Here is a 55,622-nt window from a genome sequence, read left to right as displayed (position 1 = left end):
GTGGTGAGCTGTCCGGCCCGGAGGGCGGGCGTTGGTACGGATCGTCCGGCTGATCGGAACCCGTAGGTCCGTAGGTCGTCATGTCATCCCCGGGGGTGGGTGGTCTCAGCGTTGCTTGAGGCAGAGGACGAAGTCGAGAGTGTCCAGCTCACTGTCGAAGAAATACCAGTTGGTGTAGCCCTCGACCTTGCCGCACTTGGCCTCGGCGTCCCGCTCGCCGCTGGTCGGGCCGTCGATCCGGCTCAGCACCTCGTACGACTTCGCCGTACAACCGCTGATCAGCAGTTTGGGCTTGCCGCCAGCGGTGCCGTCGTTACGGACGCACTGGCCGACCTTCGCGAACCGCGGATCAGCCGACGACTCCGGCGCGGCGGCGCTCGGTGCGGGCTCGACCGCGCCCGCGCTGGGCTCACCGGCGGCGGCCGAGTTGCTCGGCGCGGCTGCCGGCGCCGGCTCGCTCTGCCCACGGCGCAACCAGAACACCCCGGCGACGGCCACCACCAGCAGTACGACGGCCAGCACCGCGATGAGCGGCCCCCGACCACGTCGGCCCGGCGCCGGATCCTCGCCGTACGGGTCGTCGGGCCGGTACGGCTGCCCGCCGTACGTCGGGGTCGGCTGGTACGAACCGCCGTAGGGCGTGCGGGGCTCGTTGCCATAGGGCGTCTCCGTCCCGCCACCGTAGGGCGCGCCGGGCGCGGCACCGTAGGGCGCGGTGGGTGGGCCGCCGTACGGCCCGGGTCGTCCCTGCGGTCCTGGCGCGTACGACGGGACCGCCGGCGGGTAGGGCTCCGGCGTGGGCGGGTAGGGCTGCTGCACCGGGTGACCCGGGGTCTCGTCGGGTCTCTGCCCACGCCACGGCCCCGGGTGGCCGCCCCCCGGTTGTCCGTAGTTCGTCATGCCGCCCTCCTGCACGAGTGGTGAGAGGCCGGCCACCAAAGCGCGACGCGGACTCCGAGGTCACCGTAGCGTGGTCCACTGATGAGCTCACCTTCACCGAGCGCCACAGCCCTGGCCGGCCGTCGCGCCAGCACCACGCCGACCCTGATCTGGACCGCGTTGATCGTGGTCTACCTGCTCTGGGGATCGACCTATCTGGCCATCCGGATCGCCGTGGAGACGCTGCCTCCGCTGCTGTCGGCCGCCCTCCGGTTCGCCGTGGCCGGCCTGGTCCTGGCGGTGGTGCTGCGACTGCGTCGAGGTCCCGGCGCGCTGCGGGTCGACCGACGGCAACTCGGCTCGGCCGCGTTGGTCGGGGTGCTCCTGCTCGCCGGCGGCAACGGCCTGGTGGTACTCGCCGAATCAGGGCCGCCGGGCGTGGCGGTGCCGTCCGGGATCGCCGCGCTGCTGGTGGCCACGGTGCCGCTGCTGGTGGTGCTGTTGCGCTCGGCCACCGGGGACCGGCCGCCGATCTGGACGTTCGCCGGGGTCACCCTGGGCTTCGTCGGCCTCATCCTGCTGGTGTTGCCCGGCGGTAGTTCGGCCGCGGTGCCGCTGCTCGGGGCGTTGACCGTGGTGGCGGCGGCCACCTCCTGGTCGGTCGGGTCGTTCCTGTCCGGACGGATCCGGATGCCCGCCGACCCCTTCGTGGCCACGGTGTACGAGATGGTGGCCGGCGCGCTGGTGCTGGCGGTCGTCGCCGCCGGTCGGGGCGAACTGGCCGACTTCCACCCGGCGGCGGTCAGCACCCGGTCCTGGTTGGCGCTGGGCTACCTCATGGTGGCCGGTTCGCTGGTGGCCTTCACCGCGTACGTCTGGCTGCTGCACAACGCGCCGATCTCGCTGGTGTCGACGTACGCCTACGTGAACCCGGCGGTCGCGGTGGCGCTCGGCGCGCTGCTGGTGGCCGAGCCGATCACCCCGCAGGTGCTGCTCGGCGGTGCCGTCATCGTCGCCGGGGTCGCGCTGGTGGTGACGACCGAACGGCCGCGTCGGGCGGGCACGGGATCACGATCGGGGCGCACGGTGGCGCGCGACCGCCAGTAACGTCCGGCCCATGTCGGCCGCCGCGCTGGTGTCGATCGCGCTGCTCGGCACGCTGGTCGGCCTCGTCGTACCCCTGGTGTCGCGGCGCTTCGCCACGGCGGACGCCCGGCCATGGGCGTTTCCACTGCCGCAGCCGGTCCGACGGCCCTGGCTCGACCCGATGGTGGCGGCCAGCGTCTTCGTCGGCCTTGGCGTCGCCGTGGGTGACGACCCGGGCTTGCCGGTCTTCCTCGCGGTGGCGGCGGTCGGGTTGGTGCTGGCCGTGGTCGACCTGGCCTGCCTGCGGCTGCCCGATCCGCTGGTCCTCATTGCCGGGCTGCTGGTCCTCGGGGGTCTGACCGCCGTGGCGCTGCTGTCCGGCGCTCCCGGCCGTCTGCTCGGCGCGCTGGGAGGTGCGGCGGTCGCGGGCGCGGCGCACGTGCTGTTGGCCCTGCTGCCCGGCTCCCGGCTGGGTTTCGGGGACGTGAAACTCGCCGCCGTCCTCGGCCTGCCGCTCGGCTGGTTGGGGCGGGACGCCCTGCTGGCCGGGCTGCTCCTGCCACACGTGCTGCACGGCGGCCTGGTGCTCATCCTGCTCGCCGCCCGGAAGGTGCACCGAAACACCCTGCTACCCCTCGGCCCGGCCCTGCTAACCGGCGCCTGGCTCGGTGTCCTCCTCACCTAACCCGCCCCCCACCCCTGCTTCGTCGATCTTGCAGTTTCTGCGGTGACATAAGGTGCATCCCACGCACAACGGCGACCGAAAGTGCAAGATCGGCGGGGCGCGGGGCCGGGGGCGCGGGGCCGGGGGGCTGGTCAGATCAGGCGGAGTTGGCGGTCCTTGGGGCGGCGGGGTTCGGCTTCGCCGAAGCGTTCGAAGAGGCCGGGGTCGATGGTGCCGAGGAACGGTGAGGGGACGCAGTCGCGCTCGGCGCCGTGGCGGGTGCGGCGGGCGGCGTGACTGACGTACAGCCGGTCCTGGGCCCGGGTCAGGCCGACGAAGAAGAGCCGGCGCTCCTCGGCGACGGCGTCCTCGTCGGGCGTCGAGCCCGGCCAGCGCAGCGGCAACAGCCCGTCCTCGACGCCGACCAGGAAGACCACCGGGAACTCCAGGCCCTTCGCGGCGTGCAGGGTGAGCAGCGTGACCGCCTCGGCGCGCGGGTCGAGTGCGTCCACCTCCGCACCGGTGGCCAACTGCGACAGGAAGGTCTCCAGGTCGTCACCGCAGCGTCGGGCCAACGGGGTCAACAGGTCCACGGCCGAGCGGACGTCCTCGGGACGGACCGCGCTGGCCGCGCCGTCCAGGGTCGGCACGGCGAACCGCTCGGCGACCACCTGACCGGCCAACCGCACCCGGGCGGCCAGCGAGCCGGCCAGACCGTCGGCGTGCCGTAGCTCGCGGGCGATGGCCGCCACCCCGGGCCGATCCCGTAGCCGGTCGTGGGAACGCTTCTGCACGGGGATGTTCGCCCGGGCCAGGGCGTCCACGATCGGGGCGGCCTGCGCGTCGGTCCGGTACAGCACGGCGATGTCGGAGAACGACAGCGAGGTGGACCGGCCGTCGATGCGACCCGAGTCCAGCGAACGGTGCGACAACCCGCCGACCAGGTCGTCGACGGTACGCACCACGAAGTCGGCCTCCTCGGCCACGGACGCCGCCGGGTAGCGCCCGACCAGCGGGGCCTCCGGGTCGAGCCGCGCCGGGTCCAGTCGTCGACCCCGGACCAGCGAGGACGGTGCGATCGCCTGCACGGCGGCGGCCAGGATCGGGGCCGACGAGCGGTAGTTGCGGTTGAGTCGAACCAGTCGGGCGTCGGTGAAGTCCTCGGAGAAGCGCAGGAAGTAGCCGACGTCGGCACCCCGGAACGAGTAGATCGCCTGGTCCGGGTCGCCGATCGCGCAGAGGTTGCCGTCGGCGGGGCTGAGCAGCCGCAGCAACTCGTACTGCACCTCGTCGACGTCCTGGTACTCGTCGACGAAGATCCACCGCCAGCGGTCCCGGTACCGCTCGACCAACTTCCGATCGGCCCGCAACAGTTCCACCGGCAGGGTCACCAGCTCGTCCAGGTCGACCAGGTCCTGCTTGCGCAGCAGCGACACGTAGGCCGCGCTGTCGTCCCCGGCCTCGGTGCGGGCCGCGGCCCGCTCGGCGTCGTCGGCGATCCGGAAGTCGGCCGGGAGGCCCGCCGCGTCGGCGTTCTCCCGCAGGATGGTCAAGCCCAACGCGTGGAACGTGCCCACCGTGACGTCCTCGGCGACCGGGCCGAGCAGGCCGTCGAGGCGGTGCCGCAACTCCTCGGCGGCCCGGCGGGTGAACGTGATCGCGAGGCAGTGCTCGGGAAAGACGTTCAGCTCCGCGCAGAGGTACGCGATCCGGTGGGTGAGCGTCCGGGTCTTGCCGGTGCCCGGACCGGCCACGATGAGCAACGGGCCGCCCGGTGCGGAGGCGGCCACCCGCTGCATGGCGTCCAATCGGTCCAGCAGGCCGGTGCCGACCTCCTCCATACCGGAGAGCATCGGCTCGAACGGCTCGTGCGGCGACGGCGGCGACGCGATCGGCGGCGCGGGCGTCGGAGTCGGCTTACGCTTCGGCTCCGCCTTCGCCGCCGCCGGGCGCTTGGCCGCGACCCGGGGAGCCGGCTCCGTGGGCCGCCGCTGCGCCGGCACCGGTACGTCGAACAGCGTCTCCTGCGCGCCCAGCTCGGCCGGGTCGAACAGCGTGATCACGCCGTACTCGCCGTCGTAACCGGGCACCCGGCGCACGTCGCCGCGCCGCAGCCGCCCGATGCCCTCCGCGAGCAGTTCACCACCGGCCTGGGCGATCTCGGCCAGTGGCGTCGTGGTCAGGATCTCCAGCTCGGGGCCGAGTGCGGCCAGCAACTCGTTGAACCGCCCCTCGACCTTCTTCGACCGGGCACCCACCTTGTTGATCTCGCCGAGGATCTCGGCCAGCGGTACCAGGTGGGTGACGTCCCGGGCGTGCGCCGGCCGGTGCCCGTCCGGGCGGTCCGCCAACTCCTCGATCCGGCTGAGGACACCCACGGTGAGTGGTTTGCCGCACTCGGGGCAGCGCCCGTCGGCGGCCCGGGTGCGCTCCGGAGACCAGTTGACCCCACACAGCCGGTGCCCGTCCGCGTGGTACTTGCCCTCCTCCGGGAAGAACTCGATCGTGCCGGCCAGGCCGTCGCCGGTACGCAGCGCCTCCCGAACGGCGAAGTAGTCCCGTTCGGCGGTCAGCACCGTCGCCTCCCGGCCGAGGGCCGGCGGCGAGTGGGCGTCCGAATTGGACACCAACTGGTAGCCGTCCAGGCTGCCGACCCGCCAGTTCATCGCGGGGTCGGAGGAGAGCCCGGTCTCCACGGCGAAGATGTGCTCGGCCAGGTCGGCGTAGCAGTCCGCGATCGCGTCGAAGCCGGACTTCGAACCCAGCGCGGAGAACCAAGGAGTCCAGATGTGCGCCGGCACCAGGTAGCCGTCCGGGCTGGCCTCCAGGGTGATCTCCAGCAGGTCGCGGGAGTCCAGTCCGAGGATCGGCCGGCCGTCGGAGCCGAGGTTGCCGATCCGGCCGAGCGCGGTGTTGAACCGGGCCACCGCGTCCAGATCCGGCAGGTAGATCAGGTGATGCACCTTGCGGGTCCGGTCGTCCCGCTTGTAGATGGTCGAGATCTCCACGCTCAGCATGAAACGGACCGCGTCCGCCTCCGCCGTCTGCGCGAGCCGGGGTGGCAGCCGACGGGCGATGTCCCGTTCCGCCTCCGGGTCGAGCCGGTAGAGCCCCGGCTCGGCCGGGCGCAGCGTCTCCCGCAGGTGGTCGTACCAGGCCGGATGGGTGAAGTCGCCGGTGCCGAGCAGGCCGATGCCCTTACGCCGGGCCCACCACGCGAGGTTCGGCAGGGTGAGGTCACGGCTGCACGCGCGCGAGTACTTCGAGTGGATGTGCAGGTCCGCGACGAATGGCGGTAGGCCACCGGGGGGTACGGCGCTGAACGGGGGCACGCCGCATCCTGTCACGCCCGCCGCGCCGGCCACCCGCCGCCACGCGCGGACGTGACCTCCGCTATGCCGAGCGCAGCTCGACCAGACTGATCTGCGGCTCCGCGCCGACCCGGACCGGCGGCCCCCAGAAACCGGCGCCGTTGGTCACGTAGACCTTGGTGCCGTCGACCTCGCCGAGCCCGCTGACCACCGGCTGCTCCAGCCCGACGGCCAGGTTGAACGGCACCATCTGCCCGCCGTGGGTGTGCCCGGACAGTTGCAGGTCGACGCCGTACCGGGCCGCCTCCTTGGCCGCCAGCGGCTGGTGCGCGAGCAGGACGACGGGTCGGCTCGGGTCGCGGTCACCGAGGGCGGCGGCGAAGTCCGGCCCGGCGGCGAGGCCGGTGCCCGCCCCGGTGAGGTCGTTCACGCCGGCCAGGTCGAGGACACCGCCCCGGGCCTGGATCTCCTGCCGCCGGTTCTGCAGGACCCGCAGACCGAGCCGGTCGACCTCCTGGACCCACTCCTCCACGCCGGAGTAGTACTCGTGGTTTCCGGTGACGAAGAAGCTGCCGTAGCGGGAGCGCAGGTCTCGCAGCGGCGCGGCGGCCGAGCCGAGTTCGGCCACGGAACCGTCGACCAGGTCACCGACGACCGCGACGATGTCCGCGTCGAGCCGGTTGATCGCGGCGACGATCCGCTCGGTGTGTGCCCGGCCGCGCAGTGGGCCGAGGTGGATGTCGGAGACGGTGGCGATGCGCAGGCCGTCCATGCTGCGGGGGAGTTTGGCGAGCGGGATCCGTACCCGGTCGAGCTGGGGCGGGCCGAGCGCCGTGCGGATGCCGTACCCGGTGATGCCGGTGGCGGTGAGGCCGGCGAAGATGGCCGCCCCACGGGCCAGCAGCAACCGGCGGGACGGGTCGTGGTCCGGTGCCGCGACGGCGCCGGCGGCCGGCGGCTCGGTCGGCCCGGCGGCACCGACCAGCACCGGCTCGGGCGCGGCCGTGGTCGGCTCCGCGGCAACCACCCGGCGGCGCAACACCAGCCGGGTGACCAGCATCGGCACTTCCAGCACCACCAGTACGACCAGCAGGTAGAACATCAGCGCGAGCCACAGGTAGCCCGGCCAGGCGAGCCAGTAGAGCCCGGCCTGCGTCCCGGCGAGGGTGACCGGCACGAGCAGGGCCAGCACCAGGGCGGCTATCCCGCCGATCCGTCGCCAGCGGCCCGGCGTGGTGGTGTCCCGAACGAGCCGCTTCCACAGGTAGAGGTGGATGAGACCGGTGACCAGCGCCAGGACAGTCACGAACCCCAGAACCGCCATCATGCGTGCGCCTCCCTCAGCCGCCCGCGAACGGGGGCAGGACATCGATCGTGGCCCCGGCCGGAAGGGGTGCCTGACGATCATGACAGGTGACGCCGTTCACGAGGAAACTCGCCACCCGCAGCACCGCGGCGAGTCGGTCGCCGTGACGCTGGGTCAGCTCGGCCGTGAGGTCGTCGAGTGACCGCCCGGCGGGGATGGCCTCCTCGGCGCGGCCGACGGCGGCGCGGGCGCCCGCGAAGTAGCGGACGGTCAGCGGTGTCGTCCCCTCCATGGTCAACCTCCGATCGCGGACATCGGACGGGTCGGCTGGAGGAAGGCGGGGTCGTCGATGCCGTGCCCGGCGCGCTTGCCCCACATCGCAGTACGCCAGCGTCGGGCCAACTCGTCGTCGTCCGCGCCGGCGCGCAGCGCGGCGCGCAGGTCCGACTCCTCGGTGGCGAAGAGGCAGGCACGGACCTGGCCGTCGGCCGTCAGCCGGGTGCGGTCGCAGTCCCCGCAGAAGGGGCGGGTGACACTGGCGATCACACCGACCCGGGCGGGGCCGCCGTCGACCAGCCAGGTCTCCGCCGGGGCCGCGCCGCGCTCGGCCGGGTCGGGGCTGAGGTCGAAGGTGGTACGCAGGGACGCCAGGATCTCCTCGGCGGTGACCATGGTGTCGCGGGACCAACCGTGCTGGGCGTCCAGCGGCATCTGCTCGATGATCCGCAGCTGGTAGTCGTGATCGAGGGCGAAGCGGAGCAGTGCCGGCGCCTCGTCCTCGTTGACACCACGCATCAGCACTGAATTGATCTTCACTGGGCTGAGCCCGGCGGCCGCCGCACCGGCGAGCCCGGCCAGCACCGCGTCGAGGCGGGGACGGCGGGTGAGCTTGGTGAACCGGTCCGGGTCCAGGGTGTCCAGTGAGACGTTCACCCGATCCAGGCCGGCCGCCCGCAACGCCGGGGCCAGCCGGTCCAGGCCGATGCCGTTGGTGGTCAGCGACACCCGGGGGCGAGGTTCGAGGGCGGCGACCGCGGTCACGATGTCGACCAACCCCTGTCGGATCAGCGGCTCACCGCCGGTGAACCGCACCTCGGTCACGCCGAGCAGCTCGACAGCCACCCGGACCAGCCGGACGATCTCCTCGTCGGTCAGCAACTCGGGGCCGGCCAGCCAGGGCAGCCCTTCCGCCGGCATGCAGTAGGTGCAGCGCAGGTTGCACTTGTCGGTGAGGGACACGCGCAGGTCCCGAGCGACGCGGCCGTACCGGTCGACGAGGACGCCGTTGGTCCCCGGGGCGACGCTCACCTGTCGACCGTAGCGCGCTCGGCCCCGCTCAGGACGGCACGGGCGGTCTGGACGACCACATCCCGGTAACTGGCGCCGAAGAGTGCGGTGTGCACGAGCAACAACTGCAACTGATGCAGGGGCACCCGGTCCCGCCAGCCGTCCGGTAGCGGCCAGCTCTCCTGGTAGGCGGCCAGCACTCGATCCAGGTGGGGGATGCCGCCGAAGAGGGCGAGCTGAGCCATATCTGTTTCCCGGTGCCCACCGTGCGCCGCCGGGTCGACGAGCCAGACCCGGTCGTCGGCCCCCCACAGCACGTTGCCCGGCCACAGGTCGCCGTGGATGCGCGCGGGCGGCTCGTCGCCGCCGAGCTCGTCGAGGCGATCGATCACCTGCTCGACCAGAGCGGCATCGGCGCTGGTCAGCGCGCCACCGTCGACCGAGCGTCGCAGGTAGGGGGCGAGGCGCCGCTCGGCGAACCACGTCGACCAGCGCCCGCCGGTGCGGGTGTTGTCCTGTGGAAGAGAGCCGATGAAACCGGGCCAGCTCGCACCGAAGGCGGCTGCGCCCGCCCGGTGCAGCCCGGCCAACTCCCGGCCGAAGCGCTCCGCGGCCTCCGGCGTCGGTTCGCCGGGCTCCACCCAGTCGAGCGCCAGCAGCTCCGGCAACAACACGAACACCTCGGGTACGCCGACCGCCCCTGCCTCCCGCAGCCAGCGCAGGCCGGCGGCCTCGGCGGCGAAGAAGCCCTCCGGCGCCGGTCGGTCGGCGCCCTCCGGCCAGGACTTGGCGAAGACGGAGTGGCCGTCGTCGAGGGTGAGCCGGGCGGCGGCGCAGATGTCGCCACCGGCCACCGGCGTCTCCCGGAGCCGCTGATGGGTCCGGAAGGTCGGGAGGTGTGCCGGATGCGCGCGCAGGTACGCCAGGTCCATCAGCGCACGGTAACCGCTCCTTAAGACAGCCAGGTGTCGCCCGACGACATCGGCGCTCTTTCCGTACTCGTAGGTGGGGGATGAGCAGGGAAAACACGCTCAGTAACTGTGGATAAGCCGCGTGTCGTCCACAGGGGTAGCAGGCCCCGGTACCCCCGCCGCAGGCTTCCGACATGACCTCGACCGAACGCCCTCAACTCGCCGTCCGCTCACCCGCCGACCTGATCGCCGCCGTGCCGTACCTGCTCGGGTTTCATCCCACCGACAGCGTGGTCGCCGTGGCGCTGGTCGGCCGACAGATCATCTTCGCCGCCCGTGCGGACCTGCCCGACCCCTCCGAACCGGGCGGGCTGGCCGGGCACCTGGCGGGTGTGATCCGCCGGCAGGGCGCGGAGGCCGCCACCGTGGTGGGTTACGGGCAACCGGAGCTGGTCACTCCGGCCGTGGACGCGGTGCGCGACGCGCTCAACGACCTGGGGCTGCACGTGCTCGACGCGCTGCGGGTGACCGACGGTCGCTGGTGGTCCTATCTCTGCACCGAGCCCGACTGCTGCCCGCCCGAGGGTCGCCGCTACGACCCGACCGCCAACCGGGTGACCGCCTCGGCGGTCTTCGCCGGCCAGGTCGCACTCCCCGACCGGGCCGCCCTGGTGGCGCAGGTGGCACCGGTGGACGGCCCGGCTCGGGACGCGGCCCGTGCGGCCACCGCCCGCGCCCAGGTGAGACTGGCCGAGTTGGTCTCGCAGGCGCCCGAGAGTGACCTGCTCGGGGCTCGGGCGCTGCGCGCCGCCGGGGTGGCGGCGGTCCGCGAGGCCCAACGCCGGCAGCGACGTGGTGAGCGGCTCGACGACGACGAGGTGGCCTGGCTGAGCGTGTTGATGACCCACCTGCCGGTCCGCGATCACGCCTGGGAACGCACCGACGGCCGGGACCGGGACATCGCCCTCTGGACCGACGTGCTGCGCCGCGCCGAGCCGGAGGCGGCCGCCGCGCCGGGTGCGCTGCTGGCGTTCGCCGCCTGGCGCGCCGGGCAGGGCGCGTTGGCGGCGGTCGCGCTCGAACGCACGCTCGACCTGCACCCCGACTACTCACTCGCCCTGCTGCTGGACGACCTGCTCCGGCGCGGCGTGCCCCCGGCCGAGCTGGACGGCTGGCCGTCGGTCGGGATGCCCGGTGTCATCCGCCCCCGCAAAAGGAGCCGACGTGGCCGCCGCTGACCGGTCCCGCCGCCCGCGCGGTAATACCGTTGGTGCTACCAGAATTGATACGCTGGAGGACATGACCGTGAAGCGCTCCGTGAGCCTCCCCGACGACGTCGCGGAGTGGCTCGACCAGCAGCCCAACGTCTCGGCCGCCATCACTGCGGCGGTGCGGGCCCAGATGGACGGCACGCACCTCGACGAGGTGCTGCGGCGAGCCGGCATCGAGGTGACCGAGGCGGGCAGGGCGCGGTGGCGGGAGCGGCTGGCGACGCCCATTCCGGCGGACGCCCTGGCCGAGGGGCGTCGGATGTTGGGACGCGCCGGATGAGTGATCAGATCGCGGTCGTGTTCGACGCGTCGGCGTTGACGGCCTACATCGAGGGCAACGTCTCGGTGGGGGAGTTGATGCTGGAGGTCGCCGACGAGGGCCGGCAGATTGCCGTCCCGGCGACCTGTCTGGCGGTCGCCATCGCGGGCGCGGGCGACGAGGTGGGCACCGCGCTACTGGCCCTGATGACGACTGCCCCGATGATCCGCCTGCTGCCGCTCGACGCCGAGGACGTGCGAGACACCGGCAAGCTGGCCCGCGCCGTGGACGGAGACATCTCGCTCGGCCAGGCCGCCGGCGCGGCACTCACCCATGAGGCGCACTACGCGACCGTGCAACCCAAGGTGGCGGCGAAGGTGCTCCCCACCAACTGGAGCATCCTCGACCTGGCGTGACGGGTCCTCCGGCGACGCCTCCGTCGAAGGATGTACGCGTTGCTCCTGTCCACGGCCGACGCGGCAGGGTCACCGCCGCCAGAGAATGATCTCGTGGCTGTTCTCCGCGTTGGTACGACATGACCCCCGAGTTGCTGCTGTCGCTGGCCGGGCTGGCGTTGATCGACAGCACCAGCATCGGCACCCTCTTCATCCCGGTCTGGTTGCTGCTCGCCCCCGGGCCGGTCAACGTCCGGCGGATCCTGGGCTACCTCGCCACCATCGCGGCGTTCTACCTCGCGGTGGGGCTGCTGCTGGTCTGGGGCGGCAGCACGCTGGGCGACGCGCTGGGCGGTGCCCTGGACAACCGGGGCGTCCTCTGGGCACAACTGGTCCTGGGCGTGGGAATGCTGGCGCTCAGCTTCCGTTACGACGGCAAGCGGCGCCCCCGCACCGGTGGTGTGTTGCGCTGGCGGGACCGGGCCACCGCCGGAGACTCCTCGGCCCGCTGGTTGGTCGGGCTCGCGCTGCTCGCGGCGCTTGCCGAGGTGGCGACCATGCTGCCGTACCTCGGTGCGGTGGGCCTGTTGGCCACCTCGGGGGTGGGAGCGGTGAGCGTGGTGGGGCTGCTCGCCGGGTACTGCCTGGTCATGGTGTTGCCGGCGGTGTTGTTGCTGGGTGCCAGGGTGGCCCGCCCGCGACTGGTCGAGCCGGTGCTGGCCCGCCTGAACACCTGGATCGTCACGAAGGCGGGCAGCGCGTTGGGCTGGGTCCTCGGCATCGCCGGTTTCCTGATCGCCCGCGACGCCGCCGCGCGGCTGTCGCTGTTCGACCTGATCGACCGGATCGGTCGCTGACCGGCCGTTCGGGTCAGGCTGGCTGCTCCACCGTGATCCGGTGCGGCCCGGTGTAGACGTTCATGGTCCGCCCGCGCAGGAAGCCGACAAGTGTCATCCCCGCCTCGTCGGCCAGTTCGGCGGCGAGGGTGCTCGGGGCGGACACCGCGGCCAGCAGCGGCAACCCGGCCATCCACGCCTTCTGGGTCAACTCGAAGCTGGCCCGTCCGGAGACCAGCAGCAGGTGCCCGGCGAGCGGCAACCGGCGTTCCCGCACGGCCCAGCCGATCACCTTGTCCACGGCGTTGTGCCGGCCCACGTCCTCCCGGAGCACCACCAGCTCACCGTCCGCGGTGAACAGCCCCGCCGCGTGCAGCCCGCCGGTCCGATCGAAGCCGCGCTGGGCGGCACGCAACCGGTCGGGCAGGTCGGCGAGCAGCGTGGCCGGCACGCTGAGCGGATCCGCCGCGACCGGGAAGAGCGACCGGGTGCGAATCGCGTCGATGCTGGCCTTGCCGCAGACCCCACAGGAACTGGTCGTGTAGAAGTTCCGAGACGGGTCGGTGGTCGGTTCCGGTACGCCGGGGGCGAGCACCACGTCCACCACGTTGTACGTGTTCGGCGTCTCCGCCCCGGCGCAGAGCTGCGCGGTCAGCACGTCGTCGGTCGACCGGATCAGCCCCTCCGTCAGCAGGAACCCGATGGCCAGGTCCAGGTCGTCGCCGGGGGTACGCATGGTGACGGCCAGCGGCCGACGTCGACCGGGGCCGGCCGCGCCGACCCGGATCTCCAGCGGCTCCTCGACGGCGAGCGTGTCCGGTCGGCGGACCGACCCGCGCCCGGGGGTCGCCGCGTCCAGGTCGATCCGGAGTACGCCCCGTCGATCAGTTGCCCGTCCCATCCCGCCATCCTCCACCCCGCACCCGCACACCCGCACGACCACCAACCATTCGTGAGCACCACCCCACCCGAGCCCCCCACCCCACCCCCACCCCCACCCCCGCGCGTTGATCATGAGGTTGTCCGCGCGTGTCGTCGGCGTGTCGAGCGATAAGTCCATGATCACCGGGGTGAGGGGTCGGGCCAGCAGGGTCGGACGAGCCGGGTGGGGGCCTCGCGATCGGGCCGAGCGCCGGCCGGACCGGGCGGCGCCGGGGTCGGGCGTCGGGCACGACCGGGCGGTGCCGGGGTCGGGCGGCGGGCACGAGCGGGCGGCGGTACGGCTACGGTGGCCGGGTGGGGACGTACGCCGCCGTGGTGCTCGCGGGTGGGGCCGCCCGACGGATGGGTGGGGTCGACAAGCCCGCGCTTCCGGTCGGCGGCCGGCCGATGCGTGACCGGGTGCTGGCCGCCGTCGCCGACGCGACGCCGCGCGTGCTGGTCGGTGCCGTCGACGCGGTGCCGGCGGGTGTGCGAGTCGTCCAGGAGGACCCGCCCGGCGGCGGCCCGGTCGCCGCGGCGGCGGCGGGTCTGGCACTGCTGGCTCCCGACACCACAGTGGTCGCGCTGCTCGCCGCCGACCTGCCGCTGCTCACCCGGGCCGCGATCGGCGACCTGCTGAACCACCTCGGCCAAGGCGAGCCGCAGCCCGACGGGGCGTGCTTCGTGGACGGGGACGGTCGGCGGCAGTCGCTCTGCGGTGTCTGGCGGGTCGCCGCGCTGCGGGCGGCGTTGCACCGGTTGACTGTCGAGCGGGGCGGGACTCTGTCCGGAGCCCCGGTCCGGGCACTGCTGGCCGGTCTCGTCGTACGGGAGGTGGCCTGGTCCGGCGAGGGCCCGCCGCCGTGGTTCGACTGCGACACTGACGAGGACGTACGCCGGGCGGAGGAGTGGGCGCGATGACGGTGATGGACGACTGGGTCACGGCGGTCTGCGCCGAGTTGGATCTGGACCCGGCAGCGGTGCCGGTGCCGGTGGTGCTGGATCTGGCCCGGGACGTCGCCCACCAGGTGCTGCGTCCGGGTGCGCCGGTCACCGCGTACCTCTTGGGGTTGGCGGTTGGCCGGGGCGCGGAGCCGGCGGACGCTGCGGCCCGGCTCAGCGCGCTGGCGACCGCCTGGCCGGTCGAGCTGGGCGCCGACCCCGCGAACCCGACGGCCCCCTGACCGCCGGTGTCCGATCCCGGTCCGGGCTGATTCGGCCCCCGGGCGGCGTGGGTAGGGTGATCGTGACGGACGGAGGCGATCATGACGGCTGACCACCCCTCGGCGCCGCACGGTGAGCTGCCCGGCGCTTCGACTGAGCCGGCGGAATCGATCCTGCTCGACGAGCCCAGCACCACCGACCTGCGAGCGAAGGTGACCGAGGCGTGGCGGGAGTTCGCCCGTGCGCTCGCCGTACGGCTGCGGGAACTTCCCGTCGGCGCGCACCTCGACGTGACCCTGGACCCCACCGCCTCCGGCACCGGGGACGCCATCTATTCGATAAGCGTCGACGTGGACGCGGACCGGGTGTTGTCCGCCCGCGCGGTCGGCAACGCCACCCTGCCGGCGGGCTACCGACTGGACCGCGGTGCGGTGGCGGACATGGTCGCGCTCGGTTGGTCCCCGCCCGGGGTGGTCGCCGGCTCCGGTGGTTCCTTCGGGCTGAACGCCTCGACGGCCGAGTCGACCCAGGTCGCCGCGCTGCTCTCCCGCACGCTGCGGGACGTCTACGGCGCCCCGCACCCGGCCTTCCTCGTCTACTCGGTGCAGGACACCGAGGGCGAACCGCTGGCGGTGGACCCGCTGGGCACCGCGCGCAGCGAGTTCGGCCCGGACGCCGACGTGGAGGCGGACCTGGAGGAGGCGTTGGCCGAGGCGGCCGCCGCGCAGGTGGAGCGGGACGACGTGCTCGACCTGGCCGACCGGGTCCGTACCGTGGTCTCCACGATGTTGAAGTCGGACACCGACCGGTTGCAGGTCGACTCGGACGGTGACATCAACATCCGCGCCGGCTCGGCGATGGTCTTCGTGCGGGTGCGGGACAACCCGCCCCTGGTGGACGTCTTCTCCCCGGTGCTCACCGAGGTCGAGCCGACCGAGCGGCTCTACGTCAAGCTCTCCGAGCTGACGAACCGGATGCCGATCGGCCGCCTCTACTGCGCCGACGACACGGTCTGGGCGTCCATCCCGGTGTTCGGCCGCAACTTCCAGGCGACCCATCTGATGCTGGCCGTGCAGGTGATGACCGGTCTGGCCGACGAGTTGGACGACCGTCTGCACGGCGAGTTCGGCGGCAAGCGGTTCTTCGGTGAGGGTGACAAGCCGGTCCGACGCGACGAGTCGGAGCACCGCACCGGCATGTATTTGTAAACCCGGTCAGGTCACGTCCAGCAGGGTCTTGCCGACCGTCGCGCGCGCCTCGATGGCGGCGTGCGCGTCGGCGGCGCGTTCCAGTGGGAAACGCTGGCCGATGAGCGGTCGCAGCCGGCCGGCCGCCGCGTCGGCCAGGGCCTGTTCGGTGTACGCCCGCAGCCGCGCGGGTGGCACGTCCGGCCGGACCAGGGTCACCTGCCGTGCCGTGGCGGCCTCCGCCGACACCGGGGACCACTCCCCGCTCGCCAACCCGAAGCTGACCATCCGGCCCCCCGGGGAGAGCAGGTCGAAGGCGGCCAGTGCCACCGAACCACCGACCCCGTCGAGCACCACGTCGACCCCGCCCACCGCGGCCCGGACCTGCTCGGCCCACTCGGGTCGGAGGTAGTCGACGGCCAACTCGGCACCCAGGCCGGGCAGCAGGTCCACCTTGCGTGGCCCACCGGCCGCGCCGACCACCCGGGCCCCGGCCCGGACCGCGAGCTGCACCAACAGGCTGCCCACGCCACCGGCCGCGGCCTCCACCAGCACCCGGTCACCCGGGTGGACGCCGACCGCCTCGATCAGCATGGTGGCGGTCCGCCCGTCGGCCAGCAGCGCGACCGCCTCGTCCAGCGCCAACCCGGCCGGCACCGCGATAGACGCCGACGCGTCCACGGCCGCGCGTTCGGCGTAACCGCCGGAACCTCCGGTGGCGCTGACCACCCGCTGCCCGGTCAGTGCCGGGTCGACGTCCGGCCCGACCGCAGTGATCACCCCACCGACGCCGTTGCCGGGTATCAGCGGTGGGGTGAGGCGGAACGGGCCGGGGCGACCGGCGCGCAGTTGCGTCTCGATGAAGGTGATGTTCGCGTGCGCGACGTCGATCAGCACCTGGCCGGGACCGGGCACCGGGTCGGGCGCGGGGCCGGGCACCAGCACCTCGGGCCCGCCGAACTCACGTAACCAGATCGCCCGCATGACAGTCTCCTCGGCCTCGGTGGGCTGCCTCGCCCACTCGGGGTCAGTCCATCTCCTCAACCCGGGTTGAGGTCAAGAGGTGCCGGGGGAAGGGCCTACGCCGGGTGATTCGACCAGCCGGGAGAGCACGATGGTGCTGCGGGTGGAGGTCACGAAGGACTCGGCACGCAGCCGCTCCAGCGCTGCCTCCAGGTGGGCGATGTCGGCGGCGCGCAGGTGCACGAGCGCGTCCGCCTCCCCGGAGACGGTGTACGCGCCGACCACCTCGGGGTGTCGGCGGGCGGCGACACCGATCTGCGCCGGGGTGGTCCGGCCGGCGCAGAACAGCTCGACGAAGGCCTCAGTCGTCCAGCCGACGGCGGCCGGATCAACGACAGCCGTGAATCCCCTGATCACGCCGGTGGCGCGCAGTCGATCGACGCGACGCTTGACCGCCGGGGCGGAGAGTGACACCCGGGCGCCGATGTCGGCGTAGGACGCGCGGGCGTCCGCGACGAGTAACGCAATGATCCGCTGGTCTACCGCGTCTATCTGCAACGTTCCGCCTCTGGGAAGCAACGCTTGTGGCTGTTTTCAAAGTTCCACGGTACCTACTCTTGGTGACCGTGAACCAGCAGCGTTTCCCGCGAAAGCGGACATATCTCATGTGCTCGCCGGAGTACTTCGCGGTCGAGTACGCGATCAACCCGTGGATGGACGTGACCACCCCGGTCGACCGGGACCTGGCCGTCAAGCAGTGGGACCGGCTGCGCGAGACGCTTGTCGGCCTCGGCCACGAGGTGCACCTGCTCACCCCCGAGCAGGGCCTGCCCGACATGGTCTACGCCGCCAACGGCGGCTTCGTGGTGGACGGCAGCGTCTACGGCGCCCGGTTCAAGCACGAGCAGCGGGCCGCCGAGGCCGCCGCCCACCACGCCTTCTACGAGGCGCAGGGCTGGCGGTTCATCGCACCCAGCGAGACCAACGAGGGTGAGGGCGACTTCGCGTACGTGCCGGAGGCGCACGGCGGGCTCATCCTGGCCGGGCACGGCTTCCGCACCGAGATCCCGGCGCACGCCGAGGCGCAGGAGGCGCTGGGCCGCCCGGTGGTGTCGCTGCGCCTGATCGACCCCCGCTTCTACCACCTGGACGTGGCGCTCGCGGCCATCGACGACGCGAACGTCGTCTACTTCCCGGGCGCGTTCTCCGCGGCCAGTCAGCGGGTGCTCACCCAACTCTTCCCGGACGCGGTGATCGCCGACGACGAGGACGCGATGGCCTTCGGGCTCAACCTGGTCAGCGACGGCGCGAACGTGGTGCTCAACAGCGAGGCCACCCGCCTGGCCGGCAAGCTGAAGGCGGCCGGGTACACCCCCGTCCCGGTCGAGCTGGCCGAGCTGAAGAAGGGTGGCGGCAGCGTGAAGTGCTGCATCGCCGAGCTGCGGCACTGACCCGCGAACGTCTCGGGGCCGGCCTCCCACTGGGAGACCGGCCCCGAATCGTGTTCCGGGTGGGCGTTCAGCCCAGCGTGGCCAGCTCGTTGATCAGCACGTTCGACATGACCTGACCGTCGCGCTGCACCTCGCGCAGGTACCACTTCTGCTGCGGCGTACGCGGCTGGTTGAACTGCCAGATGCCGCGCGGGCTGTCGATCTGGCCGATCTTGCCCAGGGCCAGGTTGACCTGCTGTGGCGTGGGCTTCCCGCCGGCCAGCTGGATGGCCTGGTCGAGCACCTGCGCCGCGTCGTACGACGCCATCGCGTACGTGGTGGGGGTGACCTGGTACTTCTTGCGGTACGCCGAGGCGAAGACCCGGTTCGACGTGTTGTTCAGGTCGGCCGAGTAGTTCAGCGCGGTCTGGATGCCCAGCGCGTTGTCCTTCAGGTTCTCCAGCACCGCGCCCTCGGTGAGGAAGCCGGGTGCGTAGATCGGCCCGGCGAACTTCTCACGCAGCTGCTTGATGAACTCCACGGCGGCCGCCCCGGCGAAGAAGCAGAAGACCGCGGTGGGCTTCTTGGCCAGCGCCCTGGTGATGTCCGCGGCGTACGTGGTCTTGCCGGGGTTGGGGGTGGCGTTGGTGTAGGTCACCGCGTCGCGAATCCGTGGGTCGCTCGCGCCGAACTCCTGCCGGAAGCCACGGACCACGTCCGGGCTGCCGACGTTCTCCGGCATGATGATCGCGACACGGCCGTTTGCCGGCAGCTGGTCGCGCAGGTAGCGGCCCAGCGCCCGGCCGGCCTCGTCGAGCACGTACGAGGTCCGCCAGATGTAGAAGACGCTCTGCAGGCTGCTCGGTGAGGCGTTGGAGCCGATCAGCGGGACCCGGGCCTGTTCCACGGTGTCCCGGATGCCGACCATCACCGCCGAGTTGACCACGCCGGTGAGCGCCAGCACGCCCTGCTTTAGCAGGCCATCGACCGCGGCTTTACCGGTCTTCGCGGTGTCGCCCTCGTCGGCGGTCAGCAGCTCCACCGGGTGGCCGCCCAACCGCTGGTCGTTCAGGTCGAGGAAGAGCTGGAAGCCGTTGGTGATGTCGTCGCCGATGCTCTTGAATCCACCGGCCTGCGGCGTGATCAACCCGATCTTGATTGGACCGCGGTCGGCGGTCGGTCCGGCGTCACTGTCCGAGCCACACGCGGCGACGAACCCGGTGGTACCGAGCGCGGCCAACAGTTGGAGCGCCCGCCTGCGATTCATCTGTGACACCGAGTTCCTTCCACGGAAGCGTTGCAGGGCCGAACACGGCCCCACCGGCGTTCTACCTGCTCCGCGACGCTGCGTCAATGGCTAGTGATCATCGTGCAAGGACCGCAACACGGCAAGGACCTGAGGCCAGGCGACGGACTCCGGGTCGATCAGCCCGAAATGCTCGCATCCAGGCAGTTCAACAAGGGAAATATCGGAACCTCCGGCACGTGCCTCCGCGACGAAATCCCGGCTCATCTCCGCCGGAACCTGGAGATCGTCCGAGCCGTGCACAACTACCGTCCGTGTTCGTATCGGTACCAACATCCGTGGATCCGCAGCCGCGTAGCGGTCCGGGACCTGCGCCGGGCCGCCCCCGAGCAGCGCGGCGACCGCCCCCGAGTCCAGGTCCCGCCGGTACGCCTCGCCCAGATCGGCCACCGGGGCGAGGGCGAGCACCCCGCGCACAGTCGCCGGGGCGGTGGCCGCCGCGTACAGCGCCAGGTGACCGCCGGCGGAGTGCCCGACCAGGATCGGCGCGACCGGAGTCACCCTGCCGGGCAGCGCCTCGGCCGCCAGCCCCGGCAGCTCGGCCACCCCGGTCAGGACGTCGGTCAGGGTGCCCGGCCAGCCACCTCCGGGCTGCCCGGTGCGGCGGTACTCCAGCTGCGCCACCGGGTAACCAGCAGCAGCGAGGGCCGCGGCCAGCGGGCCGGTGTGCCGTCGGTCGTACTCGGCCCGCCAGAACCCGCCGTGCAGCACGACGACCAGCGGCCGTGCCGGCCCGGTTCCCGCTGGGAGGCGCAGGTCGGCCACCTGATCCGGGTCGTCCCCGTACGCCACGGTCCGGTCGGGCTCCGGAGCGGGCCGGGTCAACACGGCGCGCGGGTCGACAGGCATGGCGCGACGGTAGCGCGCCCCGCCCGGGTGGTTCGGCCCCGGGAGTCGGTCCCGGACGGCATAGCTCGGGCCCGCTGGGTAAAGATGGACCCCATGACCGAAGCGCGCTCCGCTGGACAGAACGACGAGCCCGGCCCCGACGACTCCGGCCACTCCGGCACCGTTGTGGTGGTCGGTCCGGACGGCCGACCGATCGGCACGATGCAGACCGACGAGGGCCAGGGCGAGGATCCGACCCGCCTGGTCGAACAGCCGGCCAAGGTGATGCGGATCGGCAGCATGATCAAGCAGCTGTTGGAGGAGGTGAAGGCCGCGCCTCTCGACGACGCCAGCCGTAACCGGATGCGGGAGATCCACGAGCGGTCGATCGTCGAGCTCAAGGAGGGCCTCGCCCCCGAGCTGCGCGACGAACTGGAGCGCATCTCGCTGCCCTTCGCCGAGGACAAGGCCCCCAGTGAGGGCGAGCTGCGGATCGCGCACGCCCAGCTCGTCGGCTGGCTGGAAGGCCTGTTCCACGGCATCCAGGCGGCCCTGGTGGCGCAGCAGATGGCCGCCCGGGTGCAGCTGGAGCAGATGCGCGGCGGCCGGCAGGCGCTGCCCAGCGGCCCCGGCGGGGTCGTCCCCGGGATGCCGGGCATCGGCCAGCCGGGTGCCGGCGAGGGTCACAACACCGGTCAGTACCTCTGACCTCAGTCCACCCCGAAGATCTTCTCCAGGTACGCCGCCACGCCGTCCTCGGTGTTCGCCGTCGTCACGTCGTCGGCGACCGCCAGGACGGCGCGGTGCGCGTTGGCCACCGCCACGCCACGCCCGGCCCAGGTCAACATCGGTACGTCGTTGGGCATGTCGCCGAAGGCCAGCACGTCCGCCGCGGCCACCCCGAGCTGGTCGCAGTACCAGGCCAGCCCCGCCGCCTTGGTCACCCCGGCCGCGGAGATCTCCACCAGCCCCGAGGACGACGAGTGCGTGGCCTCGGCCAACCCGGCCACCGCCGTGGCAATCAGCTCGGCGAAGGCATCCGGGTCCTGCTCGCCGGCTCGGGCGAGGAGCTTCACCGCCGGCACCGAGAGCAACTCCTCCGGCGTCTCGATCGGCCGGATGCCGTTGGCGTCGGCGTCCCAGCGCAGCGGGTAGTGCGCCTCGTGCCGCATCTCCCGGCTGTCGAGGATTTCTACGGCGAAGCTGATCCCGGGCACCTCGGCCCGTAGCCTCCGGGCCACTTCGGCCAGGTGGTGCGGGGCGAGCGGGTCAGCCCGCACCACCTCGTCCTCGAACGGGTCGTAGACCACGGCGCCGTTGGCGCAGACCGCCGGCAGCGGCCGGGCGAGCTGGTCGTACACCATCTTGAGCCAGCGGACCGGACGGCCGGTGACCAGGACGACCGGCGTGCCTCGCGCGGAGATCCGCGCGAGCAGGTCGGCGGTGCGCGGGCTGACGGTGTGGTCGTCGCGGATCAGCGTGCCGTCGATGTCGGTGGCGATGAGGCGGGGTGTGTCTCCCATTACCGGGACAGTAGCCGGTCCAGATACACCGCCACCCCGTCGTCGTCGTTGCGCAAGGTCACCTCGTCGGCGACGGCGCGCAGCGCGGGGTGCGCGTTGGCCACGGCCACCCGCGACCAGCCGGCCCACTCGAACATCGGCAGATCGTTGGGCATGTCACCGAAGACCAGCACATCGGCCGGGTCGACCCCGAGGGTCTGCGCCACCACGGTCAGCCCGGTCGCCTTGTCCACGCCGGGCGGGCAGATCTCGATGAAACCGAGCCCGGCCTGGGTGAGTGTGGCGACCTGCGGCGGGACGATCCGCCGGGCCACCGCCAGCAGTTCGTCCACGTGGTGGTCGGCGGTCCGGGCAAAGGCCTTGATCACGTCGCAGGCGAGGCACTCGTCGCGCGTGCGCGCCTCGAAGCGGTCCTGGTAGGGCCAGCTCTCGTGATAGTCGCCCCACAGCGGGGCGTCCTGCTCGTCGGACGCCTCGACCATGACGGTCAGCGGGCCGACCTCCGCCTCCAGGTCGGCGAGGAGCCGGGCCAGCACCTCGGCGGGCAGCCGCTCGTCGCGGAGCACCACCGGGCCGCTCGGGTCGCTCTGGTCGACCACCCGCCCACCACCGGCCATCACCAGGAAGTCGGCGGCGCGGATGTCGTTGCGGGTCAACTCGGTCAACCGAGGGCCGCGTCCGGTCGCGCCGACCACCGGAATCCCGGCGGCGCGCACCCGGTCGAGCACCCCATGGGTGTACGCGGAGACGGTGTCATCGCTGCGGACCAGCGTCCCGTCGAGGTCGGTCGCGATCAACTTGGGCAGTCCCGGGCGGGTCATGGTTCCTCCTTCGCCCGCCGCCGTCGCACCGCCAGGGTCAGGGAAACCGACTCCCGGCGTGACGGCGGGCAGCAACCGTACCTCGCGGAACGGGTCGCATCCATGGCTTCCAGGCGAATCGGGCGCCAACCCCGGGCACCCGCAAGGTGTCCCGGGCGCGTGCCCCCATCTCCCGCGCGATCTTGCACTTTCGGTTGCCGTTTTGCGCGTTTATGCGCCCTATGCCGGGACAGCAACTGCAAGATCGGCGGGGTCGAGGTCCGGGGTCGGGGTCGGGGTGGGGTTAGGGCTGGGGGTCGGGGCGGGCGAAGGGGGCGGCGGGGGCGACTGTCAGGTCGGTTGGGGCGGGTAGGCCGTCGTCGACCGGGTCGGGGTCGCGGCGGCGGCGCCAGGGGCGCGGTGCTGGCGCGTCGGCGGGCCGGTCGTCGTCCGGTGGCGCGGCGAACGCGCCGGGGGGTGCGGCGGGCGCCAGCCGCAGGGCGGCCGCGAACAGCACACAGGCGGCGAACGCCATCACCAGTCCTCGGCCGTACTCGACCTGGAAGCCGTCCTGCGGCGAGTAGAAGAAGTTTCGCTGACCGGGGTTGTCGAAGCTGGCCGTGGCCGCCACCAGCAGCGCCAGCAGGGCACCGGCCAGGGTCAGACCGGCCAGCCGGGCGTTCGGCCGTACGGCCGCCGTGCCGCGCAACGCCAGCGCCACGGTGCAGACCAGGGCGAGAAGACCGACCAGATAGCCGACCCCGAAGCCACCGACCTCGGACACCCCGGCGGGCACCTCGATCGTCGCGTTCCCCTCGGGCCCGCCGTTCGGCAGGCTCATCACCAGCCACTCACCGACCAGCGAGGCGATCGCGGCCACCGCGCCCAGACCGGCGAGCAGCAGGGGCAGTCGAGGATCCCGCGCGAAGTCGGCCAGGGACCAACCGAACCGGCGTCGTGGAGCCGGGTCGACGGCACCCCACTCGATCACGGCCGGGGCCTCGGACCGGTCGCCCTGCCGCGGGATCGGAAGCTCCTCGGACATCGGCCACCCTTCCGCCGGCACGGACCTGGGTCGCATCATGGCACAGCAAGCTGGTGGTGACAGGGATCGCAGGGCTGGCGAGCGCGCCGGTCAGTCGCTCGGCGGTCGCCTTTCCGCTAGCGTTTGCCTCATGCCTATCCGTACCGCTTCAGCACAATGGCAGGGCAACCTCACCGAGGGCGCGGGCACCATCCGCACCGGTAAGGGCGGCCTGTCCGGCAACTACTCCTTCAAGTCGCGCTTCGAGGAGGGTGAGGGCACCAACCCCGAGGAGCTGATCGCCGCCGCGCACGCCGGCTGCTTCTCGATGGCGTTCTCCAAGGCGCTCGCCGACGCGGGCTCCACGGCCACCTCGGTCGAGACCACCGCCAAGGTGCACCTGGACAAGACCGACGCCGGCATGACCGTGACCCGCATCGACCTGGAGACGGTCGGCCAGGTCCCGGGGATCGACGACGCGGAGTTCCAGAAGCTCGCCGAGGCCGCCAAGGCCAACTGCCCGATCTCCCGCCTGCTCTCGCCGGGTGCCGAGATCACCCTCAACGCCCGCCTGGCTTCCTGAGCGAGCCGGCCCACACCGTACGTCCACGGAAGGAGCCTCCGCCCGGCCCCGGGTGGTCGCTTCTTCCGTGCATGTGCGGATGACGGCCACGGTCGTCCCCGCAGGACCGGGCCGCGTGCCCCCGCGTCGGGCACAATGGGCGAGGTGCCGGTGGAGATGAGCCGTGAGCGCTTCGAGGAGTTGGTCGGCGAAGCCCTCGACGAGGTGCCCGAAGAACTACTCGGCCTGATGAACAACGTGGTGATCCTGGTCGAGGACGACCCGCCACCGGGAGAGGTCAACCTGCTCGGCCTCTACGAGGGGCATGCGCTCACCCAGCGCGGCTGGGACTACTCCGGCGTGCTCCCCGACCGGATCTTCATCTACCGCCATCCGATCCTGCGGATCTGCGACAACGACGAGGACGTCATCGACGAGGTGGCGGTGACCGTGGTGCACGAGATCGCCCACCACTTCGGCATCGACGACGCGCGGTTGCACGCGCTCGGCTGGGGCTGAGCCCGCCCCGCTCGACGCCCGCCCGCCCGCACCGCTCCATGCCCGCCCGCGCCGCACGGCCCGCCCGCGCCGCGCCGCCCGGCCGATGGCCTGTGCTTGCCGAGGTCGCCTACCGTCGGTGCAGCGAACGCGACCCTATTCAGGAGGCCCTTTCATGCGCAGCGAGCTGTTCTCCGCGGAGAATCTGGAGAAGGAGTCCGCGCAGCCCGGCATGCGGTTGCAGAACTCCAAGATGTTGAAGATCGAGCTCAACGGTGAGGCGATGGCCCGGGTCGGGTCGATGGTCGCCTACCAGGGGAACGTGCAGTTCCAGGCGCTGGGCTCGGGCGGGCTCGGCAAGTTCCTCAAGCAGAAGCTCACCGGCGAGGGCGTCCCGCTGATGAAGGTCACCGGTCAGGGGGATGTCTTCCTCGCCGAGCTGGCCAAGGACGTGCACATCATCGACCTGGAGCCGGGCGACGCCCTCTCCATCAACGGCAGCAGCGTGCTCGCCTTCGACTCCACCCTCCAGTACGACATCAGGATGGTCGGCGGTGCCGGGATGGCGTCCTCGTCCGGCCTGTTCAACTGCGTGTTCAGCGGCTACGGGCGGATCGCCATCACCACCAAGGGCACCCCGGTCGTGCTCAACGTGGACGCCCCGACGTACGTCGACCCGCAGGCCGCGGTCTGCTGGTCGGCGAACCTCCAGACCGGCTACCACCGGGCCGAGCAGCTCGGCCTCGGCACACTGCTCGGCCGTCGCACCGGTGAGTCGTTCACCATGAGCTTCGCCGGTCAGGGCTTCGTGGTGGTGCAGCCGTCCGAGGAGCCGCCGGTTCTGGGCAGCGGCCAGCAGCAGCAGGAGGGCGGTCTGCTCGGCGGTCTGCTGAGCTGATCGCGAGTGGCGTGGGGCGCTCCGGAACTGTGGGGGCGCCCCCGCCCGATCAGGTCAACTCGCCGGTACGCAGGCGGGCCAGCCAAGCCGCCGCGTCGGTGTAGTCGACGTCGGAGAGGCCCGCCGGCGCGGGCACAGGGCGTTCGCCCGCCACCTCGGCCCACCGGTGCCTGGGGTAGGAGCCCAGGAAGCGGACGTCGGCACAGACCCGGCGGAGCCCCTGCAACGCCTCGCCCAGGCGTACGTCGGCCACGTGGCCGGTGCAGTCCAGGAAGAAGACGTAGCGGCCCAGCGCCTCACCGGTGGGACGGGACTCGATCCGGGTCAGGTTGACCCCCCGGACGGCCAACTCCATCAGCACGGACAGCAACGCGCCGACCCGGTCGTGGGCGATGTAGACCGCGAGCGAGGTGAGGTCGTCACCGGTCGGCGGCGGTGGCGGCCCGGGGCGGGACACCAGCGCGAACCGGGTCACCGCGTCGGGATGGTCGGCGATCTTGTCGGCGAGTGTCGTGAGTCGGTGCCGGGAGGCTCCGATCGGTGCGCAGATCGCCGCGTCGTACTCACCCGTGCCGGCACCGGCGGCGGCCGCGCCGTTGGAGAGCACGTCGACCACCACGGCGTCGGGCAGGTGGTCGCGTAGCCAGCCTCGGCACTGGGTGGACGCCTGTGGATGGGCCGCCACGGTGCGGATCGAGGTCAGCGAGGTGCCGGGCCGCGCGGCGAGCACGAACTCCACCGCCAGGATCACCTCCCGGGTGATCACCAACGGCTCGCCCTCGGCCATCTCGTCCAGCGTGACGCCCACCGCGCCGCCGATCGAGTTTTCCAGTGGCACCAGCGCGGCGTCGGCGTCGCCGTCGCGGACGCTGTCCAGTGCCTCCCCGACGCTGCGGGCGGGCGTACGGGTGCCGCGCTCGGCGGCGGGCACGGAGCGCAGGGCCTGCTCGGCGAAGGTGCCCTCCGGCCCGAGGAAGACGAAACGCGTCGGCGGTGTTCCTGGCATGCCGATCAGCCTACGCACCCGGTCCGTTGGCCGGGCCGGCGTCGCAGGCGAGGGCGCGGATCCCGGCCGGGCTGGTGGCGCGTACCTCGATGGTGCAGACGTCCGTGCCGGCGGTGACCAGCACCGGGGCGCTGGGCTTGCCCCGGGTGACCACCTGGAGTTCCTCGTGCCCGGTCACCGTCAGCACGGTGAACTGCCAGTCGCCGGCACAGAGCGGCCCGCTGCGGACCTGGACCCGGACGTTCGCCGGCAGCACCCCGGCCCGACCGCGCAACAGTTGCAGCACCCGCTGCCCGGTCGGCCCGTTGCGGCAGGCCGTCGCGACCAACCCGGCGTCCGGGGTGGGCGTCACCGTACCGAGGGAGGGTGCGGTGGCCGGCGGGGTCGGGGGTGCGGTGCTCGGGCCGGGCGTCGTCGGGGTCACGGTGTGGGTGGGCACGGCGGTCGGCTCGCCGAGCCCGGGTGGGGCGCCACAGCCGGCCAGCGCCGCGACGGCGAGCGCCATCGGCAGGACCCGGGCGATGGTCCGGACAGGACCGCGATCGGCTGCCCGGCCAGGATTCGCCGGTGGGGTGTGGATCGTCGGCCGCGGTGAGGGGAACGCGGGGTGGGGCGGGCTGAACGGCACGGGCCGATCCTCGGGACATCGGAGAATTCGTCGCGGCCGGGGTGGCCGAGCCCATCGTAGGGTGAGCGGCCGATCGGGTGAAGGTCAGCCGGTGACGCGATGCCCGGCGCGCTGGAGCGCGGCCGTGCCCTCGGCCAACCGGACGGTCGGCACCAGCAGGTAGTCGGTGTCGAACGTGGAGAACGTGACGGCGCTGACCCGTGCCTCGGCGAGCGGGTCGACGAGGGCGGCCAGGCTGCCGGCGCCGGCCGGCGCCACCGGGGCGGTGACCCGTAGACAGCGCCAGGTCATCTCCACCACGGCCTGCGCCGGTGCCCGGTCGGTCGGGCAGATCACGGAGATCCCGTCGGCGGTCCAGCTCACCGTCACCACGTCCGCGCCGCGCAGCCCGCTCGACAGCGCGTACGGCAGGGTGGTGCCGGCGGCCAACCGGCACACAGCGTATTCCCCCGGCAGCAGTGCGATATCGAGCATGAGGGCACCCTACGGCCTTCGTGCGGGCCCACCCCGGCAACGCCGCGTGCGGTGAAGGACACACTCCGCCGCAGGTCAGACCTCGGAGAAGAAGGTGAGGGAGCCGGCGACGGTGCCGTCGGTGAGCACCGGGGTGGAGATCGCGTCGACGGTCGCGTCGGAGCTGTTCGCCGAGGCGGCCTGCACCCGGAGTAGGCCACGGGCGAGTCGGCCGGAGGAGAGCGCCAACAGCGGCGGGATCTTGTCGATCTCGGCTTCGGTCAGCTCGCCCCGGTTGGCGGTGAAGTCGAGCAGGCGTAGCCCGCCGTCGAGCAGCGGTCGCCCGATCAGCCCGTCCGGCTCACCGAGACAGAGCAGCTCGCAACCTGCCGTGGAGATCGCCACCACCCGGGTGTCGGCGTCGATCAGCAGACACGGCTCATCGGCCCGGGAGACTGTCGACGACCATTGGCCGACGTTGTCGGACTCCGGCTCTGTCGAGGCCCGCGCCGCCGGCACGAACGCTTCCGAGAGCGAAAGTTCGACGTGGGCCACCGCGCCTCCTATGTGCACCGATCGACTGTCCACGCTAGCGGGTCGCCGACGGAATCACCGAGCGCACCGGGTCACCGGGACGCGCAGCGTGAACCGAGGCGACCGGTGACGGCGCGGGGACCGGTGAGGTGAACGGGGGGACCGGAGCCGCGTGGCGTCGCCGGTGACGTTACCGGCGGTGGGCCGGCTTGTCAGCGGCCGTTCGGCCCTCGTCGTACCACCGGTAGTCGGCCGTTGGACGGTACGTGCCGTTCAGCCAGGTGCCGGGGTGCTGTGCGACCCGGGAAAGCTTCTCGGCTGTGGCGGGGCTGATCCGGCTGCCACCGGCCACGAGCAGCCGGTCCAGTTCGCGGTGGGTGGCCATCAGACAGTCCTTCGGAAGGCCGTAGACGCTGATCACGCCGGAGCCGACGAAGGTCAGCACCGGAGTCACCGGAACGGGCAGCCCCACCGCGTCGGAGAGGGCCTTGCTGGCCCGTTTGGCGTCCCGACGGGACTCGGCCACGTACGGGGGCCGCTTGCCGTTGATCTGCACCACGTCTCCGGCGACGAGCACCCTGGCCCGGCCGTGGTCGGCGATGGTCACGGCGAACAGACCGCTCGGCCCGATGGCGAGGAACCCGGCTCGGTCGTCCTGACCGCGGTCGAGGACGTCTGTCACGTCGGTGCGTGGCCACTCGATCACGTGCCACGCGGGCCCGAGATGGTCGAGTTGGCCCAACGCCCGGGCCCCGGCCGCCTCCAGGCGGCGTGCACCCCGCTCGGCCCGACGGCGGCGGGCCCATTCGAGCGGTGTCGGACGGACCGGTTCGAGAACCCCCGGCGCCTCGACGCGGGGGTGTGGCACCGCCACGGGCGGCAGTGCCCGAGCGGACGGTACGGCTCGTCGTGCGGGAAAGACAGTCATCGCGACCTCCGGCAAAAGGTCCCTCGAAGTTATGTCCTCACTACCCTACGTTGCCACTACCGGTGTTCGGCAAGCCGGAGCGCCGGAATGACTGTGGATGAATGCCATATTCATCCACAGTTCTTTTGTCGGATGCCGCTAAACCCTGCCCTACGCTGCGGGAGTGACCCACTACGTCGACAGTGAAGTCGGGCGGCTCGGCACCGTACTGCTGCACCGGCCCGGCCCGGAACTGGCCCGGCTCACCCCCCGCAACAACGACTCGCTCCTCTTCGACGCGATCCCCTGGGTGGGGCGCGCCCAGGAGGAGCACGACGCGTTCGCCGCCGCCCTGCGCGAGCGCGGCGTCGAGGTGCTCTACCTTGCCACCCTGCTGGCCGAGACGCTCGCCGTCGCGGACGCCCGGGCCGAACTCACCGAGCATGTGCTGCGCTCCCGACGGCTCGGCGACACCCTGCGCGCCCGCGTCGCCGACCACCTCTCCTACCTGGATCCGCCCGCCCTGGCCGACGTGCTCACCGCCGGGCTGGCCCACGAGGAGTTGCGGATCAGTTCGGAGCGGCCGGGTGGCCTGGTCTACACGCTGATGGACCGACACGACTTCGTCATCGACCCGCTGCCCAACCTGCTGTTCACCCGCGACTCGTCGCTGTGGATCGGCGACCGGGTCGGCGTCACCAGCCTGGCCATGCCGGCCCGCCGCCGCGAGACCACCCTGACCGACGCCATCTACCGCCACCACCCCCGGTTCGCCGGCACCGAGTTCGTCTACCGCCCGCACCTGGAGCACCTGGAGGGCGGGGACGTGCTGCTGCTCGCACCCGGGGTGCTGGCGGTCGGGGTGGGCGAGCGGACGACCCCGGCCGGCGCCGAGCGCCTCGGTCGGCAGGTCTTCGCCGCCGGCCTGGCCCACACCATCCTGGTTGTGCCGATCGCTCAGAAGCGCGCCACCATGCACCTGGACACCGTGTGCACGATGGTCGACGTGGACGCCGTCCTGATGTATCCCAACATCGCGAGCACGCTCTCCGCGTACACAGTTATCGCCGGCGCGGACGGCGAGGACCCGCGGGTGGACGGGCCGGCACCGTTCCTGCGGGCCGCCGCCGACGCGATGGACCTCGACCTGCTCCGGGTCATCGACACCGGGCTGGACCCGGTCACCGCGGAACGCGAGCAGTGGGACGACGGCAACAACACCCTCGCCCTGGCCCCCCGGCTCTGCGTCGGCTACGAGCGCAACACCGAGACCAACGCCCAACTGGAACGCGCCGGCATCGAGGTGATCCCGATCGCCGGCTCGGAGTTGGGCTCCGGCCGGGGCGGACCCCGCTGCATGTCCTGCCCGATCACCCGCGACCCGCTACCGGTCGCCGGCTGAACGCGCGACGACAGCGCCCGCCCGTCATCCGGCGCCCGGGACGACCGCGCCCGCCCCCAGGCTGGAGCGGGACGACAGCGCCAGGGACGGCGGCCCGGCTCAGCGCAGGGTGAGTTGGCGGCCGAGCAGCCCCTGACGGGACCGGCGGGCGGCGGCGTCGAGTGGGTCGGTGACGGTGAGCGCCTCCGCGTACCGCTTGGCGAACTGCGCCACCGGCTCCTCCCACTCGGCCGCCGGGGTCTCCTCCGGCAGGTCCCAGACCGGCACGAGCCGACCGTGTGCGCGGAACATGCCGGCGAACTTGGTCTGCTCGCCGAGCGGCAGGGTGCCGGCCGCGCCGAGTCGGGCCAGGGCGTCCAGGGCGGCGTCCTCGTCGTCCGGCAGCACCCAGCGCACGTGGGCCTTCTCCGGGACCTGACACCAGTACGCGGCCTTCGCCGCGGTCAGCCGGACCGTCGGATAGATGGCCGCGTTCGCCCGCTCCAGCGACGCCTGGACGGTCGGATCGTCGGCCGCCCCCGGGTCGAGCCAGAAGTCGAAACCGTCGTGCATGGTGATGTCCAGCGGACCGTCCACGAGGATGTCCTGCAGCCGTGGGCCGGGGCCGGGCAGTGGCGGCACGGTCACCTGGCCACCCGGCTCGGTACGCAGCGCGCTGAGCAACGCGTCGGCCAGATCCCGGGAGACGTCGCCGGACTGCTGGTGGCGCTGGAGACCGATCAGCACGCGGCCGTCCGGCTTGGTGATCGCCGGGGCGGCCATCGGCAGCACCGTGGCGAGCGTCGCCGCCCGGTCGCCGAACTCCTCGACCAGGGCGGGCGCCAGCCGCAGTGGGGCGGAGGCGGCGGGCACCAACTCGCGCAGCGCGATCCACTCGGACTCGTCGACCAGCCCGTCGAACGGACGCGGCACGAAGACGTCCCGCACCTTGTCGCGACGGGGGGTGGTGTCGGCGGCGGTGCGCTGGCTCTTTCGACGCTTACTCACGGCGTCACAGCCTAGAGCCCCGAGCGGCACGCCGTGGCCGGGACCCGCCCGAGCCGTCCTCAGCCCGCCGGCACCAGGTCGGGTCGGGAGGTCGGCACCGGGTCGAACTCGGCCCAGACGCGCTGGCCCATGCCGTCCTGCTCGACGCCCCAGCGGGTGGCCAGGCCGGCCACGATGTGCAGCCCGCGCCCGTCCGCCGCGTCCGGGTTGGCGGTTCGGAGCCGCGGCCCGGCGCTTGCGCTGCCGCCGTCGGTGACCCGCAGCTGGATCAGTGCGCCCTCGGTCGAGGGCCGCAGCCGCCAGGCAACCCGGATCACGCCGCCGGGCAGCGGCCTGGCGTGCCGCACCGCGTTGCCCACCAACTCCGCGAGCACCGCGATCAGGTCCGCGAGGAGCGTCGGGGGTACGACGTCCGCCAGGTCGGCGGCGAGCCGGTGTCGGGCCAGCCGTGCCCCGCCCGGGTGGTGGGGAACCACCACGCACCAGGCTCGATCCCTCGCTGCCACTGCCGCTGCCACCGTCGCCTCCACGTCGCGCCACCCTTGGTCAACCGCGTGGTAGCCGCACCTCTGCGACCGTACCGCCGCCGGTCCTCGGTCGTAGGGATACCCATCCATTCTGTTGTTCAACGATCCGGCGGACGAGATAGAGGCCCAGCCCCGCACCCGGGTAGCCGCGACGGTCGCCGGACTCGCCCTGCCAGAACCGGTCGAACGCCCGCTCCACGTGCTCGGGTCGGATGCCGATGCCCTGGTCGCTGACCCGGAACGCCACCAGTCGACCGTCGCCCGAGGCGGTGATCTCGATGGGAGAGTCCGGTGCCGAGTACTTACCGGCGTTGGTGGTCAACTCGGTCAGCACGGTGGCCAGGCTGGGCCGGTGACCGAGCGCCTTGGGCAGATCGCTCGGGAGGCGGAGCACCAGCCGGCGGCGCAGCTCCGCCGGCAGGTCCACGACGGCGGAGCGCAGCGCCTCGCCGAGGTCGAACGGGGTGGGAGGGTCGTCGCCCGGCCCCGCCTCGGCCGCCGAGCTGAGCAGACGGTCGACCAGCCGGGCCAGCTCGTTGGCGCGCTGCCCGATCACCCGGGCAGCCTGCCGTCGGTCGACCTCGGTCAGCGACTCCCAGTGGTCGGTGAGGGTGTCCGCGTACCCCTTGATGACGGTGACCGGGGTGCGCAGCTCGTGGCTGGTCACGGCGACGAACAGCTCGCGGTCGTGGTCACGGCGCTGCTGGTCGGTGATGTCCCGGAAGGTGACCACCCGCAACATGCCCGGACCGGGCAGGTCACCGGAGGTGAGCCGCAGCCAGCGGCCGTCCGGCATCCGGTGGTCCCGAACCTGCCCGGAGGGCGGCAGCGGAAACGGCAGCGGGCGGCTCAGCGCCTGCTCGACCGTCCGGCCGGTGACCTGGGCCGCGGCCGGGTTCCAGAGCCGGACGTGCCCGTCCCGGTCGACGACGGCCAGCCCGTCGGCGAGGGCCGCCACCACCGGACCGTCGCCGTGCACCGGCAGGCCACTCTGGTCGCCGTACATGTGCGCGACGCAGGACGCGAGGTAGGCGACCACGCCCTGCTGCTCGGCGTCGGGCTCGTCATCGCCCGGATAGAGGGCGTGCAGGCTGCCGACGGTGTGACCGCCGATCTCGGCCCGGGAGACCACCATCTGGCGCAGGCCGCTGCCGGCCAGTTCGCCGGCGAGGTTGCCGTTGAGGTCGCTCACCCGCGCCTGGCGTACCCGAGGCCCGGAGAGCAGGCAGACGGTGTCCGGGTCGTCGACCGCCAACGGCCGACCGATGGCCCACTCCGCCGCGCCGGTCGCGGCGATGACGCGACCACCGGTCGGACCGAACTCGACGAACGCCATCCCGGTCGCGCCGAGCGCCGGCTGGGCCACCCGGAGCAGCTGGGCGAGGACCGGCAGGCCGGCGTCCCCAGAGTTGATCATCTCGATCACGACTGTGTGGCCGGCGAGGAGAGCGGGGAAATCGATACGCTCCGGCATGTGCCGAGTCTGCCCCGCCGAGCCGGTTTTGGGCACCCCCGCCCGGGCGATGGGGTCAGCGGTCCAGCCGGGCGAGGGCGTACGCCGGCCGGTCGGTGATGATTCCGTCCACCCCGGCGGCCAGCACCAGTTCCAGGTCGGTCGGCTCGTTGACCGTCCAGACGTACACCTGGTTGCCGGCCGCGCGCAGTGCGGGCAGCAGTTGCGGGCGGGCCCGGACCAGGCCGATGCCCGGCCCGGCGATCCGGGTGCCGAACGGCAGCCGCCCCAACCGCAGCCAGCGCGGCAGCACCTCCAGCAACAGCACGGTGGGCAGCGTCGGGGCCAGCTCGCGCATTCGACGGACCGCCAGTGGCGAGAACGACATGACGGTGACCTGCACCGGGTCGTCCGGTGCGGGGTCGGCCAGCCCGTACCGGCGCAGCAGGGTGACCAGTCGCCGTTCCACGTTCGAGCCGTAGCGGGACGGGTGCTTCGTCTCGACCAGCAGCCGGACCGGCCGGCCGGCGGCGAGCACCGCGTCCAGGAGCCGGGCCAGGGTCAGCAGCCGGGTGTGCGACTCGTCCGGCGGCAGGTCGCCGTTCGGCGCGCCGCCCGGGTGCCACGAACCGAAGTCCAGGGCGTCCAGCTCGGCGAGCGTACGCGCGCTGACCAGACCGCGACCGTTGCTGGTGCGGTCGAGTCGTCGGTCGTGCACGCAGACCAGGTGCCCGTCCCGGGTCAGCCGGACGTCGCACTCCAGGCCGTCGGCACCCTCGTCCAGGGCGCGCAGGTACGCGGCGAGGGTGTGCTCGGGTAGGTCGAACGAGGCGCCGCGGTGCGCGAAGACCAGTGGCCCGCCCATTGCGCCGGCCTCAGATGACCTGGCCGGGCTGCCCGTTAGCGTCGACCACCGGTCGGCCGACGGCAGCCCACTGGCGCATCCCGCCGTCGGCGTTGCGCACCTGCTCCCAACCGTTGTTGATCAGGTAGGCGACGACCTGGGCGGAACGCCCGCCGGAACGGCAGACGACAGCCACCTCCCGGTCGGCGGGCACCTCGGCCAGTCGGGCCGGCAACTCCATCATCGGCAGGTGGTGGGCGGTGGGCGCGTGGCCGGCCGCCCACTCGTCGTCCTCCCGCACATCCAGCAGGTAGGTCTCGTCGGCGATCTCGGTCACGGGCACGGTGGGAACCTGGGGTCCGAACACAGGAAGCAACACTAGATCCTCGTGGCCCGGTTCAACACCGACCGGGCCGTCGGTACCGTCACAACCGGGTCACCCAGCGCGGGTTGGCCTGCGCCCAGGCCGGCACCCGCGTGCCGCGAACCGCCTCGAAGAGCCCGTTGCCCCCGTTGTCCAGCACCACGTACGAAACCTCGTCGATGGTCTGCGGCGAGGAGGGCACCTGAACGCCACGCATGCCGTCGGGCGGCAGCCCGCGCAGCGCGAGGAGCAGGTCCTCCAGGGGTACGCCGTTGGTGTCGACGGTCAACGAGCCGCCGACGGCCCGGAGCACCTGGTCGAATTTGACGGGGTTGTTCCGTAGGTCCGCCTTGCCGGCGCTGTCCAGCATCGCCCGGAGCAACTGTTGCTGGTGGTGTTGCCTGTCGTAGTCCCCGCCGGGCAGGTCGTAGCGCTGCCGGACGTAGTCCAGCGCCTGCGCCCCGTCCATCTGCTGGCAGCCGGTGGGGAAGAGACGGTTGGTGTGGATCGAGCGGACCTCGGTGTCCACGCACATCTCCACCCCGCCGAGCAGGTCGATGACCTTCCGGAAGCCGGAGAAGTCGATCAGCGCGGCGCCGTCGAACCGGATTCCGGTGAGACGGTTCAGGGTGGCCGAGAGCAGTTGGGCACCGGCCTGGCCGCCGCCGCCGTGCTCGTACGCCGCATTGATTTTGTCCTGGCCGCCGCCGAAGCCGTTCGCGGGCGGGATGGCGACCAGCAGGTCACGCGGGATGGAGACCAAATACGCCTCCCGCTGCCCGGCGGGGACGTGCACGATGAGGATGGTGTCCGAGCGTTGGTCCGGGCCGCTGTCGCCGGGGCGCCGGTCGGAGCCGACCAGGAGGTAGTTGAGCGGCCCGTCCAGGTCGGTGCGGTCGGTGCGGGCGTCGGGGTCGAGCAGTTGCTCCTTGGTCACCGTGCGGTCGTACCGGTGGGTGAGCATCTTGAGCCCGGCCGCGGCGAGCCCGGCCAGCAGGACGAGGACCAGGCCGACGCCGAGCAGGATCCGCGACCCCCGGGCGCGAGGTGGCCGGGCGGGCGGGGTCGCTCCGGCCCGGCCCGCTGCGTTCCGTCCCCACCTGGACGTGACCGCCTCCCCGCAGCCGATACGTGAAACCTGCTCACGTCAGGCTACGGGCGGTGAAGTGGGCGTCGCTGGCTTTCCGCGACTACCGGGCGCTACTTGCGGCTGGAGATCACCTCGGGGTGGGTGAAGACGAACTCGGCGAGTTTGTCCTGCTTGACCGCCCGGAACATCGCCATCGTCTCTTCGCTCAAGCCCTCGGTGTTGTTGTTGTTGGCGTGGAAGGTGCCGTTGTTGGTCTTGAGCATGGTCAGCTCGTTGCCGGTGACCCCGCGCATGGTGAAGATGAAGTCCTCGATCGGCACGCCGCCGGTGTCCAGCACGAACGCCTTGCCCGCTGCCTTGATCAGGTTGTTCATCTTGGCCGGGTTGGACAACATCCCACCCTCGGTGGCCTTCTTCGCCATCGCCTTGATCAGCTGCTGCTGGTTGGCCTGCCGGTCGTAGTCGCCGTTCTTGAGGGTCTTGCGCTGCCGGGAGTAGTCGAGCGCGGCCCAACCCTCCATCTCCTGGCAGCCCTTCTTGTGCACCACCGGGGTCCGCTCCTTGCCGGTCTTCTTGGCGTCCGCGTTCCACATCGGCTTGCCGTCGACGTACGACATGTGCAGCGACTTGACCTCCTGGCTGACACAGATCCGCACCGTGCCCAGGGTGTCGATGACGTTCTTGAAGCCACCGAAGTTGATGATCGCCGCGCCGTCGAAGCTGATCCCGGTGAGTCGCTTGATCGTCTGGGCCATCAGCTGGGCGCCACCCTCCCAGCCGCCGCCGTTGGCGGCGCCGGCCTGGAACGCGGCATTGATCTTGCCGGAGCCGCCGCCGTAGCCGCTCTTCTTGAACGCCGGGATCTGCGCCTCGGTGTCCCGGGGGATCGAGATCAGGTACGCCTGGTCGTGCGTGGCCGGGATGTGCAGGACGATGATGCTGTCCGAGCGGACGTCGTCGGCGGCCCAGCGCTCCCGCGCGTCGACGCCGAGCAGCAGCATGTCGATCGGGCCGTCCAGGCTCGCCCCGCCCTCGGCGTCGGACTTGCCGGCCTCACCCAGCAGGTTGCCCTTCGCGATGCCGCCGGTCGCCTGCCCGATCAGCGCCTTGCTGCCGACGATGGCCACCCCGCTGCTCAGCATCAGCACGGCACCGAACACCACGGTCAGTCTGGCCCAGAGCGGGTCCTTGCGCTTGGTCCGCTTCTTCGACCCACCGCCACCCGGGCGGTCGCCACCGCCACCACCGCCGCTGCCCGGCGGGCGCGAGCCCGGCCCGCCGCCCGAGGGGCGTGCCTGCACGGGTATGGCCGCGGCGACTCGACCGCTGGGGGCGGCGGACCCGGGGGAAGAAGGGCGACGACTGGCCTGAACCGGCATGCGTGCTCCAGCTCGTGATCAGGAGGGGGCGGCACCACTGTACGTACATCAAATCGACTTGGCGAGTTCATCCCGGGTCAATCCGGACGTCGAATTTCGCAGACTCAGTCGATCGTCGCCGCTCGATGACCCGAACGGCTGGTGCCCGTCGGGCCGCGGTCAGCCACCGTCGTTGCTCTTCGGCGGGTTGGCCTTGACCCAGTCGGCCATCGTGTCCGCCGACATGGCCTGGTACATCGCGAGCGCCTTCTCCCGGTTCGACACCACCACCGACTCGCCGTTGATCGTCTCGCTGCCCGAGTTCGGGCTGGTCACAAAGGTGAGGTTCTGGCCGCGCAGGTTACGGAACTGCAGCGCCATGTCTGTAACCGAGAAAGACTGGTCGACGGTTACGGCCGCGGTCACCGATTTGAGGAAGTCGTTCAACTTCTTCGGGTTCGCCAGCGTGCCGGTGCTGGCCGCCTTGTCCATCAGTGCCCGAAGGAACTCCTGCTGGTGCCGCATCCGGGCGAAGTCCCCGTCCGGGAACTGCTTGCGCTGCCGAATCCAGTCCAGCGCCTCCGCGCCGTCCATGTGGTTGGTGCCCTTGGTGAACGTCCGGTACGGCTTGTGGATCGAGGTGATGGTCCGCTCCACCTTCAGGTCCACCCCGCCGAGGGCGTCGGTGACCTCCTTGAAACCGCCGAAGTCGATCGCCATCACGTGGTCGATCCGCACGTCGGTGAAGCACTCCACGGTGCGTACCGCAAGCGGCAGCCCACCGAACGCGAACGCTGCGTTGATCTTCGCGCGCGAACCGGAGCCGCAGTCCGCGCCGGCGCTCTCCGGGATCGGCACGTACAGGTCCCGGGGGATGGAGACCAGGTACGCCTCCTGATGGTCGGCCGGGATGTGCATGACGATGATCGTGTCGGCACGCCACTGACTCTTGCTGTCGACCGGCGCGTCCGGGTCCCGCGAGTCGCTGCCGACCAGCAGGATGTTCAGCGCGCCATCGACGGTCTTCGCGGGCCGGCCACCGGTGATCTCCGCGAACGGGTCGGTGCGGGCCAGGTCGCTGTTGAGGTTGCGGGCGTACAGCCAGGCACCGACGCTGGCGAGCAGGGCCAGCACCAGCACCGCGGCCCCGGCCACCAGGGCGATCCGACCCCAGCGCGGTCGCGGGCCACGCCGCCCCGGCCCACCGGCGTCACCCGGGCCGCCAGGCCCGGCGGGCCCCGCCGGGCCGCCGGAGCGGGGCTGCTCCTCGTCGTACGACGGGTAGAAGCGGGCCTCGGTCGGACGGGCACGCCCGGAGGCGCCCCGGTCGGGGCCGGGCACCGAGGCGCGGCCGGCGCTGCGGTGCAGGTACGGATGCGGGACGCCGGCAGACGAGGTCGCGGACATGTAACTCAGGGTACGTAGCGAGAGCCACCGCCGCCTTCAGGCGACACTCAGCGGCGGACGTACGCGAAGATCCGGTTACCCTAGCCGCGCCCGGAAGTACTCGATCGTGCGTCGCAGGCCGTCTTCGGGCGCGACCGACGGCTCGTATCCGAGCAGCTCACGAGCGAGCGTGAGATCGGGCCGACGCATCTCCGGGTCATCCGAGCTGCGGGTGACATAGGTCACCTTCGAGGTGCTGTCGGAGAGCGACACGATCAACTCGGCGAGTTGCCGCATGGTCAGCTCGTGCTCGGTGCCGCAGTTGACCGGCCCCGTCTCGGTCGAGTCGAGCAGCAGCAGGATGCCGCGCACCAGATCCTCGACGAAGCAGATGGACCGGGTCTGGTTGCCCGTGCCGTGCACGGTGATCGGCTCACCGCGCAGCGCCTGCGAGATGAAGGTGGGGATGGCGCGGCCGTCGTCCGGGCGCATCCGCGGGCCGTACGTGTTGAAGATCCGGACGATCGCCGCGTCGAGCCCGCGGTAGCGGTGGTACGCCATCGTCGCGGCCTCGGAGAAGCGCTTGGCCTCGTCGTAGACGCTGCGGACGCCGATCGGGTTGACGTTGCCCCAGTAGGTCTCCCGCTGCGGGTGCTCCTTCGGGTCCCCGTACGCCTCGGAGGTGGAGGCCATCAGGAACCGGGCGCCGTCGGCGACCGCGCGCTCCAGCAGGTGCAGGGTGCCCACCGAGCCGACCCGGAGGATCTCCACCGGCAGCTGGGCGAAGTCGGTGGGGCTGGCCGGAGAGGCCATGTGCAGGATCGCGTCGAACCGCTCGGCCAACGCCGGGTGGTGGGTCGGCAGGCCGTCGGAGATGTCCGCCTCGACGAGGGTGAAGGTCGGCCGATCCAGCAGGTGGGCGACGTTCTCCTTGGAGCCGGTCACGAAGTTGTCCAGCGCCACCACCGTGCAACCTCGGGCGATCAGGGCGTCCACCAGGTGCGACGGGACGAAGCCAGCTCCGCCGGTGACGAGGACGCGGTGACCGGAACCAAAGCGCTCAGCAACCTTCATACCGCTCAGCCTACCGACAGCCGAATTCGCGGAAGGGGTCCCCTGTTGACGTCGCGCGTCGACAGGGGACCCCCCTTTCAGAGGTGGCGCGGTCAGTGGGCGCCGGCGCCGGTGAGGGCGCGCACCTCCAGCTCCGCGTACTTGTCCTCGTCGTGCTCCTTGGAGACGACGGTGCCGATCCACCCGCAGAGGAAACCGAACGGGATGGAGAGGATGCCCGGGTTGGACAGCGGGAACCACTGCCAGTCGTGGTCCGGGAACATCGAGGTCGCCGCACCGGAGACCACCGGCGAGAAGAACACCAGCAGTACGGCCGAGAGCAGCCCGCCGTAGATCGCCCACACCGCGCCGGACGTGTTGAACCGCCGCCAGAAGAGGCTGTAGAGGATCGCCGGCAGGTTGCCCGAGGCGGCGACCGCGAAGGCCAGCGCCACCAGGAACGCCACGTTGAGGTTCTGCGCGAAGATCGACAGTGCGATCGACACCGCGCCGATCGCCAGGGCGGAGATCCGGGCGACCCGTACCTCCTGCCGCTCCGACGCCTCACCCTTCTTCAGCACGTTCGCGTAGAAGTCGTGCGCCAGGCTGGACGACGAGGCCAGTGTCAACCCGGCGACCACCGCGAGGATGGTGGCGAAGGCGACCGCCGCGATGATCGCCAGCAGGGCTGCCCCGCCGAGTTCGCCGCCGAAGAAGTCGAGGCCGAGCGCCTCGGCCAGCTGCGGCGCGGCGGTGTTGCCGGCCTTGTCCTGTGCCGTGATCGCCTGACTGCCGACCAGCGCTGCCGCACCGAAGCCGAGGGCCAGGGTGAGCAGGTAGAACGTGCCGATGATGCCGATCGCCCAGAGCACGCTCTTACGGGCCGCCTTCGCGGTCGGTACCGTGTAGAAGCGGATCAGGATGTGCGGCAGACCGGCGGTGCCGAGCACCAGGGCGATGCCCAGGGACAGCAGATCCACCTTGTTGTAGAAGGTCTGTGTCGAGTTGCTGGCGACCTCGACGCCGTACCGCAACCCGGGTTCGAGGAAAGCGTTGCCCTTGCCGGAGGCCGCGGCCGCCTGGCCCAGCAGCTCCGACAGGTTGAAGTTGAACTTCGCCAACACCAGGATGGTCATCAACAGCGCGCCGCCCATGAGCAGGAACGCCTTGACGATCTGCACGTAGGTGGTGCCCTTCATGCCACCCACGGTCACGTAGATGATCATCAGTGCGCCGACCATGATGATGGTGGCCACCTTCGCGGTGGACGCGTCCATGCCGAGGAAGGTCGTCCCCGGCCGGATGCCGAGCAGCAACGCGACAAGCGCGCCGGCGCCCACCATCTGCGCGAGCAGGTAGAAGATCGACACCGTGATGGTGGAGACCGCCGCCGCCGTCCGCACCGGACGCTGACGCATCCGGAACGCCAGCACGTCCGCCATCGTGTACCGGCCCGAGTTGCGCAGCAGCTCCGCGACCAGCAGCAGGGCCACCAGCCAGGCGACCAGGAAGCCGATCGAGTAGAGGAAGCCGTCGTAGCCGTACAGCGCGATGATGCCGGCGATACCGAGGAACGAAGCGGCCGACATGTAGTCGCCGCCGATCGCCATACCGTTCTGGAAGCCGGAGAAGGACCGGCCGCCCGCGTAGAAGTCGGTAGCCGTCTTGGTCTGCCGGCTGGCCCAGATGGTGATGGCCAGGGTCACCGCCACGAAGACCAGGAAGAGCGTGATGGTCAGGTTGCGGGCGGTGTGATTGCCCGCCTCAGCCGCGAGGAACGTCTCAACCGCGTGAACCGTCTTCACGGGTCACCTCCCCGATCTCGGCGCGGATCCGGTCCGCGATGGGGTCGATCTTCCGGTCCGCGTACCGGGAGTAGAGCCAGGCGATCAGGAACGTGGAGACGAACTGGAGCAGGCCGAAGACCAGCGCGACGTTGATGTTGCTGCCGAACAGCTTCGTGCCCATGAAGTCCCGGGCGTACGCGGAGAGAATGACGTAGAGCGCATACCACAGGAAGAAAGCGACGGTCATCGGGAAGACGAAGCCGCGCAGCGCACGCCGCAGCCCGGCGAACTCGTCCGACCGTTGTACGGCCAGGTACTTGTCCGACTGGGAAGCGGCCGGAGCGGGTGTGTCCGTGGACATCTGTGGATCACCACCTTCACAGGCGTCAGAGGAGTTTCGCGCACCGTAAAGAGCGCACTCCCCGGCAGGGAAGGCTGAGATCGACGCCGGTCGGCGAGTGCGCCGAGCGGTTGGCTGGCTGCGCCAAGTGACTCAGGTCACTGCGGTGATCGGTCGCCCAGGGCGAGGCGTCCGTTCAGGCCGGCAGCTCGTGATAGCGACCGCGGTAGTGCAGCAGCGGAGCGGCCCGCTCGGCCAGGTCGACCGCCTCGATCGTGGCCTCGACCAGCAGGCCCCAGCCGTACTCCCGGGCGGTGTCCAGCCGGCAACCGGCCCAGCCGCCGGCGTCCGCCGGGACCGGCCCGTACGGCGTCTCGGTCCAGGCGCCGGTGGCGAAGAGCCCGCCCGGGGCGGGGAAGAGGCCGGCGAACCGGTCGGCGAGTTGCCGGTGTGGCGGGCCGAGCGGCGTGACCGCGAACCGACCCGACTCCTCGACGGCAGCCCAGAGGTCGGACTCCGGGTCGATGAGCCCGAGCAGCCGGTCCGGTTCCCCCTCGGCCACCAGGGTGGACGACACGGTCAGCCCGGCCGGGCCGGGCGTCGTCCAGAGGGTCACCGGTGCGGCGAGGCGACCACGCAGTCGGCGTACCGGCGACCGCTGCCCGGTCGGCACCGCGAACGGGTCGGTGTGGTGGATCTCGGCACCCGGCTCATGATTCACGTGAAACATTGTGACCCGCCCCGCCCGTCGCCCGAACCCGACCGGCGAAGGAGCGAATCAGGGCGGCGACCTCGTCCGGTCGCGTGTCGAGCACGAAGTGCCCGCCGTCGAGCAGGTGCACCTCCGCCCCCGGCACGTCGGAGCGGTACGCCTCGGGTTCGGTGACCTCGAACGAGGTGTCGTACCGACCCCAGACCACCAGCAGCGGCGGCTGGGTGCGTCGGAGCCAGTCCTGCCAGGTCGGGTACGAGGCGACGTTGGTCCGGTAGTCGTACTGGAGATCCAGTTGACGCTCGATCTCCCCGGGGCGACTGAGGAAGGCGTGCTCGTCGACCCACAGGTCGGGGTCGTACCGCTCCGGGTCCGGATCGTTGCCGACGTGCCGGGTCCGGATCGCCGCCAGCGAGAGGACGTTCTCCCGGACCGCCGCCTCGTGTGCGGCCCGGTCCTGCCAGAAGGCCCGGCGGGTGCCCCAGAGCGGGCCCAGCCCGGTGTCGTGGGCCACCGCGTTCTGCACGATGAGGCCGCGCAGGCGACCCGGATCGGCGAGGACCATCCGGAACCCCACCGGCCCGCCGTAGTCCTGTACGTAGAGCAGGTAGTGCTCCACGCCGACGGCTGCGACGAAACCCGCCATCGTCTCGGTGATCTGGTCGAAGGTGTACGGGCTCCGCGGATCCGGCGGGTCGCTGTGCCCGAAGCCGGGGTAGTCCGGCGCGATCAGCCGGAACTGGTTGGCGAGCCGGTCGAACAGCGGCTCGAACATGCGCGACGAGGACGGGAAGCCGTGCAGGAGCAGCAGCACGGGCGCGTCCGGTGCCCCCGCCTCCCGGTAGAAGACCGAGAGCCCGTCGACGACGATGCTGCGGTAGCGCGTGTGCGACCCCATGCCGACTGCCCCCTCGTCCCGACTGCTCGCACCATAACGAGGGACGGGCGCAGCGGACCGGCGTTCGGCCGGATGGGGACGGCCCGCGCTCAGCGGCGGGGGGTGACCGTGGCCAGCAGCTCCGGTTGGCGGCGGTCCAGCACGTCGCCGGCCAGGTACGCGCCCAGCAGTGCCGCCCCCAGCCCGTACGCGACGCCGACCGGCAGGGCCAGCCAGAGCCACGCGTCACCGAGCAGGGCGGCGGCCACCACCATCGGCACCGCGGCGACCGCCGAGGCGAGCATGGCCAGCAGGGTGAGCAGCCCCTTCGCCAGGCCCGCACCGCTGTTCATGGCGAACGGGTTGCTCGTCTCCGGCAGCGAGTACGCCCCCAGCACCGAGACCAGGCTGTTGACCGCCAGCCCAGCGCCGTAGGTGGCGGCCAGGCTGCCGGCCGTGAGCCCGATCCAACCCGGTTGACCGAGCAGCACCGACAGCACCACCGCGACGACCGCCAGCATCGGCAGCACGTACAGCGAGAAGGCCGTCATCCGGGCCCGCAGCTCGACCCGGCCGGGCACCCCGGCCACCACGTTCGCCGCGTACGCGCTGCCGTCGAAGCCGAACTGGTTGGCCAGCGTGACGGCGGCGAGCACGCCCACGAAGACCATCGAGATGGTGACCACGACCGGTGAGCTGTCGCTGGCGGCCGCCGTCAACCCCTCGTCCTCCATGGCCGCGAAGTCCCCGCCGGTCACGTTGATCATCACTGGCACGAAGATGCCGACCACCGCGATCGTGATCAGGTTGGCCCGGCGGCGGGCGTCCCGCCACCAGTAGCGGGCCTCCCGGGCGACCAGGGCACCGAACCGGTCCCGGCGGGCCCAGCCGGCGACCCGGGGAAACAGTTGGGCGACCGCCCCGCCGTCAACTCCGCGTCGTACCGGGGCCTTGCCGGCACTCGCCGCACCCACCATCGCCGACTCGAGCGACCGGGACCACCAGGCCAGCAGGGCAGCGAGCGCCACCACCGTGATCAGCAGCTTGACCGGTGCCGCCCACACCCGCCCCTGGGCCACGTCGATGCCGGCGGTCCAGGGAGCGCCCAGCGGCGTCCAACCGATCACGGTCGCCACACCGGTCAACCGGGCCCAGTCCGCCTCCCGCAGCGCGGCGAGGCCGAAGACCTGCAACGGGCCGAGCAGGGCGGCCGTCACCGCCAGCAGCACGGCCGCCAGGTCGCGGACCCGTCGGGACCGCAACATGGTGGCGAAGGCGCTGGTCACCGCCCGGCTGGCGGCCACACAGAGCAGCAGCCCGGCGAGCACACCCACGACGGCGACCAACCCCGCCGACCAACCCCCCAACGACCAGGCGGTCAGCACCAACCCGAACGACGCGATGAGCACCGCCAGCGCCGGCACGCTGATCAGGGCCGCCACGAACAGGCCGGTCACCAAGGTGCGCCGGGGCAGCGGCAGCAGCGCGAACCGGGCCGGGTCCAGTGTCTCGTCCACACCGAAGAAGACCAGTGGCAGAAGCAGCCAACCGAGCACCAGCAGCCCGCCACCCGCCGCGGCGACCAGCACCGCGTACCGGCCGTTGTCGGTCAGGCCCGGCGCGGCGAACAGGAAGAAACCGCTGGCGGCGAACCAGAGCCCGAGCAACGCGCCGCCGACGAACAGGGCGATCCGCCAGCCCTGGCCCCGAAAGTTGTTGCCCATCACCCGCAGCTTGAGCCGCACGAAGTGGCGAGCGGAAACCGACCGTACGGGCGCGGCGGGGGTGGCGTCCGCGCTCACTGGGAGAGCCACGACAACTCCTCGCCGGTCGCGGTGCGCCCGCCGACCACCTCGACGAAGACCTGCTCCAAAGAGCGACCGCCACGGACCTCGTCGATGGTGCCGACCCGCTTGATGGTGCCGCCGGCCAGGATCGCCACGTGCGAGCAGAGCCGCTCGACGACCTCCATCACGTGACTGGAGAACACCACAGTGCCGCCGCCGGCCGCGTACCGGGTGAGGATGTCCCGGATCAGCGCGGCGGAGACCGGGTCGACCGCCTCGAACGGCTCGTCCAACACCAGCACCCGGGGACCGTGCAGCAGTGCGCAGGCCAGACCGATCTTCTTCTTCATGCCCGCCGAGTAGTCCACCACCAGCGTCCGACCGGCGTCACCGAGCGCCAGCACGTCCAGCAGCTCGGCAGCCCGCTGGTCGACCACCGCCGGGTCCATCCCCCGCAACAACCCGTTGTACGCCAGCAGCTCCGCCCCGGTCAGCCGGTCGAACAGCCGAACCCCGTCGGGCATCACGCCGAGCAGCCGCTTGGCGGTGACCGGGTCCTGCCAGACGTCGTGCCCGAGCACCCAGGCCGAGCCGGCGTCCGGTCGCAACAGCCCGACCGCCATCGACAGCGTGGTGGTCTTGCCGGCGCCGTTCGGGCCGAGCAGGCCATAGAAGGAACCGGCGGGGACGTCCAGGTCGACGCCGGCCACCGCGATCGTGCCGTCGAACCGCTTGGCCAGGCCACGCAGTGCGAGCGCGGGGTGCTCAACAGTCATGGAGCAGACGCTATCCGCCGCCCGCCAGTTCCGCCGTCCGGCGACGGGCGGACCCGCGATCATCCCCCGAGAAAGAGAACCACGCCGATCTTGCAGTTTCTGTTGTCGACCTGGGCGGATATGCGCCTTCTGTCGCGACAGAAAGTGCAAGATCGCGGGCCAGGCCAGCTTGATTACTGCATGCGGAGGGCTTCCGGGGTGTGCAGGCGGAGCATGGTGGCGGCGACGTCGGCCGGGGCTCGGCGGCGGGTCGCCATCGACACCGCGACCATCACGGTGAAGGCCAGCGGCACCGTCCAGGCGGCCGGCTGCGCGATGAGCGTGGCCGGCCAGCCGGACAGCGGTGGGCCGAGCACGGTGACCAGCACCGCGCCGATCGCCGCGCCACCGCCGGCCACCACGCCGGCGGTGGCGCCCACGTCGGTGAGCCCACGCCACCAGATGCCGAGCACCAGCAGCGGGCAGAAGCTCGACGCGGCGACCGCGAAGGCCAGCCCGACGACCTGCGACACGTCCAGTCCGGAGACGTGCAGTGCCAGCACCGCCGGCACACCACCGGCGATGACGGTGGCCAGTCGGAACCCGCGTACCGAGCCCCGACCGAGCACGTCCGTCGAGATCACTCCGGCGACGCTGGTCAGCAGGCCGGACGAGGTGGAGAGGAACGCCGCGAAGGCGCCCGCGGCGACCAACGCGGCGAGTAGCCGCCCGGCCAGGCCGTCACCCAGGGCCGCTTCGGGTAGCAGCACCACCACCGCGTCGGTCTGGCCGCTGAGCAGCAACTGCGGGGTGTAGATCCGGCCGAGGACCCCGTACAGGGTGGGCAGCAGGTAGAACGCGCCGACCAACGCGAGCACGACCAGGGTGGTCCGGCGGGCCGCCGCACCGTCCGGATTGGTGTAGAAGCGCACCAGCACGTGCGGCAGGCCCATGGTGCCCAGGAAGGTGGCCAGGATCAGCGAGTACGTGGCGAACAGGCCCCGGTCGTCGTCACCGGCGGCGCTGGGCAGCAACCAGTCGTTGGCGTCGGTGGCCACCCCGGACACGTCCGGCACCGGATCACCGGCAGCGAAGGTCAGCTCGTCGCCGGGGCGTACCTCTCGGATGTCACCGTCGGGCAGGGTGAGGGTCGCGCGGTGCTCGACCACGACGGTGGTCGCGGCCCGGAACGTCGGCCCGTCGGGCGGGGTCACCGCCGGGCGGCCGTCGGCCTGCCACTGCAGGGCCAGGAAGATCACCGGTACGGCGAGAGCGGTCAGCTTGAGCCAGTACTGGAACGCCTGCACGAAGGTGATCGCGCGCATCCCGCCCAGCGCCACGTTCGCGGTGACCACGGCGGCCACCAGCAGGGCGCCGAGAGGGTACGGGGAGCCGGCCACCGTGGCCAGGGTCAGCCCGGCGCCCTGGAGCTGCGGCACCAGATACAGCCAACCGATGAAGATCACGAAGGCGGTGGCCAGGATGCGGAGTCGACGCGACCCCAACCGCAGCTCGCAGAAGTCGGGCAGGGTGAACGCCCCGGAGCGGCGCAGCGGCGCGGCCACGAAGAGCAGCAGGGCGAGGTAGCCGGCGGCGAACCCGACCGGGTACCAGAGCACGTCCACGCCGTACTTGAGGACCAGCCCCGCGATGCCGAGGAAGCTCGCCGCCGACAGGTACTCCCCGCCGATGGCGGCGGCGTTCCACGTCGGACTGATCGCCCGGGACGCAACCAGGAAGTCGGACGTGGTCCGGGCCAACCGCAGCCCGTAGAAGCCGATCCCGACGGTGACCAGGGTGACCGCGACGATGGCCGGGACCACGAAGTCGTTGCCCACCTCAGTGCTCCGGCCGTTGCACCAGGTCGGTGAAGTCCTGCTCGTTGCGCTCGGCCAGCCGCACGTACGCCCAGCCCACGGCGATCAGGAACGGGAAGGAGGCCACCCCGAGCAGCAGCCACGGCAGGTTGACGCCGGCGACGGTGGTCCGGCCGAGCGAGGGCGCGATCGCGAACAGCCAGGGCAGCCCGCCCAACCCGATGGCCACCACCAGGGACAGCCGCAGCGCCAGCGCCAGTTGGGCCCGGACCAGGCCGCGGACCAGCGCCTCGCCGACCTGGGTCTGCTGGGCCAGCTCGGCGCGGGTCCGCTCGGCGCGGGTGTCCTGCCGGGTGATCTCGGCCAGCACGATCCGGGACCGCCGGGGCGGCGGAACCGCACCGCCCGACCCCACGTCAGGGAGTTGCTCGGCCACCCCGGCAGTCTCGCCCGCCGTACGCGATTGTCAAGCAGAGCCACCCATCGGCGTCGTGCACATCGGTGGGTGGCGTTGTGCATAACCTGTGGAGAACCGGTCACGCCTGTGGATAACTCCGGGACCATGCCGGCTGGCGTGTGGGAACTCCCGAGGCTCGTTGTGGACAACCGACCGAGCTGTCAGGGTGGTCCGGTAGAGAGGAGGTGTGACGGTGACCAACCCTGCCCGGCCCGGCTGGGGCGACGCCTGGACGGTAGATGACCTCCAGAGCCTTCCCGAGGACGACCAGGTCTACGAGATCTTCGACGGGAGCCTGCTCGTGTCCCCCCACGCGGATGTCTTCCACGGCGCGGTCGCCAACCGCCTCCGCCGGATCCTCGACCGGCAGGCGCCCGCCGGTGTGCTCGTCGGTCAGGACATCGGGGTGAGCGCACAGCGCTCGTCGTACTTCGTGCCCAATCTCTTCGTCGCCAGTGAGAGCGCACTGGACAGCGGCGGTGCCGCGCTCGATCCGGCCGACGTGCTTCTCGTCGTCGAGGTGATCTCGCCGAGCAACGCCGGCCGTGACCTGGTGCTCAAACGTCACGAGTACGCGGCCGTCGGCATCCCGCTCTACTGGCTGGTGGAGCCCCGCAAGCAGACCCTGACCGTGCTGGTCAACGGCGCGGGCGGTTACCGCGAGCAGACCGTTCTGCCGGTCGGCGAGGTCTATCGCACGGAGCGGCCGTTCCCCCTCAGCCTGCCGCTGGCCGACATCTTCTGATCCGTCGCGCGGATCACGGGCCGCCCGCGGTTACTCCAGGCCGATGCGCTCCGGCCGGGCCGAGGCGGAGCCGAGCCAGGTGTGCGGGTTGCCGTACCAGCACCAGCCCAACTTGGGTGCGCCCTGGCTGATCCAGAGCGCCGGCACCCGCTTGTCGCCGCAGCGGGAGCCGACCAGCGAGAAGCACCTGTTGCTCGCCAACGCGGCCGGGTGCAGCGTGACGAAGGCGAGGCCCTCGTCGATGCTCAGCGGCAACCGGCCCTGAGCGGTCATCCCCTCCAGGGCGGTGGCCGGCGCCAGGTTGCGGAACTCCTCGCCCCGGTCGACGTCGAAGAGCAGGTACGCCGGCCCGGCCGGCACCTCCAACTCCTTGATCGGGTCGAAGCGGGGCAGGTCGTCCTCGGCGTAGTTCCGGTCGACGACGCCGGGCTTGCGCTTGCCGGCCAGGGTGGTGAGCTCTACCCGTTCCGGCACCCCGATCAGGTCCCGGGTGGTGACCAGCAGGAACGGCACCCGGGCGTCGGTGGGGGCGGGCAGCCCGGCGGCGCCCTCGACCGCCCTGGCCCGCAGTGGCGCGACCAGGTCGCGGAAGGCGCTCTCGGTCAGCCCGGCGAGAGTCGGATAGCCGAGCTGCACCAGTCGGTCGAGTTGGCTGTCGAACTCGGATTCGGCGTCGAACGGGGTCTCGGTCACGGCAGGCCTCCCGGAAGTCGTACGGACTAGCGTACAACGTACGGTAGGACTGTTCCCATTCCCGGCTCAGCGACTCCAATCCTGCTTCGCGGCCCTGACCAGCTTGTCCTTCAGCTCCCGGGTGTGCCGCCGGCTCACCGGCAACTCGGTGGAGTCGATCACCACCACGTAGCCGGAGTTGACCAGCCGCAACTCCGCGATCAACTTCAACTGCACCAGATACGACCGGTGCACCCGGACGAACCCGGCATCGGCCCAGCGCTCGGCGAGCGTGGCCAGCGAGACGCGCACCAGATGCGAACCCTCCGCGGTGTGCAACCGGGCGTAGTCGCCCTGCGCCTCCACCCAGCGCACCGCCGAACGGGGCAGCATCCGGGTGGTGCCGGCCAACTCGATGGGAATCGTCGGGTCCTCCTCCGCGCGGGCCAGCGCCGCCGGGTGCGACGGCACCACCCGCGAGCCGATCACCCGGCGCAGTGACTCGGCCAACCGGTCGGCGCGAACCGGTTTCCGCACGTAGTCGGTGGCGCCCAGGTCGAAGGCGTCCACCGCGCCGTCGTCGTACGCGGTGACGAACACGATCGCCGGTGGCCGGGCGAAGCGGCGCAGCACCCGGGCCAGCTCCATGCCGTCCAGGCCGGGCATCCGGATGTCCAGGAAGACCACGTCCACGTCGCCGTCGCGCAGCAGCCGCAGCGCCTCGGTGGCATCCCCGGCCGTGTGCAGCCGGGCCACCCGGGGGTCGGCCCGCAGGTGGTACGCCAGCTCGTCGAGCGCGGGCGGCTCGTCGTCCACCGCGAGGACGCGCAGGAAACCGGCCGCGTTCACCGCGCCCGTCCCGGTCCGCTCGCTCACGACCCTGCCCGTACGCCGGGGTGGAACTTCGGCACCCGCATGCTCACCTTCGTGCCCGAGCCCAACCCGGTCTCCACGACCAGGCCGAACCGGTCCCCGAAGACCGACCGCAGCCGCTCGTCGACGTTGGAGAGGCCGACGTGCTGGCCCGTGTCGTCACCCGGGTCGCCGGTGCCGCGGGCCAGCTCGGCGATGCCGGCGGTCAGCGTGGTCGGGTCCATTCCCACTCCGTCGTCCTCCACCGTGATGTGGCATTCGGCGCCCGCGTCCCGGGCCTCGATGCTCACCATGCCCGTGCCCGGCTTGCGGGACAACCCGTGGCGAACCGCGTTCTCCACCAACGGCTGGAGGCAGAGGAACGGCAGCGTCACCGGCAGCACCTCCGGGGCGATCTGCAACCGCACCTGCAACCGGTCGCCGAACCGGGCCCGCTCGATGGTCAGGTAACGGTCGATCGACCGCAGCTCCTCGGCCAGGGTGGTGAACTCGCCGTGCGCCCGGAACGAGTACCTGGTGAACTCGGCGAACTCCAGGATCAACTCCCGGGCCCGCTCCGGATCGGTGCGCACGAACGACCCGATCGCGGTCAGCGCGTTGTAGATGAAGTGCGGGCTGATCTGCGCCCGCAACGCACGGATCTCCGCGCGGGCCAGCCGCTCCCGCGACGAGTCCAGCTCGGCCAGGGCGAGCTGGTTGCCGGCCCAGTGCGCCGTCTCCAGGGTGGCCTGCACCAACCCCGGAGGCGGTGGGCTGTCGGCGACCGCCACCAGCGCGCCCACCACCCGGCCGTCCGCCCCCAGCAGCGGCGCGACCACCGCACCGCGGATCGGGCAGTCGACCCGGTCGCAGTGCAGATCCTGCTCACCCAGCACCGTCGAGCGGCCGGAACCCACCGTCCGCTGGGCCGCCGCGAGCAGTTGCTCTCCGTGGTGCGTGCCGCGCCCGTCGAGGGCCAGCAGCCGGTCGGCGTCGGTGAGCGCCAGCCCGGCCGCGCCCACCAGAGCCCGCAGATGGCGTACGGCCTTCGCCGCGCCCGCCTCGCTCAGCCCAGTGCGCAGCGGCTCGGCGGCCAGGCCGGCGGTGTGCAGCACCTCGTAGGTGGCCCGCTGGGTGGCGGTGGCGATGCCACGGCGGGCCCGCAGTCGCAGCACCGCCAACAGGGCGGCGGTCAGCGCGGTGACGAGTGAGACGACGCCGACCACGGCGGAGAGGTTGGCAGCCACGCAGCGATCCTCGCCCCTGCGAGCCGGCGCGCCAACCCTCTAGTACGCACCCTTGCGGGCGAGCACCACCCCGACGGTGCGCCACAGGATGCTCAGGTCGTACGCGAGGGACCAGTTGTCGACGTAGTAGAGGTCCAGTCGGACCGACTCGTCCCAGGACAGGTCGGAGCGGCCGGAGACCTGCCACAGGCCGGTCATGCCGGGACGGACCAGCAGGCGGCGGCGGACGTCACCCAGGAAGTCACCGTCGTCGGCCGGCAGCGGGCGGGGCCCGACCAGCGACATCTCGCCCCAGAGCACGTTGATCAGCTGCGGCAGCTCGTCCAGCGAGGTGGCCCGGAGGAAACGACCGACCGGGAAGACCCGGGGGTCCTCCTTCATCTTGAACAGCATGCCGTCGGTCTCGTTCCGGTCGACCAGACTGGCCAGCCGGTCCTCGGCGTTGACGTACATGGTCCGGAACTTCCACACCCGGAACGTGCGCCCCTCGTGCCCCACCCGGGGCTGGCGGAAGAAGACCGGCCCGGGGTCGGAGATCCGGATCGCCACGGCGATGGCCAGGAAGAGCGGGATCAGCAGCAGCAGGCCGAGGCCGGCGGCGACCCGGTCCATCAGGTTCTTGGCCAGCAGCGCCGGCCCGGAGAGGGTCGGCTCCTCGACGTGCAGCAGCGGCAGACCCTCGATCGGCCGGATGTGCACCCGGGGCCCGGCGATGTCGGTCAGCTGCGGGGCGACCACCAGGTCGACGCCGGAGCCCTCCAACTGCCAGGCCAGCCGGCGCAGTTCGCCCGGCTCCGCGCTGGCCGACCCGCAGACGGCGATGGTGTCCCCACCGACCTCACGGACCAGGGCCAGGACGTCGCGTCCGGCGTACACCGGAACCGGGGTCGGCATGCCTCGGGCCGCCGCGTACCCGTCGGTGATGTGGATGGCGACGGGCATCAGCCCGGCGGCCGGGCTGCGGGTGACCGCCGCGTAAACCTCCAGGCACTCGGGCAGGGTGCCGACCAGCACCATCCGGTGCGCGGCCTGACCGGCCCGCCGACGGATGTAGTGCAGCGCCCAGCGGGCCACGAAACGGCCCCACAGGATCAACAGCAGGGCACCGAGCAGCGCCGTGCCGACCGTCCAGCGGGACAACTCGGTCTTGGTGGCGAAGGCGAGGAACGAGACACTCGCGGCGACCGTCACCCCGGCCCGGATCACCCGCTTGAACTCGTCCGGGCCGAGCCCCAGGTAGCGGCGGTCGTACGCCCGGTTGCTCCAGAGGATGATCACCCAGCCGAGCGGGAGCAGCAGGTAGGAGATGGTGTGGAACCAGGTCGGGTCCTGCTTGGTGCCGGAGAACCCGGAGGCGGCCTGGTCGAAGAGCTGGATCGCGATCCAGCTGGCGAACGCCGCCGCGCCGAAGTCGAGCAGCAGCAGGATCGCAATGTAGGGGCGGTGCCAACGGGAGACGCGGCGTCGTGCCCTGGTCCATGCCGACCGAGGAACGCCGTTGTGTGACGGCGGCGTCGGCGGCTGGATCTCGAAGCTGTCGACGTGCCGCACGAGTCTGCTCCGGCCTTCGTTGGTTACCGGGCGCTGGAGGCTTGCCGTCACCTCACCCATGTCCTCCCGCATGACACGGGCCGCTCACTCGGCGTGAGGGCCCGGGTCGCCCACCGTCCCAGTCTCCCACGCGGGCTCCGACCGGTCGCCGCCCCGAAGGAGATTGGCAGCCGATGGTGCCGGCGGGATCTGGCCGGCTCCGCACCATTTCAGAAGCCGGGGACCGGGCCACTATACCGATGGATGCGCGCCTGGCGAGAACGGCGGACCGGAGCTTTCACTCAGTGAGGGCGATTCCGCTCCGTAGTCACGGAGTGGAATTACTCACCGTACGAGACGGGACAACCGACGGTCAGCGAGCGGCTTGCCGCCGGTCTGGCACGTCGGGCAGTACTGGAGGCTGGAGTCAGCGAACGACACCTCGCGCACGGTGTCCCCGCACACCGGGCAGGGCAGCCCGGTGCGGGCGTGCACCTTCAGCCCGGAGCGCTTCTCGCCCTTGAGCTCCGCGGCCCGCTGACCGAGGGACCGCTCGACCGCGTCGCCGAGAACCTGTCGGGTGGCGTGATGCAGGGTGGCGATCTGGGCGTCGGTGAGCCGATCGGTGATCGCGAACGGGGACAGCTTCGCGGCGTGCAGGATCTCGTCGGAGTACGCGTTGCCCACCCCGGACAGCACCGACTGGTCGGTCAGCACCCCCTTGACCTGCCCGCGCCGGCTCCGTAGCCGCTCGGCGAAGGTGGGCAGATCCGCGGCGAGCGCGTCCGGGCCCAGCTTGGCCACCCCGGGGACCTCCGCGAGGTCGGTGACGAGATAGGCGGCCAGCTTCTTCTGGGTGCCCGCCTCGGTGAGGTCGAAGCCGGAACCGTCGTCCAGGCGTACCCGCACCGCGATCGGGCCCTTGCCCGGCCGCAGCGGGGTGGTGGCGGGAAACGCCTCCCGGTAGTGCAGCCAGCCCGCACGCGCCAAATGCACCACCAGGTGCAGGCCGCCCTCAAAGAGGACATCGAGGAACTTGCCGTGCCGACTGGCGTCGACCACCGCCCGACCGGCGACCTCGGTCGGTGCCGGCTGGTACGTCTTCAGGGCGCTGATCGCGGCGATCTCCAGCCGATCGACGCGCCGGCCCACCGCGCGCTGACGCAGGTAACCCGCGAGCGCCTCAACCTCCGGTAGTTCGGGCACGACACAACGGTAGCCTTCTTTCCCGTGAGAATCGTGGTGGCACACAACCGGTACCGGGAAGCCCAGCCCTCCGGTGAGAACACGATCGTCGACTCGGAGATCGCTCAGCTCACCGCCGCTGGCGTCGAGGTGCTGCCCTTCATCCGCAGTTCGGACGAGATCCCGTCGATGTCGAAGGCGGCGAAGGCGCTGCTGCCGATCTCGCCGATCTGGGCTCCGCGCGCCCAGCACGACCTGAGCCGGCTGCTCACCGAGCACCGACCGGACGTTCTGCACCTGCACAACCCGTACCCGCTGATCTCGCCCTGGGTGGTGCGGACCGCGCACCGGCACGGCGTGCCGGTGGTGCAGACGGTGCACAACTACCGGCAGGTCTGCTCGTCGGGGATCTACTTCCGCGACGGCGTGATCTGTCAGGACTGCAAGGGCCGGGCGCTGGGGGTGCCGGCGATCAAGCACCGCTGCTACCGCGACTCGGCGGCGCAGAGCGCGCTGATGGCGACCACCCTGGCCGTGCACCGGGGCACCTGGCGCTCGGTGGATCGCTACATCGCGCTCACCTCGGCGATCGCCGATCACCTCCGCGACTACGGTATTCCGGACGAACGCATCGTGGTGAAGCCGAACTCCGTACCTGACCCGGGTCGGCCGGCACCGCTCGGTGACGGGTTCCTGTACATGGCCCGACTCTCCCCGGAGAAGGGCGTCGACCTGCTGCTGGACGCCTGGCGTCGGCACCCGGTGGGTGCGCTCGGCACGCTGCGGGTGGCCGGCGACGGCGAGCTGCGCCACCTTGTGGAGGCAGCCGCCGCCGAGCGGCCCGACGTGGTCTACCTCGGTCAGCTCGACCGGGCCGGCGTGCAGGCAGCGGTCGAGGCGAGCGCGGTGGTGATCGCCGCCGCGATGTGGCACGACGTGCTGCCCACCGTGATCATCGAGGCGTTGTCGAACGGCCGACCGGTGCTCGGTACGGCGTTGGGCGGCATTCCGTACCTGGTCGGGGCCGACGCCCCACACGAGCCCGCCGGCACCGGGCCCGCCGAGACCGCCTCCGCGGTCGCCGGGGGCGGCGGCGGGTCACCCATGCCGGCGGGGATCGGCCTGGGCGAGGCCGGTTGGGTGGTAGCCCCGGAGCCGGCCGCGCTCGCGGCCGCGCTGCCGGTCGCCCGCGCCGGTGCGTCCGGGCTGACCCTGGCCGCCCGCGCCCGCTACGAGCGGACCTTCCACCCCGACGTGGTCACCAAGCGGCTCATCGACATCTACGCGGGCCTGGCCCGGACCCCCAACCACGTCTGAACCCCGTCCTGCGCGGCCCAGTCCTGCGCGGCCCCGTCCTGCGCGGCCCCGTCCTGCGCGGCCCCGCCCTGCTCTGCCCGCCGGCTCCAGGCGGCATGATCACGCTCGATCCAGGAAGTAGTCCCATCCGGCTGCTCCGAGGCCACCCCGTGCTCAGCTGGTCGTAGCAATCGATCTTGTCGTTCGTTGTCCTCTTGGCGGGGCGAATCGCTGAGAGGTCGGTGGCACGTGGCGGGTCGTA

General features: G+C 71.8%; 56 protein-coding genes and 2 pseudogenes. 17 read left to right on the top strand and 41 right to left on the bottom strand.

The annotated features are described in order from the left end of the window. Nucleotides 1–105: 105 nt before the first annotated feature. Nucleotides 106–591 (bottom strand): annotated as a pseudogene (locus ACFYL6_RS26300) (hypothetical protein); the annotation flags it as partial. Between the two features lie 390 nt (nt 592–981). Here ACFYL6_RS26300 and ACFYL6_RS26295 point away from each other — a divergent pair. Together ACFYL6_RS26295 and ACFYL6_RS26290 are read left to right on the top strand one after the other, a co-directional pair. Further along, nucleotides 982–1,986 carry an EamA family transporter gene (locus ACFYL6_RS26295; RefSeq protein WP_387175174.1) on the top strand — a complete coding sequence of 335 codons (1,005 nt, stop codon included), beginning with the start codon at nt 982–984 and terminating at the stop codon, nt 1,984–1,986. Between the two features lie 10 nt (nt 1,987–1,996). After that, entirely contained in the window at nt 1,997–2,650 is a 654-nt protein-coding gene (locus tag ACFYL6_RS26290) for a prepilin peptidase (RefSeq protein WP_387175172.1), read from the top strand. A 131-nt stretch (nt 2,651–2,781) separates the two neighbouring features. On the opposite strand, the gene ACFYL6_RS26285 is transcribed toward ACFYL6_RS26290, so the two are convergent. The 5 genes from ACFYL6_RS26285 to ACFYL6_RS26265 all read right to left on the bottom strand — a co-directional run bounded on the left by ACFYL6_RS26285 (nt 2,782) and on the right by ACFYL6_RS26265 (nt 9,465). Continuing rightward, nucleotides 2,782–5,961 (bottom strand): UvrD-helicase domain-containing protein, encoded by a 3,180-nt coding sequence (locus tag ACFYL6_RS26285; RefSeq protein ID WP_387175170.1) that lies wholly within the window; start codon nt 5,959–5,961, stop codon nt 2,782–2,784. 61 nt (nt 5,962–6,022) lie between these two features. Beyond that, a complete protein-coding gene (locus ACFYL6_RS26280) occupies nt 6,023–7,267 on the bottom strand; it encodes a metallophosphoesterase (protein ID WP_387175168.1) in 1,245 nt (414 codons plus the stop codon). 13 nt (nt 7,268–7,280) lie between these two features. After that, nucleotides 7,281–7,538: a MoaD/ThiS family protein gene (locus ACFYL6_RS26275; protein ID WP_387175166.1), complete on the bottom strand. Its 258-nt coding sequence runs from the start codon at nt 7,536–7,538 to the stop codon at nt 7,281–7,283. A 2-nt stretch (nt 7,539–7,540) separates the two neighbouring features. Beyond that, entirely contained in the window at nt 7,541–8,554 is a 1,014-nt protein-coding gene (gene moaA / locus ACFYL6_RS26270; protein ID WP_387175164.1) for a GTP 3',8-cyclase MoaA, read from the bottom strand. After that, a complete protein-coding gene (locus ACFYL6_RS26265; RefSeq protein WP_387175162.1) occupies nt 8,551–9,465 on the bottom strand; it encodes a fructosamine kinase family protein in 915 nt (304 codons plus the stop codon). The genes moaA and ACFYL6_RS26265 overlap by 4 nt, the downstream gene beginning before the upstream one ends. Before the next feature lie 173 nt (nt 9,466–9,638). On the opposite strand from ACFYL6_RS26265, the gene ACFYL6_RS26260 reads away from it, so the two are divergent. The 4 genes from ACFYL6_RS26260 to ACFYL6_RS26245 all read left to right on the top strand — a co-directional run bounded on the left by ACFYL6_RS26260 (nt 9,639) and on the right by ACFYL6_RS26245 (nt 12,226). After that, nucleotides 9,639–10,682 (top strand): DUF4192 domain-containing protein, encoded by a 1,044-nt coding sequence (locus tag ACFYL6_RS26260; protein WP_387175160.1) that lies wholly within the window; start codon nt 9,639–9,641, stop codon nt 10,680–10,682. Between the two features lie 61 nt (nt 10,683–10,743). After that, the gene (locus ACFYL6_RS26255) at nt 10,744–10,995 is read left to right on the top strand and encodes a hypothetical protein (protein ID WP_196928987.1); all 252 of its coding nucleotides are present in this window, start codon (nt 10,744–10,746) and stop codon (nt 10,993–10,995) included. Then, nucleotides 10,992–11,390 carry a hypothetical protein gene (locus ACFYL6_RS26250; RefSeq protein WP_387175158.1) on the top strand — a complete coding sequence of 133 codons (399 nt, stop codon included), beginning with the start codon at nt 10,992–10,994 and terminating at the stop codon, nt 11,388–11,390. The genes ACFYL6_RS26255 and ACFYL6_RS26250 overlap by 4 nt, the downstream gene beginning before the upstream one ends. 119 nt (nt 11,391–11,509) lie before the next feature. Next, complete coding sequence (locus ACFYL6_RS26245; RefSeq protein WP_387175156.1) at nt 11,510–12,226, top strand: GAP family protein; 717 nt, start codon at nt 11,510–11,512, stop codon at nt 12,224–12,226. 13 nt (nt 12,227–12,239) lie between these two features. Here ACFYL6_RS26245 and fdhD read toward each other — a convergent pair whose 3' ends face one another. Continuing rightward, nucleotides 12,240–13,106 carry a formate dehydrogenase accessory sulfurtransferase FdhD gene (gene fdhD, locus ACFYL6_RS26240; RefSeq protein WP_387175155.1) on the bottom strand — a complete coding sequence of 289 codons (867 nt, stop codon included), beginning with the start codon at nt 13,104–13,106 and terminating at the stop codon, nt 12,240–12,242. Nucleotides 13,107–13,441: 335 nt separating this feature from the next. Between fdhD and ACFYL6_RS26235 the strand changes: the two genes are divergently transcribed. From ACFYL6_RS26235 to ACFYL6_RS26225, 3 genes are all read left to right on the top strand, one after another. Beyond that, complete coding sequence (locus ACFYL6_RS26235; RefSeq protein ID WP_387175153.1) at nt 13,442–14,047, top strand: molybdenum cofactor guanylyltransferase; 606 nt, start codon at nt 13,442–13,444, stop codon at nt 14,045–14,047. Further along, complete coding sequence (locus ACFYL6_RS26230) at nt 14,044–14,310, top strand: DUF6457 domain-containing protein (RefSeq protein ID WP_387175151.1); 267 nt, start codon at nt 14,044–14,046, stop codon at nt 14,308–14,310. The genes ACFYL6_RS26235 and ACFYL6_RS26230 overlap by 4 nt, the downstream gene beginning before the upstream one ends. An 81-nt stretch (nt 14,311–14,391) precedes the next feature. Beyond that, on the top strand, nt 14,392–15,498 hold the full coding sequence (locus ACFYL6_RS26225) for a hypothetical protein (protein WP_387175149.1): 1,107 nt from the start codon (nt 14,392–14,394) through the stop codon (nt 15,496–15,498). A gap of 6 nt (nt 15,499–15,504) precedes the next feature. Here the strand turns inward: ACFYL6_RS26225 and ACFYL6_RS26220 are convergent, their stop codons facing one another. Both ACFYL6_RS26220 and ACFYL6_RS26215 read right to left on the bottom strand, forming a co-directional pair. Further along, nucleotides 15,505–16,461, bottom strand: coding sequence for a zinc-binding dehydrogenase (locus ACFYL6_RS26220; RefSeq protein WP_387175147.1), 957 nt, complete (start codon nt 16,459–16,461; stop codon nt 15,505–15,507). Between the two features lie 72 nt (nt 16,462–16,533). After that, complete coding sequence (locus tag ACFYL6_RS26215) at nt 16,534–16,998, bottom strand: Lrp/AsnC family transcriptional regulator (RefSeq protein WP_238659336.1); 465 nt, start codon at nt 16,996–16,998, stop codon at nt 16,534–16,536. Nucleotides 16,999–17,057: 59 nt separating this feature from the next. On the opposite strand from ACFYL6_RS26215, the gene ddaH reads away from it, so the two are divergent. Then, on the top strand, nt 17,058–17,891 hold the full coding sequence (gene ddaH / locus ACFYL6_RS26210; protein WP_372492786.1) for a dimethylargininase: 834 nt from the start codon (nt 17,058–17,060) through the stop codon (nt 17,889–17,891). A gap of 67 nt (nt 17,892–17,958) precedes the next feature. Here ddaH and ACFYL6_RS26205 read toward each other — a convergent pair whose 3' ends face one another. Next, nucleotides 17,959–19,146 (bottom strand): ABC transporter substrate-binding protein, encoded by a 1,188-nt coding sequence (locus tag ACFYL6_RS26205; RefSeq protein WP_387175144.1) that lies wholly within the window; start codon nt 19,144–19,146, stop codon nt 17,959–17,961. A gap of 81 nt (nt 19,147–19,227) precedes the next feature. Further along, nucleotides 19,228–20,025: an alpha/beta hydrolase family protein gene (locus ACFYL6_RS26200; RefSeq protein ID WP_387175142.1), complete on the bottom strand. Its 798-nt coding sequence runs from the start codon at nt 20,023–20,025 to the stop codon at nt 19,228–19,230. An 84-nt stretch (nt 20,026–20,109) separates the two neighbouring features. Between ACFYL6_RS26200 and ACFYL6_RS26195 the strand changes: the two genes are divergently transcribed. Further along, nucleotides 20,110–20,712, top strand: a complete 603-nt coding sequence (locus ACFYL6_RS26195; RefSeq protein WP_238661813.1) for a bacterial proteasome activator family protein — start codon at nt 20,110–20,112, stop codon at nt 20,710–20,712. A gap of 2 nt (nt 20,713–20,714) precedes the next feature. Here ACFYL6_RS26195 and ACFYL6_RS26190 read toward each other — a convergent pair whose 3' ends face one another. The 3 genes from ACFYL6_RS26190 to ACFYL6_RS26180 form a co-directional block, all read right to left on the bottom strand. Beyond that, complete coding sequence (locus ACFYL6_RS26190) at nt 20,715–21,527, bottom strand: HAD family hydrolase (protein WP_210787440.1); 813 nt, start codon at nt 21,525–21,527, stop codon at nt 20,715–20,717. Beyond that, nucleotides 21,527–22,348, bottom strand: coding sequence for an HAD family hydrolase (locus ACFYL6_RS26185; protein WP_387175139.1), 822 nt, complete (start codon nt 22,346–22,348; stop codon nt 21,527–21,529). The genes ACFYL6_RS26190 and ACFYL6_RS26185 overlap by 1 nt, the downstream gene beginning before the upstream one ends. Nucleotides 22,349–22,631: 283 nt before the next feature. Next, nucleotides 22,632–23,372, bottom strand: a complete 741-nt coding sequence (locus ACFYL6_RS26180) for a hypothetical protein (RefSeq protein ID WP_387175136.1) — start codon at nt 23,370–23,372, stop codon at nt 22,632–22,634. Nucleotides 23,373–23,502: 130 nt separating this feature from the next. Between ACFYL6_RS26180 and ACFYL6_RS26175 the strand changes: the two genes are divergently transcribed. The 3 genes from ACFYL6_RS26175 to ACFYL6_RS26165 all read left to right on the top strand — a co-directional run bounded on the left by ACFYL6_RS26175 (nt 23,503) and on the right by ACFYL6_RS26165 (nt 25,309). Then, nucleotides 23,503–23,934 carry an OsmC family protein gene (locus tag ACFYL6_RS26175; protein WP_387175134.1) on the top strand — a complete coding sequence of 144 codons (432 nt, stop codon included), beginning with the start codon at nt 23,503–23,505 and terminating at the stop codon, nt 23,932–23,934. A gap of 150 nt (nt 23,935–24,084) precedes the next feature. After that, nucleotides 24,085–24,432 carry a metallopeptidase family protein gene (locus ACFYL6_RS26170; RefSeq protein WP_387175359.1) on the top strand — a complete coding sequence of 116 codons (348 nt, stop codon included), beginning with the start codon at nt 24,085–24,087 and terminating at the stop codon, nt 24,430–24,432. Nucleotides 24,433–24,586: 154 nt separating this feature from the next. Continuing rightward, nucleotides 24,587–25,309, top strand: a complete 723-nt coding sequence (locus ACFYL6_RS26165) for an AIM24 family protein (protein WP_112583872.1) — start codon at nt 24,587–24,589, stop codon at nt 25,307–25,309. A 49-nt stretch (nt 25,310–25,358) separates the two neighbouring features. On the opposite strand, the gene pheA is transcribed toward ACFYL6_RS26165, so the two are convergent. The 5 genes from pheA to ACFYL6_RS26140 form a co-directional block, all read right to left on the bottom strand. After that, on the bottom strand, nt 25,359–26,315 hold the full coding sequence (pheA, locus tag ACFYL6_RS26160; protein ID WP_387175132.1) for a prephenate dehydratase: 957 nt from the start codon (nt 26,313–26,315) through the stop codon (nt 25,359–25,361). Nucleotides 26,316–26,325: 10 nt separating this feature from the next. Then, nucleotides 26,326–26,820: a hypothetical protein gene (locus ACFYL6_RS26155; RefSeq protein ID WP_387175130.1), complete on the bottom strand. Its 495-nt coding sequence runs from the start codon at nt 26,818–26,820 to the stop codon at nt 26,326–26,328. Between the two features lie 207 nt (nt 26,821–27,027). Continuing rightward, nucleotides 27,028–27,417, bottom strand: a complete 390-nt coding sequence (locus ACFYL6_RS26150; protein WP_387175128.1) for an ACT domain-containing protein — start codon at nt 27,415–27,417, stop codon at nt 27,028–27,030. A 75-nt stretch (nt 27,418–27,492) separates the two neighbouring features. Beyond that, a complete protein-coding gene (locus ACFYL6_RS26145; protein ID WP_387175126.1) occupies nt 27,493–27,951 on the bottom strand; it encodes a hypothetical protein in 459 nt (152 codons plus the stop codon). 169 nt (nt 27,952–28,120) lie between these two features. Further along, on the bottom strand, nt 28,121–28,858 hold the full coding sequence (locus tag ACFYL6_RS26140; protein ID WP_238657411.1) for a hypothetical protein: 738 nt from the start codon (nt 28,856–28,858) through the stop codon (nt 28,121–28,123). A gap of 163 nt (nt 28,859–29,021) precedes the next feature. Between ACFYL6_RS26140 and ACFYL6_RS26135 the strand changes: the two genes are divergently transcribed. Further along, nucleotides 29,022–30,239 (top strand): arginine deiminase, encoded by a 1,218-nt coding sequence (locus ACFYL6_RS26135; RefSeq protein ID WP_387175124.1) that lies wholly within the window; start codon nt 29,022–29,024, stop codon nt 30,237–30,239. A 99-nt stretch (nt 30,240–30,338) separates the two neighbouring features. Here the strand turns inward: ACFYL6_RS26135 and ACFYL6_RS26130 are convergent, their stop codons facing one another. The 17 genes and pseudogenes from ACFYL6_RS26130 to ACFYL6_RS26050 form a co-directional block, all read right to left on the bottom strand. Next, nucleotides 30,339–31,226, bottom strand: a complete 888-nt coding sequence (locus tag ACFYL6_RS26130) for a DUF5926 family protein (RefSeq protein ID WP_387175122.1) — start codon at nt 31,224–31,226, stop codon at nt 30,339–30,341. A 59-nt stretch (nt 31,227–31,285) separates the two neighbouring features. After that, the gene (locus tag ACFYL6_RS26125; protein WP_387175120.1) at nt 31,286–31,705 is read right to left on the bottom strand and encodes an ATP-binding protein; all 420 of its coding nucleotides are present in this window, start codon (nt 31,703–31,705) and stop codon (nt 31,286–31,288) included. A 67-nt stretch (nt 31,706–31,772) separates the two neighbouring features. Further along, nucleotides 31,773–33,227 (bottom strand): ATP-binding protein, encoded by a 1,455-nt coding sequence (locus ACFYL6_RS26120; RefSeq protein WP_387175118.1) that lies wholly within the window; start codon nt 33,225–33,227, stop codon nt 31,773–31,775. Nucleotides 33,228–33,282: 55 nt separating this feature from the next. Then, entirely contained in the window at nt 33,283–34,071 is a 789-nt protein-coding gene (locus ACFYL6_RS26115) for a glycerophosphodiester phosphodiesterase (RefSeq protein WP_387175116.1), read from the bottom strand. Between the two features lie 10 nt (nt 34,072–34,081). After that, entirely contained in the window at nt 34,082–34,417 is a 336-nt protein-coding gene (locus ACFYL6_RS26110) for a rhodanese-like domain-containing protein (protein ID WP_387175115.1), read from the bottom strand. 58 nt (nt 34,418–34,475) lie between these two features. Beyond that, nucleotides 34,476–35,378 (bottom strand): LCP family protein, encoded by a 903-nt coding sequence (locus ACFYL6_RS26105; RefSeq protein ID WP_387175113.1) that lies wholly within the window; start codon nt 35,376–35,378, stop codon nt 34,476–34,478. A 236-nt stretch (nt 35,379–35,614) separates the two neighbouring features. Further along, a complete protein-coding gene (locus tag ACFYL6_RS26100; protein WP_387175111.1) occupies nt 35,615–36,883 on the bottom strand; it encodes an LCP family protein in 1,269 nt (422 codons plus the stop codon). 159 nt (nt 36,884–37,042) lie between these two features. Then, nucleotides 37,043–38,269, bottom strand: coding sequence for an LCP family protein (locus ACFYL6_RS26095; RefSeq protein ID WP_387175109.1), 1,227 nt, complete (start codon nt 38,267–38,269; stop codon nt 37,043–37,045). A gap of 75 nt (nt 38,270–38,344) precedes the next feature. After that, on the bottom strand, nt 38,345–39,322 hold the full coding sequence (locus tag ACFYL6_RS26090; RefSeq protein ID WP_238657854.1) for an NAD-dependent epimerase/dehydratase family protein: 978 nt from the start codon (nt 39,320–39,322) through the stop codon (nt 38,345–38,347). Between the two features lie 92 nt (nt 39,323–39,414). After that, entirely contained in the window at nt 39,415–41,106 is a 1,692-nt protein-coding gene (locus ACFYL6_RS26085) for a cation acetate symporter (protein ID WP_387175107.1), read from the bottom strand. Next, nucleotides 41,084–41,449 (bottom strand): DUF485 domain-containing protein, encoded by a 366-nt coding sequence (locus ACFYL6_RS26080; protein WP_088950720.1) that lies wholly within the window; start codon nt 41,447–41,449, stop codon nt 41,084–41,086. Before ACFYL6_RS26080 ends, ACFYL6_RS26085 begins: the two co-directional genes overlap by 23 nt. 175 nt (nt 41,450–41,624) lie before the next feature. After that, nucleotides 41,625–42,176 (bottom strand): annotated as a pseudogene (locus ACFYL6_RS26075) (flavin reductase family protein); the annotation flags it as partial. Further along, entirely contained in the window at nt 42,139–43,038 is a 900-nt protein-coding gene (locus tag ACFYL6_RS26070; protein ID WP_387175105.1) for an alpha/beta fold hydrolase, read from the bottom strand. The pseudogene ACFYL6_RS26075 and the gene ACFYL6_RS26070, both read right to left, overlap by 38 nt. An 89-nt stretch (nt 43,039–43,127) precedes the next feature. Then, a complete protein-coding gene (locus tag ACFYL6_RS26065; RefSeq protein WP_387175103.1) occupies nt 43,128–44,831 on the bottom strand; it encodes an ABC transporter permease in 1,704 nt (567 codons plus the stop codon). Further along, the gene (locus tag ACFYL6_RS26060; protein ID WP_091396824.1) at nt 44,816–45,580 is read right to left on the bottom strand and encodes an ABC transporter ATP-binding protein; all 765 of its coding nucleotides are present in this window, start codon (nt 45,578–45,580) and stop codon (nt 44,816–44,818) included. The genes ACFYL6_RS26065 and ACFYL6_RS26060 overlap by 16 nt, the downstream gene beginning before the upstream one ends. Before the next feature lie 173 nt (nt 45,581–45,753). Continuing rightward, nucleotides 45,754–47,397: a cation acetate symporter gene (locus tag ACFYL6_RS26055; protein ID WP_091396835.1), complete on the bottom strand. Its 1,644-nt coding sequence runs from the start codon at nt 47,395–47,397 to the stop codon at nt 45,754–45,756. Nucleotide 47,398: 1 nt separating this feature from the next. Beyond that, nucleotides 47,399–47,812 (bottom strand): hypothetical protein, encoded by a 414-nt coding sequence (locus ACFYL6_RS26050; RefSeq protein ID WP_387175101.1) that lies wholly within the window; start codon nt 47,810–47,812, stop codon nt 47,399–47,401. Between the two features lie 214 nt (nt 47,813–48,026). Between ACFYL6_RS26050 and ACFYL6_RS26045 the strand changes: the two genes are divergently transcribed. Continuing rightward, complete coding sequence (locus tag ACFYL6_RS26045) at nt 48,027–48,578, top strand: Uma2 family endonuclease (protein ID WP_387175099.1); 552 nt, start codon at nt 48,027–48,029, stop codon at nt 48,576–48,578. Nucleotides 48,579–48,608: 30 nt separating this feature from the next. Here the strand turns inward: ACFYL6_RS26045 and ACFYL6_RS26040 are convergent, their stop codons facing one another. From ACFYL6_RS26040 to ACFYL6_RS26020, 5 genes are all read right to left on the bottom strand, one after another. Further along, nucleotides 48,609–49,271: a DUF5701 family protein gene (locus tag ACFYL6_RS26040; RefSeq protein ID WP_387175098.1), complete on the bottom strand. Its 663-nt coding sequence runs from the start codon at nt 49,269–49,271 to the stop codon at nt 48,609–48,611. Between the two features lie 66 nt (nt 49,272–49,337). After that, entirely contained in the window at nt 49,338–50,099 is a 762-nt protein-coding gene (locus tag ACFYL6_RS26035) for a LytTR family DNA-binding domain-containing protein (RefSeq protein WP_238657880.1), read from the bottom strand. A gap of 23 nt (nt 50,100–50,122) precedes the next feature. Further along, nucleotides 50,123–51,349: a sensor histidine kinase gene (locus tag ACFYL6_RS26030; protein WP_387175096.1), complete on the bottom strand. Its 1,227-nt coding sequence runs from the start codon at nt 51,347–51,349 to the stop codon at nt 50,123–50,125. A 39-nt stretch (nt 51,350–51,388) separates the two neighbouring features. Further along, nucleotides 51,389–52,960, bottom strand: a complete 1,572-nt coding sequence (locus ACFYL6_RS26025) for a sugar transferase (RefSeq protein WP_387175356.1) — start codon at nt 52,958–52,960, stop codon at nt 51,389–51,391. 264 nt (nt 52,961–53,224) lie between these two features. Further along, nucleotides 53,225–54,085 carry an Fpg/Nei family DNA glycosylase gene (locus ACFYL6_RS26020; protein WP_387175094.1) on the bottom strand — a complete coding sequence of 287 codons (861 nt, stop codon included), beginning with the start codon at nt 54,083–54,085 and terminating at the stop codon, nt 53,225–53,227. A gap of 24 nt (nt 54,086–54,109) precedes the next feature. Between ACFYL6_RS26020 and ACFYL6_RS26015 the strand changes: the two genes are divergently transcribed. After that, complete coding sequence (locus ACFYL6_RS26015; protein WP_387175092.1) at nt 54,110–55,381, top strand: glycosyltransferase; 1,272 nt, start codon at nt 54,110–54,112, stop codon at nt 55,379–55,381. Nucleotides 55,382–55,622: the final 241 nt, after the last annotated feature.

The sequence above is a fragment of the Micromonospora sp. NPDC007208 genome, from assembly GCF_042869175.1.
GTDB lineage: Bacteria > Actinomycetota > Actinomycetes > Mycobacteriales > Micromonosporaceae > Micromonospora > Micromonospora foliorum.
Note: the sequence above shows the minus strand (reverse complement) of the source record. Positions and strands in the feature narration are given on the sequence as shown.

Bases quoted from the DNA above. Each gene is read 5' to 3' on its own strand.
- ACFYL6_RS26295 (WP_387175174.1), top strand. From the start codon at position 982: ATGAGCTCACCTTCACCGAGCGCCACAGCCCTGGCCGGCCGTCGCGCC.
- ACFYL6_RS26290 (WP_387175172.1), top strand. From the start codon at position 1,997: ATGTCGGCCGCCGCGCTGGTGTCGATCGCGCTGCTCGGCACGCTGGTC.
- ACFYL6_RS26280 (WP_387175168.1), bottom strand. From the start codon at position 7,267: ATGATGGCGGTTCTGGGGTTCGTGACTGTCCTGGCGCTGGTCACCGGT.
- ACFYL6_RS26275 (WP_387175166.1), bottom strand. From the start codon at position 7,538: ATGGAGGGGACGACACCGCTGACCGTCCGCTACTTCGCGGGCGCCCGC.
- ACFYL6_RS26265 (WP_387175162.1), bottom strand. From the start codon at position 9,465: ATGGACCTGGCGTACCTGCGCGCGCATCCGGCACACCTCCCGACCTTC.
- ACFYL6_RS26260 (WP_387175160.1), top strand. From the start codon at position 9,639: ATGACCTCGACCGAACGCCCTCAACTCGCCGTCCGCTCACCCGCCGAC.
- ACFYL6_RS26255 (WP_196928987.1), top strand. From the start codon at position 10,744: ATGACCGTGAAGCGCTCCGTGAGCCTCCCCGACGACGTCGCGGAGTGG.
- ACFYL6_RS26250 (WP_387175158.1), top strand. From the start codon at position 10,992: ATGAGTGATCAGATCGCGGTCGTGTTCGACGCGTCGGCGTTGACGGCC.
- ACFYL6_RS26245 (WP_387175156.1), top strand. From the start codon at position 11,510: ATGACCCCCGAGTTGCTGCTGTCGCTGGCCGGGCTGGCGTTGATCGAC.
- fdhD (WP_387175155.1), bottom strand. From the start codon at position 13,106: ATGGGACGGGCAACTGATCGACGGGGCGTACTCCGGATCGACCTGGAC.
- ACFYL6_RS26230 (WP_387175151.1), top strand. From the start codon at position 14,044: ATGACGGTGATGGACGACTGGGTCACGGCGGTCTGCGCCGAGTTGGAT.
- ACFYL6_RS26225 (WP_387175149.1), top strand. From the start codon at position 14,392: ATGACGGCTGACCACCCCTCGGCGCCGCACGGTGAGCTGCCCGGCGCT.
- ACFYL6_RS26220 (WP_387175147.1), bottom strand. From the start codon at position 16,461: ATGCGGGCGATCTGGTTACGTGAGTTCGGCGGGCCCGAGGTGCTGGTG.
- ACFYL6_RS26200 (WP_387175142.1), bottom strand. From the start codon at position 20,025: ATGCCTGTCGACCCGCGCGCCGTGTTGACCCGGCCCGCTCCGGAGCCC.
- ACFYL6_RS26195 (WP_238661813.1), top strand. From the start codon at position 20,110: ATGGACCCCATGACCGAAGCGCGCTCCGCTGGACAGAACGACGAGCCC.
- ACFYL6_RS26190 (WP_210787440.1), bottom strand. From the start codon at position 21,527: ATGGGAGACACACCCCGCCTCATCGCCACCGACATCGACGGCACGCTG.
- ACFYL6_RS26185 (WP_387175139.1), bottom strand. From the start codon at position 22,348: ATGACCCGCCCGGGACTGCCCAAGTTGATCGCGACCGACCTCGACGGG.
- ACFYL6_RS26180 (WP_387175136.1), bottom strand. From the start codon at position 23,372: ATGTCCGAGGAGCTTCCGATCCCGCGGCAGGGCGACCGGTCCGAGGCC.
- ACFYL6_RS26175 (WP_387175134.1), top strand. From the start codon at position 23,503: ATGCCTATCCGTACCGCTTCAGCACAATGGCAGGGCAACCTCACCGAG.
- ACFYL6_RS26165 (WP_112583872.1), top strand. From the start codon at position 24,587: ATGCGCAGCGAGCTGTTCTCCGCGGAGAATCTGGAGAAGGAGTCCGCG.
- pheA (WP_387175132.1), bottom strand. From the start codon at position 26,315: ATGCCAGGAACACCGCCGACGCGTTTCGTCTTCCTCGGGCCGGAGGGC.
- ACFYL6_RS26155 (WP_387175130.1), bottom strand. From the start codon at position 26,820: ATGGCGCTCGCCGTCGCGGCGCTGGCCGGCTGTGGCGCCCCACCCGGG.
- ACFYL6_RS26150 (WP_387175128.1), bottom strand. From the start codon at position 27,417: ATGCTCGATATCGCACTGCTGCCGGGGGAATACGCTGTGTGCCGGTTG.
- ACFYL6_RS26140 (WP_238657411.1), bottom strand. From the start codon at position 28,858: ATGACTGTCTTTCCCGCACGACGAGCCGTACCGTCCGCTCGGGCACTG.
- ACFYL6_RS26120 (WP_387175118.1), bottom strand. From the start codon at position 33,227: ATGCCGGAGCGTATCGATTTCCCCGCTCTCCTCGCCGGCCACACAGTC.
- ACFYL6_RS26115 (WP_387175116.1), bottom strand. From the start codon at position 34,071: ATGGGCGGGCCACTGGTCTTCGCGCACCGCGGCGCCTCGTTCGACCTA.
- ACFYL6_RS26105 (WP_387175113.1), bottom strand. From the start codon at position 35,378: ATGCTCACCCACCGGTACGACCGCACGGTGACCAAGGAGCAACTGCTC.
- ACFYL6_RS26100 (WP_387175111.1), bottom strand. From the start codon at position 36,883: ATGCCGGTTCAGGCCAGTCGTCGCCCTTCTTCCCCCGGGTCCGCCGCC.
- ACFYL6_RS26095 (WP_387175109.1), bottom strand. From the start codon at position 38,269: ATGTCCGCGACCTCGTCTGCCGGCGTCCCGCATCCGTACCTGCACCGC.
- ACFYL6_RS26090 (WP_238657854.1), bottom strand. From the start codon at position 39,322: ATGAAGGTTGCTGAGCGCTTTGGTTCCGGTCACCGCGTCCTCGTCACC.
- ACFYL6_RS26080 (WP_088950720.1), bottom strand. From the start codon at position 41,449: ATGTCCACGGACACACCCGCTCCGGCCGCTTCCCAGTCGGACAAGTAC.
- ACFYL6_RS26070 (WP_387175105.1), bottom strand. From the start codon at position 43,038: ATGGGGTCGCACACGCGCTACCGCAGCATCGTCGTCGACGGGCTCTCG.
- ACFYL6_RS26060 (WP_091396824.1), bottom strand. From the start codon at position 45,580: ATGACTGTTGAGCACCCCGCGCTCGCACTGCGTGGCCTGGCCAAGCGG.
- ACFYL6_RS26025 (WP_387175356.1), bottom strand. From the start codon at position 52,960: ATGGGTGAGGTGACGGCAAGCCTCCAGCGCCCGGTAACCAACGAAGGC.